Below are 56,414 nucleotides of genomic sequence, written 5' to 3' on the forward strand. Positions count from 1 at the left end.
GGGCCGTGCATGTAGTTTGCGCGCAATTGCATCGCACGGGCCATATAAGAAGGCATTGGCTTACCGGGTTGCATTTGCTTCAGGTTCAATGCGCCTTTTGCGCCTTCCATATTTACGCCAGCAACATCGCTACCACCAAAATTGGTGTTCGCAACATTCGCGCCAGTGAAATCGGAATTGGTGAGGTGTGCGCCGCCAAGGTTTGTGCCTTGCAGCTTCACATTCTTTGCCTTCAAATTGGTTGCTGAATTTTCGCCAATGAAATTTGCGCCAGCAAGATTTGCGCCAGTGAATATCGAACCATCCAAACGGCTGTCACGCACGGTTACGTTTTCCATATCGGCGTTTGCTGCATTAAGCGGAGCAGAAATACCGATCAGGGTTGCATCTTTCATCTTGGCGTTGGAAAGGTTGATGGAACCAACGCCGCCGGTCAAAACCATGCCAGATAAATCCATGCCGGATAAATCAGCATTGCGTTCGGTGATGGCGATAATCGGGGTGCGCTTGATTTTCAATTCGGCCATCTTGTCTTTAACAGCCTGAATTAAACCGCGTGTGGTGCCTGAAGGATTTTGCACCAGCAATTCACCGCCACCTGCGAGTTGCACTTTTTGCAAACGTGCCGCATTGGAGGTTGGAGCTGGTTTCAGATTATCAAAACGGATGCTGGATTTTTGTGGCTTCAACCCATCCAATGCAAAGTTCATCACTGGCTTTGGAGCAGCAGCGGAAAGTTCGGACTTAAGTCCTTGGTAATTTCTGCGGCTTGCTGTGTAGGTCTGTAAACTCATAGATACAAACGTACCCGAAACGAGTTAACGAGACCTTGAAATTGTCCGGTATCTTATTGATATTATTAGATAATTTCGGATTTAGGCTAAATGTATTTTGTATTTTATACAACCCAGCGCAGTCGCGGTGGTGCCTCATTCCGCCCGAGCGGTTGCGCCCTTTGGCGCAGAGCGAATGGCGGATATAACCAGTTTTATTGAAACTTTCTAGGGGCGGGGTCAACCACCTTTGACCCGGTTGCGGTAACTTCCAACACCGCCAGCCCGCGCTCGGCTATGCCTTCATGCGTTAACCGGAAAATTCCATCCAATCCCGCAAACCCGCTAGGGTTGGTTAATGCCTGTTCATCATAATTCAACCCTTGCTTGGCCAATACCGCGACGAGGGCGGTTGCATCATAGGCTAGGCTGGCAAGACGCACAGGTTTTGAACCATAAGCTTTCTGGTAGCGCGAAGTAAATTTCGAACGCTGCGCGGGATCACTGGTTGCAAAAAATCCGCCGACCAGAACATTGTATTGCTGCACATTTTGTTCATCCCATAATCCCGTGCCGATAATGGGAATGTCATGCGATGACAATGCAACCGCAGTAAGTTCTGCTGCCACATTGCCCAATGCTGCGCCGCCATCCGGCAATAAAATTCCCTGAATTTCGCTGCGCCGTGCCGATATCGCGGCAACGGCTTTCTTGATGCTGTCTTTGGTGTTGGTATAACGCTGCGTTTCCACAATGCTGATGCCGCTGTTATTTGCTGCCGCCACCGCCATATCGCCGTAGATGGATGACGGCGCAAGAATAGCGATACTGCGAATGCCCTTTGCGCTTGCGTATTGCAAGGCGCGCTGCACTTGTTGCGCAGGGCTAAAGCCAAGCACATAGGTTCCATTGCCCGCAACATTCGCATCATTGGTCAGCGCCAAGACGGGAACGCGATTATTGATGAATGTTTTTACCTCCGCCGCGCTTTCGGAAAAGACGGGGCCGATAATTACCTGTGCGCCTTCTTCCATGGCCATGGTTGCCGCGCGCACGGCTTCGGTCGGCGTTGCGCCACTATCGCGCGGAATAAGTTCAAAATTATCCGCCGATAAATCATTCACCGCCATTTGCGCAGCGTCCTGAAAACTCTTGCCCATGCTGGCGTTTTTACCCGAAAGCGGCAACAGCAATGCTACTTTTACCGCGCGCGCATTGCTCGCTTTGCCGGTCATGCTTTGCGGCGGCACATTGTTATTAGACAGGGTCCCATCAAGCGACCCTTGTTGCACTGAACTGGCTAATGGCTCGCTGGTTACAGCGGTTGCTGGCGCAGCGGCGGGCGTTTCCGTACTGCCATTTTGTTGACCGCCTGCATTATATCCGCCCGTTGCACGGTCTGTTCGAAACCAGCTACCCACTTCGCGTGACATATTGGAAGCCGTGTTGCAGCCCGTTAATACGACCAGCAATGAAACGACAAGAAGAAGGGGGGTTCGCATGGCGCAAATGCTCGTGTAGGTTGAGGGCAAGGAGAATAGGCGTGTCTAGCGGTAAAAAATATAAGGGCGAAGCAGGTAAAAAGCAAGCTAGCGCAGGGCTGGTTGGGCGAAGCGCAGAGGCATCGCGCAAAAACATACAGGGCCAACTTACATTGGTTGCTACTCCCATCGGCAATTCTGCAGATATATCGCTACGCGCGCTGGATACGTTGCGTAACGCCGAACTCATCTTTTGCGAGGATACGCGGCAAACGCAAAAACTGTTGATGATGCACGGGATTACCGGCAAAAAACTGGTGGCGGCGCACCAGCATAATGAAGCTGCTGCTGCGCAAAAAATCCTTGCCGAAATCGATGCGGGTAAATCGGTTGTCTATGTCAGCGATGCGGGATTGCCGCTTATTTCCGACCCAGGCGAAACCATCATGCACGCAGCGATTGATGCGGGCGCAAAAGTCACCAGCATTCCCGGCGCGAATGCCGCGCTAACGGCGCTGCAACTTTCGGGCTTGCCGCCACTGCCGTTTTATTTTGCAGGCTTTCTGCCACCCAAAACCAAAGCGCGAAAGGACGTGCTCAAACTCCTGCAATCCATTCCTGCAACCTTGGTCTTTTACGAAGCGCCGCATCGCTTGGCTGAAACACTTGCCGATATGCTATCGGTGCTTGGCAACCGCAATGCCGCCTATGCACGCGAGCTTACGAAAATGTATGAAGAGGTACGGCGCGGCACGTTATCGCAGCTTTCAAAACACACTGAAGCACAAGAAACTATTCGCGGTGAATGCGTCATTTGTATTGCGCCGCCTGCGCAAGAAACCGCACAAAATAATGATGCCGATGAAACCGATAAGCTGCTGCTCGCCGCGCTCAAAACCCTTTCCCCGCGCGATGCCGCGTTTGATGTTGCGGCCAAAACCGGCCTACAGCGCCGCACGCTTTACCAGCGTATTCTGGAATTGAAAAACAATGCAGGCACGGTTGCGGGGAGTGAATGCAAGTGAACGGTCCGCAGAGTGTTCGCACAAAAAAAGGCGCGCAGAATTATGCCTACGGTTTATGGGCCGAAAAATTTGCCGAACTTATTTTGCGCATCAAGGGTTATCAGATTTTGGGCCGGCGCATTAAAACACCATCGGGAGAAATCGACATTCTGGCAGCAACCAAAAAAACGCTGGTCGTTGTTGAGGTCAAAAAACGCGGCGATGATTTTTCGGCTGCATCCGCCATCCGCCCTGCGCAGCAAGCGCGCCTGATTGCATCGGGCAGTTACATGATGGGGCAGGTTCAAGGCTATGAAACGGTGCGCTTTGATGCCGTGTTATTCGCGCCCAAAACCTTGCCAAAACACATCAAAAATGCGTTTTTTGCCCCATAAACGCAGCATTAAGATATTTTTACTGTTCTCGATTAGACTACAAGGACAGCGACTGCTGTCCCGCGAGCTTATGCGAGCGAAGCCATACGGCGTTTGAGTAAAAATGCAGGTAGAGCAAGATCAAGCATTGCGCATTTTGATGTCGGCGGGCGAAGCACCGGATGACAAGCTGGATATCGGCGAAGTGGCGCTTGCCCTTGCCGCGCTGGAAGATAATCTTGCCGCACTGCCATCCTATCGCTCTTTCCTTGATATGGTGGTGCGCGACATGATCCGCAAAGGCGGGGATCTATCCAATTCCAAACTCACACTTGATGAACAGATTTTATTATTGCGCAATACGCTGGTGCATAATTACGGCTTTACCGGCGACCGCGATAGTTACAACAGTTTGGAAAATGCCAATCTGATGCGCGTGATTGACCGGCGCAAAGGGCTTCCTGTTGCACTGGGCATCCTCTATTTACACATTGCACGAAAGTTGGAATGGAACATGGTGGGGCTCAGTTTTCCGGGCCATTTCCTGCTGCGGCTGGAAGCGGGCGGTGACCGCGCGATTTTAGACCCGTTTGATAATTGCGTGGTGCGCCACACGATTGACTTGCGCGAGCTATTGAAATCAACGCAAGGCCTTGATGCCGAATTACTGCCCGAACATTATGAACCGGTCAGTGACCGCCAAGTGCTGCTGCGGCTGCAAAACAATATCAAGATGCGACGCTTGCAACATGGCGCGCTGGAAAAAGCGATTGATTGCCTGCAAACCATGGTGCTGTTTGCGCCCGCCGAAGCGATGCTATGGCGCGAGCTTGGATTATTTCATGGCAAGATGGGCAATATCAAAAGCGCGGTCACCGCGTTGGAAACCTTTATGAAGCTGGGCGTGCCGGAAAGTTTGAAACATCAAACCGCGCTTATCCTGCAAAAACTGCGTAGCGGGTTGCAATAAACAGATAGCATCAAGACGTTACTGGTAACGCTGCCCGCTTGGGTTCGCGCCAGCGCCATGCCATGCTTTGGCAATCAACCGCGCGCGCGCAGCATCTGCATCTGCCAGCGATGATGACTTAACCGGCGCCCCCGCCGATGCATCAGAAAGCCCGTCGCCCAGAACGCGGCTAATTGCACCGTTCAACACACCGATGGTGAATTGATTATGCGCCGTCATCCCGCGGCGAACGATTTCTTGTCCAAGAAAGGCTCTGGTTTTGAAAGTTCCTGCTGCTTCATCTTGTGCCAGCAACGTGGAAATTTGCGCATGCCAGATCTCCATCAGCTGGCTGCGCAGGCCAAACGTCTCGCTAAAACTTCCATCGAGTATGCTGAATATATCCAGCGTGCGCCGCGCAATACCTTCAGGGTCAATCGTGCGGGGAGCGGGGTGTTCACATGCGCGTCCTGTCGCTGCCTCGGCCAGCGCTTGTGTGGCTGCTTCAATCGCATGGTTTTTTTGGCCATCATTTGCCGCATGCGTTGCAACAAAGCTATAGAAATCAATCCGCAGCAACGGGGCACTTACATCTTTTGCAATGGCGGCTGCGCGGCCAATGATGCTTTGGCGCTCATCATATTTGAACGCTTCTTTAAGCTGGGCGAGCGCTGCCGCCGGGTCGTTCAAGATATTTTCAGCAACCTCGACATGCGCATCCGCAAATTCAGCGGCGGTGGTTGGCTCTGATGATGATCCATATTTTCTTGGCATAGCGATGAAACTAACCTTTTACTTTACTTTCAAAAAGCATTTTTTGCCTTTCCTTTTCAAGGTTTCCGTCTAATTTCATTCATCATGAGCAAGAAATTACGCATCGCGCTGCAAATGGACCCCTTGCAGGGGATTAATATCAATGGCGACAGCACCTTTGTGCTGGGTCTGGGCGCGCAGGAATTGGGCCACACCCTTTACAGCTATCACCCCAAAGACATGCACTGGCAAAACGGGCAGGTGGTTGCGCGGGCACAGGAAGTCGCCTTGCGCCGCGAAGCGGGCAATCACTTCACCATTATTGGCGATAAGCGTTTAAATCTTTCAACAGATGTCGATGTGATTTTGCTACGGCAAGATCCGCCCTTTGATATGGGCTATATCACCAATACGCATCTGCTCGACCAGATTGTTGGCCCGCGCATCATCAATAACCCAACAGGTGTGCGCAACGCACCGGAAAAACTGCTAATGCTGCGCTGGCCTAATTTATTGCCGCCCACGCTCATTGCGTATGATGGGCGCGATATCACCGAATTCACCAAGCAGCACGGCACCGTTGTTGCCAAAAAACTTTACGGCAATGCGGGGCGTGATGTGTTTCGCTTTGCGCTCAATGAACTGGATGAGCTGCTAACGCTTGCCAAGGAACATCTTGAAAAAACCGGGGAGCCGATGTTGCTGCAACCGTTTTTGCCGGAAATCTCCAACGGCGATAAACGCATCATTCTGTTTGATGGCAAGCCCGTTGGCGTGATGCAACGCATGCCCAAGGAAGGCGAATTCCGCGCCAATCTTGCGCTTGGCGCATCGGCACATAAATGCGAACTAACACAGCGCGATAGGGATATTTGCAGCATCATCGCGCCGACGTTACGTGAAATGGGCCTTTATTTTGCAGGCATCGATGTCATCGGCGATTACCTGATTGAAATTAACGTGACATCCCCCACGGGGCTGCAAGGCATTAATAATCTTTATGATTTAAAGGGTGATGCACGCATGGAAATGCTGTTCTGGAGGGGCCTTTCTTAAGCTTTTTTCGTGAATTGCTTTCACAGCTTTGCGGTATAACTGCCAGTATATTTTTTAACATATTGGACATTATATGACATCATCCCCACTTCGCATGGTTCGCATCGTAACCGTTGCTGCTGCATGGTCACTAACCGCGCTTGGTATTGCAAGCGCCCAGCAAGCAACAGAAGAACGAGGCAACATTGAAGTAATGGCCATCATTCCTGTGGATTGCAAACTGGATGATGCAGCCCTTGCCGAGGTCCTTGCTGAAAAGCTTGGTGCTTTTTTAACGGCGGAAAACGAAAGCGGCACCCTCGGCATCAAAAAAGGCCCGGTTGCAGCATCGGTGTTTCCCGCAGCTATGCTTGCCTATCTTAGAGAAAATGGCCATGCCGATATGGATGTCAGCACCCGCGCACGGTTTCAACGCGGCCCGCGCTTCCAGTGCATTCGCGGAGTATCGTAAATCATCCCTCATAAATCACCACTGGCATAACCTTCCAAAACGCGCTTGAATGGTCACGTGTTCATTCTAAATGGAAGCAGCATGCGCCACGTCATCCTTGATACCGAAACCACAGGCTTTGATCCCTTGCAAGGCCACCGTATCGTCGAAATCGGCTGTGTTGAAATGGTGGGGCATATTGCCACCGGCAAAACATTCCAATGCTATCTAAATCCTGAACGTGACATGCCGCCCGAAGCGCAAAAGGTGCATGGGCTTACCGACGCGTTTCTTGCCGATAAACCGCTCTTTAGCCAGGTCGTGGAAGAATTCCTCGATTTCATCAGCGATGATCCACTGGTCATTCACAACGCGCCATTCGATATGGCATTTTTAAATGCGGAATTAACGCGCATCGGCTTTTCTGCGCTGCCTAAAACCCGCGCGATTGATACGGTCATCTTGGCGCGCAAAGCATTTCCCGGCGCGCCAGCAAGCCTTGATGCCTTGTGCAAACGCTTCAAGGTCGATGCATCATCGCGCCAATTGCACGGCGCGTTATTGGATGCACGCCTGCTTGCAGACGTATTCGTTGAATTATCGGGCGGCAAGCAAACCGGCCTTAATATGGAATTTGGCGCCAAAACCAAAACCGAAAAAGCCGCGAGTAAAAACACCCTGCGCGCGGTGCGCGAATTCCCGCTTTCCGATGAAGAACGCGCCGCGCATGATGCGGCGATTGCCACCATCAACGGCCATATCTGGAACAAAGCGTCTTAGCGTCTATAATTAAAGCGGTGTGCTAAGGTTCACATCCAAAAATTTAGTACTGCGTTCAAACGCTTTCTTGGCCGCATCGGCATCAAAATGTTCACCGTTAATGCGCGAAAACGCATGTTCCACACCGGCGTACACATAACTTTCAATTCTGGGATTCTTGGCAACCGCATCGCGTACGTTTTGTAATGCATCCCCGTTCAGGTATTTATCATTCTCGGCAAAATGCATCAGCAACGGATTTTTGATATTGGGAACTTCATTCAGTAATTCCGTAAGGCCAACGCCGTAATAGCTGATGTTGCAATTCGCATCGGAACGCGCGGCCATCAGATACGCAAGTTTACCGCCAAGGCAAAAGCCCATTGTCCCAATGCGGCCATTGGTTCCCGGCATGGCGCGCGCCTGCTTTAATGTGCTTTGCAGATCCTTCAAACACAGTTCCAGATCCATGCCGTTCATATACGCAATTGCCTGCTGCCACTCGGCGGGGGTTTTATCGGTCAGCTCCACACCCGGTTGCTGGCGCCAGAAAATATCGGGGCAAATGGCATGATAGCCTTCACGCGCCCAGTTGTCGCACATGGCGCGCATGCTCTCATTCACGCCAAAAATTTCCTGAATAACCAGCAGGACAGGGGCATTGGCCTTATTGGCCTTGGCCAGATATGCGCCAAAGGTCTTGCCGTCATGGCTTTGGATTTCAATATTAAATGGGGGCATTCCGAACTCCTCGAATAAAGGCAGGCCTATTCCTATATACTTCCTCATTGCTCCATTCAAGCGGGGAGCTTATTGTGCTTTCATCATAACCTTGAAAGGTCATCCGATGAAGTTCACCGTGAATATGGAATGCACACCCGAAGAAGCCCGTGCTTTTTTTGGTCTGCCTGATGTGCAACCGATGCAACAGGCAATGATGAAGGAGATGCAGGAACGCATGATGTCCGGCATCAAACAGATGGAACCCGATAAAATGATGCAGCAATGGCTGCCCATGAGCATGCAGGCCTTTGACCAATTCCAGAAAATGTTCTGGTCTTCGATGCAAACCCCGAACGTGCCAAGCGCACAAGCAGCAAATAAAAAATAGGAGCGATCCTTATGAACTGGAACAAACAAACGATTATCATCTGTGTATGTGTGGTCGTCCTGCTCATCGGTATCGGTTATGTGATCACGCGCAAATCGGATATTGAAACGCAACCCTCCGCCCCTGTGGTCGCAAACGAAGAAAAACCAAGCGCCCAAACCGCTGAAAAAGAGGCCGAAACGCCTGCCGAAAAAGCAGCGGAATCCGCCAAAGAACCCGTAAAAGAACAGGTGAAGCAGGAACCTGCCCAACTGCCCCTTGATGAAAACGCGGCGCAAGAAACCAAAAACCTTGAAAAATCATTAGGCATCAAAGGCAAGGATGCGCTGGCACGAACGGTTAATTTCGTTGGCGTTCCGGGCAAGCAAATGACGACCATCATCTTTGTTGCACAAGACAAGATGTATAAAATGGATATTGCGAATACGTTGCTCTATTCCTGCAAGCTTGCTTCCGCTGTTACCTATTTCACGATCAAACGCGCGGCATTGGGTGCGGGCGATACGGTGAACGGTGCGGATGCAGGTGATCTGCATGTCTATGGCAGCGACACATCCAAACCGCCCACTGTGTGCAAGTTGAACTAGATGTACTTCGAAAATCATATTTTCTGTTGCACACAGCGTGCGAGCGGTTGCGTCACTTGCAGGGTCAGTTGTGCGAAGCACAGCGACCTCGCAACAATAGGGCGCAGAGCGAGCCGCAATTTCATGGGGTTTGTGCATGACTGAACTCTATTTCGAGAACCATATATTTTGTTGCACAAACCAGCGCCCTGATGGCCATGAACGTGGTTCTTGCGCACAAAAGGGCAGCGAGAAATTGCGCAATTATATGAAGGATAAAGCCAAGGAACTGGGCATCCCTTCGACGCGCGTCAATGGCGCGGGCTGCCTTGACCGCTGCGAACATGGCCCCGTCATTGTGATTTATCCCGAAGGCGTGTGGTACAGAGCGGAGAACAAGAACGACATTGATGAAATCCTCATCTCCCATGTTCAAAACGGCAAACCCGTCGAACGCTTAATGCTTCCTTCCAAATAAAATGAGCAGCGCTGACACCATCTATGCACTTTCATCGGCTGCGGGGCGGGCAGGGGTGGCGGTGTTTCGCGTATCGGGCGCGAATGCAAAATTTGCAATCGGTGCGATGGCGAATGTGCAACATCCAAAACCGCGTCATGCCTATTTTCTAAAGCTCAACACCCAAAACGGGGAACATCTGGATGATGCATTGGTGCTTTATTTTGCTGCGCCAAACAGCTTTACCGGCGAAGACGTTGCCGAGTTTCACGTGCATGGCGGGCGCACGATTATCACGGCAGTTCAATCGACGTTAAGCAGCCTTGGCTGCCGTCTGGCAGAAGCAGGTGAATTCACGCGCCGCGCTTTTGAAAACGGCAAGCTGGATTTAACGCAAGCCGAAGGCATTGCCGACATCATTGATGCGGAAACGCAAATTCAGCGCGTGCAGGCGCTCAAACAAATGGGCGGCGCGTTGTCGCAGCTTACGCAAAGCTGGCGCGAAAAACTATTACGCATTCTTGCGCATCTTGAAGCGGATATCGATTTTCCGGATGAAGATTTGCCGCCCGAAATCACCCGGCAGCGCTTGCAAAATTTGAATGAATTATCGGCTGAAATCGCAGCGCATCTTGCGGATAACCGTAGGGGCGAGCGCTTGCGTGATGGGTTTTCCATAGCCGTGCTTGGCGCGCCCAATGCCGGTAAATCCAGCCTGATTAATGCGCTGGCGCAGCGCGATGCGGCGATTGTATCGGCGCGTGCGGGTACCACGCGTGATATCATCGAAGTGCATTTGGACGTTGCGGGATACCCCGTTATTTTGGCGGATACCGCGGGCCTGCGCGATACAGCTGATGAAATTGAAAGCGAAGGCATCAAACGCGCACTGAAACGCGCCGATGAAGCCGATTTGAATATCGTATTGTTTGATGCGGGCACCGCGCCCGATGAACCCAGTTTGAAATTGCTGGGTGATAAAAGCTTTGCGGTCATTAATAAAATTGATGTCGCGAATAATACTAACCTTCCAAATGCATTTTACATCTCCGCGCAATCGGGCAAGGGCATTGCCGAATTGCTGGATGCAATTGCGGCACGCTTAAAACACATGCTGGATGAACAGCCTGCCGCGCCGCTCACCCGCGAACGCCACCGCGAAGCGCTCACCCATTGCCAGCAGCATCTGCAACGCGCGATTGCGGCAGTTCAATCGGGCAAGCCGCCGGAATTAGCGGGTGAGGATATTCGCCTTGCTACGCGCGCGCTTGCGCGCATCACGGGCGCTGTTGATGTCGATGATATTCTCGACATTATTTTTAGAGAATTCTGCATCGGGAAGTAACTATATTTGGGGCGACTGCTCTGCGCCTTACGGCGCAACCGCGACTGCCCAGGTACTTACTTTTCTACGACTTCTTTCAGGTTTTTCAGGCCTTCTTCAAACATCCCGCCAACCATTTTTTCGCAATCCATGACGATGCTCATCATCTTCTGGATAAGGCCCATCTTGCCTGACATCGACCAGGTCACGTTGGTGCCTTTGCCTTCTGGCTTGAAGGTAAAGATAGCGGTATTGGTACCCTGCATCGGTTTTTCAAACTCCAGCAAGAATACGATGCGTTGATTGGTCACACTTTCGGTAATGGTCATTTTGCCAGTGCCCACTTCCGGCTTTTCGCTGGTCCATGCCATCACCGCGCCATTGCCCTGCGTTGCGCCGGAAAAAGTTGGGGTAGCGGTCGGGTCAAGTTTTGCCCATGGGCTCCACGCATCCCACTTATGCAAATCGTTGATGTGCGGGAAAATCTTTGCAACCGGCGCATTGATTACGGCGCTGCGTGATACCTTCATCTCATCGGGCTTGGTCAGCGCGATGCCCACAAAAATCAGCACAATCAAAATAAGTCCGGCAAGCAGCTTGTTAATCATGGCAATTCCTTATGAAGGAGGGGGATATCGGATAAGCCACTATTCAATAACAGCTCTATACAAAAAGTCAAAAAATCTGCGCTGCCGGCAATCTGGGCACTGCTGGTTTGAAATCGATATATGAATTTAAGAAGTTAAGACGCGGGCAGGCTAAGAAAAACTAACCGCCGCCACCAAGGAAATAGCCTGCTTTATAAGCAAGGCTGGACCCTTGGTATTCCGGTGGGCGTGGAGTTGACCATACCGTTTTTACTCGGTTGAAAGCAACGGCGCCAAACAACTTCCATGCTAATCGCAATCCTTGGGCGTTTTGAATGTCACGTGGGACAATCATCGTGGGATAGCCTGGTGTCTCCGAAAATTCCCTGCCATCCGCAACACCAGCGCGCAAATCCTTCCAAGCTGAAGCAATGCCCATATCTATCTCCGTTAGAAATTCGTTTATCTAGTATTATGAAGTTATTATGATATTGGGCACACGAAACTAAAAGTGTTTTACGTGGTTAATATCTTTTACATCCCAAGGTTATGTGATAGAAAAAGCCAGTCTATTCAATGGGTCTTATGGCTGGTACTTCATTCACACTCCCCAAATGGTATGATTTGCATACGCATATGCGTCAGGGGGCGTTGCTTGCACCGCTGATTGAACAGCATTTGAAAATGGGCTGCGCGGGCATTCTGGCGATGCCCAACACCAAACCGCCCGTTGCCAAGGTTTTGAAAAGCGATGCGGGCGCTGATTTATCGATTGAAGAATACGTCTCGCAATTGAACGCGGCCGGTGGCCATGCCTTTTCCGACATCATCGTGCCACTGTATTTATCGGCGGCAACAACACCGCAGATGATTGCCGCTGGCGCGCAAACGGGATTGCTGCGCGCCGTAAAATACTACCCGCCGCATGGCACGACCAATTCGGAAAAAGCCATGTCGCTGAACCATTTTATCCAGAACGGTGTCATCGCCGCGCTGGAAGAACATGGCGTGGTGCTGTGCCTTCACGGCGAAATGCATGATCTGGAGGGCGAGGCGTATTTTGGCCGCGCCAGCAACGCCGAAGAAGCGTTTTATGAAGAAAAAATGCATTTGCTATGCGCAACCTATCCCAATTTGAAGGTGGTATGCGAACACATCACCACCAAAGTTGCTGCCGATTTCGTGCATGGACGCGGGCCGAATGTGGTTGCCACCATCACGCCGCAGCATCTGTTATATAACCTTGGGCATATGATGCAGGGGTTGAAATATCACCTCTATTGCATGCCGATTGTAAAATTCGAAGAAGATCGTCAGGCCCTGTGTCAGGCGGTGCTTGACCCTGTAAACACCAAATTCTTTGCCGGCACCGACAGTGCGCCGCATAGCGTGAAAGCAACGCCGTGTGGCTGCGCGGCGGGCTGTTATACGGGCGGGATTGCCCCGCAACTTTACGCGCAGGCATTTGAACAAGCAGGCGCCGATTTATCCACCCTGGCAGGGCAGGAAGCCTTTATTCATTTCCTGTGCACCAATGGCGTGCGGTTTTATAACCTGCCTGTGCCTTCAGAAACCTTCACCCTTACTAAACAGCCATCGGAAATCCATGTACTGAAAACAGAGCTTGGTACCATTACGCCGTTACCAATCGGCATGCTTCCATCGCCAGCCAGCAGCTGTACGCTGAACTGGAGTGTGCAATGCTGATGGAATTATTGCGTTTGCTGCCCCCTGAAGCCGCACATGCAGTGACCATTCAAGCATTAAAACTGGACCTCGCGCCTGAACTTCAAAACACGTCCGACTTACACCTGTCCTTATTCGGCAAAACCATCCGCAATCCAATCGGTCTATCCGCAGGAGCAGATAAGGAAGCAGCCGCGCTTGCCGGCTGGTCGAAAATGGGCTTTGGCATTGTCGAAGCTGGCACCGTCACGCTGCATCCGCGCAGCGGTAATCCGCAACCGCGCTTATGGCGAATAAAAACCGCCCAAGCAGTTGCGTCACCCGCGTCAGCGGCAGACGCAGAGCGAATGGCAGATAACGCGCTCATAAACTGGCTGGGTTTACCGGGCAAAGGGCTAGTGCCATTTGTTGAAAATCTTCGCGCGTTTCAACATCACCCTTCACGCAAACATCTATGTGTGGGTGCCAGCATCGCATCACCCGATAATATACTGGATGAATTCAAACAACTGGCAGAGGCCGTTGCACCTTATGTCGATTACATCACGCTGAATGCATCCTGCCCTAATGTTGCGGGTCACAGTAATGATCAACGTGATGATCACTGCATCGAAGATAATGCCGCCGCGCAAATTAAAAAAACCAAGCAAGGGGCAGGGCGCATTCCCGTGCTGCTCAAGCTTGGCCCAACCCGTGAACAGGCCTCCGTCGAACGCATGGTCAAGGCAGCCTTGGCCGCCGGAATAGATGGGTTTATTGCCACCAACACCGTGCCGTTTGGAATCAGTAATTTGCTAAACGAAAAACCGCAATGGCCAACCCATGACGGAAAAGAAGTTGGCGGCTATTCCGGAAAGCAATTGTTGGAAATTTCCTGCTGGATGGTTGCACAAATCCGCAACCTTGTTCCCGCATCCATGCCGGTTATCGGCGTGGGCGGTGTGCAAAGCGGGGAAGATGCGCGCCGCCTGATGCATTCGGGCGCAAATGCTATCCAGCTTTATACGGGGCTTGTCTATAAAGGCCCCGCGCTGTTGAATGACATCGCGCAGGCCCTTTCACGCTAATCACGATTATCCGAATTGCGCAGCAGGTTTTGCAGCATTGCGGCGGGCGAGCGCCAGTTCTGGAAAAACATTTTCCAGCGCATCGCGCAATGCCGCCTGTTCGGAATTTTGCGCATCACCCAGATAACGTGCAACCATTTGTGTTGCCACGCGCAGATATAACGCGCGGGTTTTCTGGTAGTCCTTGCTGGTCATCACGCCGTTGGGGGTCAGATAACCGTTTTCATCAAAGCCACGGCCTTCTTCCATCGCCTTGTAATACCCGCCGCTCATATCGTAATGGCCATTGGCAAATATCGGCGTTTGCGCATTATCAAATGTTTCAAAAAACACCTCGGCCTTATCCAGCGGCGCAGCATAGGCGCGAACACGCCGAAACACTTCGCCGACAGCAGCGCGCCATTGTTTGATGGTACCGGTATTGGTGCTGGCGATGCGCGTGGTAATTTTTGCATGGGCAATTGCATCATATTTTGGCGCAACGACATCCCACAGATCATGACCTGTATGCTCATCGATGCGGCCCGCGCAATCGCGCTGCAAACTGCCACGTATGTATGAAAGTGCCATTTTTTCTTGCGACATTTTATTGCCGTTGGCAAAGCCGGCCATGGCATGCCGATCCAAAGGAATGCCCAATGCGGCTGCTTGCTCCAAGCGTTTTAAGCCGGGATAGACGATATCGAAGATCTCGCCCATCGTGCCTGTCACTGGCGGTTTTTGTTCATGGCTCGCCTGTAATGGCGAAGCATCTAATAATTTATTAAATTCTTTTTTTGCGGATGCGGGGTCTGCTTTCCAGCCGGATGTGTTCGATAAAATTGCTTCCCAGCCCATCTCGATCAACCAAGGTTGACTAGGATGTGAAATGTTATTCAAGATGTTGCTAAGATATTTTTCGGATATGCCAAGCAAACGCGCCATATCTTTGCGGTAAACAGCTTCGCCAAACATCCGTTCAATAAAACTGCCCAGCGGCGATAATTCAGAAATATCGCTTCTGATGCCTTGGCCAATCATTCGGGCATGCGATGCGGCTTGTTGCTGCGGTTGTTGTTTGTCGGTGGCGCTATCACTCATCAAGGCAATCTATCCCAAATGTTCGAAACTAAAAACCATCGGTGGCCTGCCATTCTCGCACCCGCAAACTAAAGTGCTTTACTTGCAATCCGCCGGATTTTAGTCTTATGGGGTTGTTTTTTTAATCATAATGAATTGCTTTGGACCTGATGTTATCTGATTTTATTGAACGCGATAAACGCTTCGACCCTTTTCCGCCCTCCAAAATCCCCGATGCAAACGTCAAGCGTGTCTTGCTTGTGGTTACAACGGCCCATCAAAAATGGCGCGTTGACAGTTACGTGGATGCGCTGCGCCAATATTCCAATGTCGCGGTCGATATCATCCGCCCCACGCAAGAAGTGCTCGATGAATTTCCGTTTGAGCTTGCCTTGCGGAATTACAAAACCAACCCGACGGGCTGCGATTTCTCCGAATTATTCGAACGCTATGATGGCTTTGTGCTTTCGGGTGGGCGCCCGAATGTAATGCCCGAATTATACGGCGAAAAACCTGAATTTGATAAAAGCGTGCATGACGCCGCGCGGGATTATCTAAGCCTCGGCATCGTGCAACAGGCGCCGGCCAAAACACCTGTCCTTGGCATTTGTCTTGGCATGCAACAAATGGCGGTGGCTTTTGGCGCCAAGCTGAAAAAAATTGATGATCACGGCCCCAAAGACATCAATGATGATAAGGCCTATCAGCCCGCGCATGGCATCAAAATAAGAAGTCATACGGTGCTGCATGTCTTGCAACCAACGGCAGGCGAAGTATTCGGGCGCAAGGGCGCAGCAGAGCTTACCGCCCGCACCACCGCACGATTTAAAATGCCCGGAAAAACGGTTATCAATTCGGTGCATTGGCGCGCGATTGATGAAGCATCCATTCCGCCTGAAAGCCACATCACCGTCATGGCGCATGCGCCCGATGACACAATTGAAGCCATTCACATCAAACACACCAATTTTATCGGGGTGCAAAACCATCCTGAAAAAGATGTGGAAACGAACCCTCACAGCCGCCGCTTATTTGCGGCCTTCGGCATGATGCTGCACGGCAAGCTGGATTTGCATGAACCCGCCCAATTTGAATCCTTCCCCAAACGGTTTATCCTGCGGCAAAGAATTGCCGCACGCAGCGCATGGAGCAGGTTAGTGGCACCGCGAGGGTAAGTTTTATTTTGTATCGCGCGTACGATTTATCAAATAAGAAACAAACGAGGCGCAAGCACCAATCATAAAAATTGCGTCGGTTTCATCAACCGCAGATGTAGCATCATCCAGCAAAGGATGGCGAATACCCTTTTCATCGGATGTAAAACCATACAGCGCCCCGAAGCCTTTTTCTAAAGCTGGGTGAACCGCTTTTTTAGATTTGAGTTTCTGAAGCGCGCCACCTAATGAATTTGTGCCACCCAGTAAACGCGCCACCGATTCCACTGCATGTATGCTTTCCCGAATACTATCAGCATAACCACCAGATGTAAGATTTTGTGCAGCTGTGCGTAAATGCGTGCGAGCGCCATCAAATTCTTGTGCTCTTAAATCTAGAAACGCTTGATTTATAGCACCAACTTCTTCTTCAGAGCTAATTGGTATGAAAGTCGGTGGGTCCTCAATTAAGCGGTAGGCAGCATGAGTTCTTTTTAATATCAATTTTACTTTTTCAATATCAATAGCTTCTTTGTTTTCTCTTAGCACCCATTGTAAAAATCCATACACCTCTACATAGTCGCCGCTATTTATAATTTTTTTGACCTTAGAAATTAAAACACTAGGGTCGCTTATAAATTCATCGACCATTTTATGATCCACAAATATATGTTTACGATGCAAAAGTTTTTCCCACTTTGCGCTTAAGTGAAAGTTATTATCAAAACGGGAAAAATATTTACCTTGTTGTAAGTCAGTGTGAATTAGCAGCCATAACATTGCTCGTAGCTCAGGAGATATTTCATCTCTTCTCAGCTGTCGTGGTAATTCATCCACGCCTTCAGCTTGTGCGAAGGTGAGCTCCTTACGTTTTGCATGAACATCTGTGGGCATTTGGATTTTCAATAAAGAGGTTTTATGTAATTTATTAGTGCGCCTTTTTCTGCACAAGATTTAAGAAAATAATTTTTTAAAACCAATTTTCAACTTTTGGTTGTTTCATTAAGCATCAATACATACTATAGCATGTGTTTCACGTGAAACATTTTTGATAAGTCATTGTTATAAAATATAATTTCAAAAATCCTCTTGTTTTTGTCATGCCCACGCAGGTGGGCATCCACGAACTTGTTTCTTTTTTTCATGCGTGGATCCCCGCCTTCGCGGGGATGACCGATGGATGCAGTTTTCCTTGTTTCATAGTGTTAAAAAATATATGTTCCGCTCACAATGAAAAGCGCACTTAAATTCGATGTCGTCGTAGTGGGCGGTGGTCATGCGGGCTGTGATGCCGCGGCTGCGGCTGCGCGCGCAGGTGCTAAAACCCTGCTCGCCACCCACAAGGTCGATACCATCGGGGAGATGTCCTGCAACCCCGCCATTGGCGGTTTGGGCAAGGGTCATCTGGTTCGGGAAATTGATGCGCTGGATGGGGTGATGGGGCGCGTTGCCGATGCCGCCTCCATTCAATTCCGGTTATTGAACCGCTCCAAGGGCCCCGCCGTTAGAGGCCCACGTGCGCAAGCCGACCGCAAGCTTTACCGCCAGCATATGCAGGCCGCGCTGAATGCGCAGGAAAACCTGACCATTTTACCCTACGCAATTGAAGATATGCTGCTGGATGATGCCGGAAATATAAGGGCAGTTGTAACAGCAGATGGCACCGAAATCGCCTGCGGCGCCGTTGTTCTAACAACGGGTACTTTCCTTCGCGGCCTCATCCATCAGGGGGAAACCAAGACCCCGGCGGGGCGGGTGGGGGAAGCGCCATCGATGGGTCTCTCCAACACCCTTGAACGCTTTGGCTTTCCCTTGGGCCGCCTTAAAACCGGAACGCCTGCACGGCTGGACAGCAAGACAATTGATTGGGCCGGTCTGGAAATGCAGCCCGCCGATGATACCCCCTATTATTTCAGCACGCTAACCACCAAAACCGCGAACCGGCAAATCGCCTGCGGGATTACCTATACCTCTCTTGAAGCGCATAAGATTATCACCGATAACATCCACCGTGCGCCGATGTATTCCGGCCAGATACAGGGAACCGGCCCGCGTTATTGCCCGTCGATTGAAGATAAGGTCGTGCGTTTTGCCGAAAAGGAACGCCACCAGATTTTCCTCGAGCCGGAAGGCTTGGATGACGACACCATTTACCCGAATGGTATTTCAACTTCTCTTCCTATCGATGTTCAAGATGCTTTTGTACGGGCTATTCGCGGGCTTAAACATGTGCGCTTTATCCGCTATGGCTATGCAATTGAATATGACTTTGTGGACCCGCGCGAATTGAAGCAAACCCTTGAAACAAAACGCGTTCCAGGCCTTTTCCTCGCGGGGCAAATCAACGGCACAACCGGCTATGAAGAAGCGGCAGCGCAGGGGGTTGTGGCAGGGCTAAATGCCGCCATGAAAACCAGCGGGTCAGCCCCCGTCATTCTCGACCGCAGTCAGGCCTATATCGGGGTGATGATCGATGATCTGATTACCCGCGGGACGAATGAGCCCTACCGGATGTTCACTAGCCGCGCCGAATACCGCCTAAGCTTGCGGGCGGATAATGCCGACCAGCGCCTTACCGCTTTGGGGATGCAAATCGGCTGCATCGGGGAGGAGCGTTCCAAGGCGTTCACGCAGAAGGCTTCCCGGTTAGAAGAAGCCCGCGAGCTGGCGAAAGGCCTAACCGCCACCCCGCATGAGCTGGCGAAGATGGGGTTGAATGTGAACCAAGACGGTGTGCGCCGTAACGCCTATGACCTGTTATCCAGCGGGGTGGAATTCGCCCAGCTTTGCCAGCTATGGCCGGAATTAAAAAAGCTTTCCCCCGAAATTGCCGAGCAAGTGGAGATCGATGGCAAATACGCCGGATATATGGAACGCCAAGAAGCCGACATCAAAGCCTTCCTTCGTGACGAAGCGCTGGCGCTGCCAGCGGATCTGAACATTGACGAAGTGGGCAGCCTGTCGGCCGAAATCCGCCAGAAACTCAAGACCGTAAAACCCGCCACCCTTGGCGCAGCAGCACGCATTCCGGGGATTACGCCTGCTGCAATTATCTCCCTTTTGCGCTATGTAAAGCGTACCAAAAAGGCAGCCTAAAAAAAACAACCCTTGGTTGTTTTGAAACAGGTCAATACATACTATTGTATGTGTTTCACGTGAAACATTTTTGATAAGTCATTGTTTTACATAATAATTTTCAAAATGGCCTTAAAATATTCGTGCTTTCTGCAAATATTAAAGCGCCGCTTGTATATTGAGGATTATCAACAATGAGATAGGCTTTGCAAAACCTTCAAAGTTTCATACGAGGCGGGCCGCAATTCATCCTGCTTGGCGATACCCACCACTCCAGTGAGCGGATCAGTGGGTTCTTTCACTCGCCCCAATTTATAGAAACACTCAAACAGGCCGGGGTCAAACATCTCTTTCTGGAAACGCCCAGAAATTATCAGGAAATGCTGGAGATGGATAAGCGTTTATTCGAAGGCATGACTACCCCCGCGCAGGTTGAACAAAAAGTAAATGAAGAAATCGCAAGAATGCGTCAATCAACAGGTGTACAAGGCCCTGAAACACCCACTGAAAAAGGCTACCGGGATATGCTTCGCCTGACCGGTCATGCCCATATCAACGGCATACAATTGCATTACTATGACCATGACAGCGATAAGGACCCGACGAAAACAGGAAGCGCCGCAGGCGGGGTACGTGATGATGCATACCGATGCTATACCGACCAATTTAAAGACAAAGATCTTCGCCCCCCTGATAATAGAACCATGACGGCTGAGGATTACCGCGACAGATTCAAAGAAACTGCGCGGCTGCGTGAGCGGGGTATGCATGATGACCAGCTGGCGGCACATATCACCGCCACCGCAGGTAATGATAAAAGCGTTGTTATTATCGGCGCGGCGCATCTCTCGCATCCAAATGGACTTGCAACGATCCTTGCAGCGCGCGCGGCAAGCCTGAACATTCATTCCAACCAGCAAACCCAGCAAGCCTATTTCGCCAACAAAGCCAACCCTGCATACCGGAATTTTATAGGCCAAGATCATACGCGGATTGCGACTATCCCTACGTATCAGATTGACGCGGACAGAATTGCAAAACCCGAAGGGCAAGATGCGGCCAATGCCTTGCAAGCCAAAGGCCAATGGCAAGGCCCCGTCTGTCCGCCAAAGGCTTCGCCAGCGGCTGCGCAATAGATTGTCAAATTGTCAAACGATGCCGGCTTGAAAAGCTTTCACCTCAGCACTACATAGCCAAGATCGGGCACGGTTTTTCGGTGCAGATTAGCCAAGCGCCGCACCGGAAGCCTGTGCCCCAGTTTTTTTCGATGCAGCGATAATAGCTGGATCCATTTTTGCTGCGAGCGGATCAGGACGTGTTGGAACACGACCCGCATAAATATCATCAAGAATTTGGTGCATCTGCGCCTTTAGTGCTTCAGCTTCCATGCGGCGGGAGGGTGGAATATGGCAATTCAAAACCTTGCCGCCGAGAATTTCGGTGGCAACAGCTTCCTCGAATTTAGCCTGCGCATTATTCGGACTGGAACTAAGGAAATAATATGGATTGCCTTCCCAGTGAAGCTGTATGTGCCTCGTGGCCAAAAGCTTTACGGTCAGATCTTTTATTAATTGGCCTTTGACAAATATATTGGTCTGCGTGATCAGAACTTTGCCGCGCTGTCCGCAATCAAAAACCATCGCGTTGTCTGTGCTGAATATCCGTTCAGCACCCAGAGCCGCCCATTCTTTTTCTATTCGCTTGGTGTCGAGTGGCGCAAGCACTCTATTGGACAACGTGCCGTGAATGACTTGCCCATCCAAGCCGCGCTGGGGTCGTATTCCATTGCCAGCATCATCTTTGGTGTTGAGGTATTGTTGCCGTAACTCCTCTGCTTCAGCTTGCATACGCTGATGAGTCTCACGATCATTTTTGGTAAGCGCTTCCTTTGCTGCAGCTTCCAGCTTTTCAATCATGCCGATGGTGGCCGCGCGCCATAGACGCTTTTCAAAATCCTCGGTCGTATCAACAATAAGCGGGATCGTCATGCGCTTCCTCCCAACTGAATTATTCTATTTAAAATATACACAAAACCGTACAGGGCTAAGTGCTAAAATTTGGTTAAGTATTAGTTAAGATACTTAGAAAACAGGGGATGCCCTAAATATTGTGGCGATAAACGATATGACGATGCTTGACGCCATGCGCATGGAGCGTGCGATGCGCCTGCTCCATTTCCGTCAAGCGCTTCGGCTTCATTTCATGGCGGTGCAATTTATCGCTAATCACCACCGCAACGCCCACATCAATCACCGCCTGCGTGCAGGAATAGCACGGGTCAGCGGTGGTGATGAGGATGCTTTCATGGAATAATTTGCTGTTGGCCGCTTTGCGTGAAACGCGGTCAAGGAATCTGATGCGGCGCTGCGCCATCTTATGCGGCGAAATAAAATCCTTATTGCGCAATTCATCGCGGCCCGCATGCGCGCGTTTCTTGATGCTGGCTTTGCTGCGCAGAGTAAAATGTGTTGCCAGCTCAGCGTGGCCAACGGCTTTGGCGATTGCTGCGGGCTCGGCGCATATGTTGAATGCCGCGCGGCCTTTCGTGTAGGTCAAATGCTTGCGCTGCAATTTTTCCGAGGGCTGCATTTCCTTTAACCAGAAATTCGCCGCCGCATAGCTAATCATCTGATTATCCGGATTGACATAAAGCGCGCCCGGGCCTTTGGCCGGATTATGCCGCAGGGTTTGCACCACATGCGCCAGCGCCATCCATGCCTGCACGATATCGTCATCCTTGTCCCAGCCCTTACCGCCCAGTGCAGAAATTTTTCCAGCGATTGCGGTGAGCGTTGGATCCATCGCTTCGCGCACAACTTCCACTTCACCGATATAGGCCATCATGGTTGTGCCATACAGTGTTAGCGTTGCTTCATCGGGCTGCGGGTCTTCGGCCTTATCCGGCATTTTGATGTTTGGCACGGCCTCCGCATGCGGCGCCAGGCGGCGCGTGATCTCTTCCTTGGCATCGGCAAGCAGCGTTAGAATTTCATTGATTTGTTCTGTGCGGGTCATGTAGGCGCCCTCCCGCGTTTGGCAATGCGCCGCGCATCGGCCGGTGGCCGGACACCATGCGCTGCGCGATAATCAAGCACGCGGTCTTTCAATTCTAGGGTAAGCGCTTTAAGTTCATCAAGGGTGGTTGCCAGCACAACCCCTTTATCGATATGCGCTTTATGATCGTCCAGCATGGCATCCACAAAGGCGCTGCCATACACTTCGCGCATCAAATCCATGTTGATGTTATCGCTGTAATCATCGCGGTGAATGCCGGGCGCATAAAAAATTTTGTATTTATTGATTGCGGTTTCGGGTTTGATGGCGCGCCATGCCGCGCCATTCAATTCTTCTTCAATCGTGCCATACCCGCCCCACGCTACAACTTCGATATCCGCCAAATGATAAAGTGAATTCCGGCGCTGCGTGATATCGGGGTACACTTCCCAGCGATGCATGCCCACGGGCACGCGGCCCTTGGATGTTTCATTGCGTAGCAAATCAAAAGTTGAAACGCAGGTAATGTGGTGGCCTTTTTTATCGCGGTAGCCTTTGGCGAATGCGCCCATGGCGTGCAAATCGCCGCCGCCATAGGCCGCTGCAAACTGGTTCTCCGCCAGAAATGCGCCATAGGCCTGATTGGCATCCATGATGTATTTATTGTCGTTGCTGGCGGAGGTGTAAAAGCTGACCGTCACATCATCGGGATTAATCTCGGCGCCGCCAATGCGCGCTTGGGTGGGCTGAATTTCAGCCGACACAAAGGGTTCGTAATACGAAAAACGGAATTCAAGAATTTGATTGATGGCGGTGCGGATTTGCTGGGTGCTGAGCTGCTTGCCTGTATTCGATTTAATGACATCGACATAGCTGTCGGAAAAATGTGCGACATCCTTATCGGAAATCACCGTATCGATGCCGCGGAAGAGGGGACGATTGAGAAAGTTTTTGACAAAGCCGCTGCGGTACAACTTCGCGCAGAACGCAATCACATTCGTCATCGTGCCATCATCAACCACAATAATCGGGCAATGCCGCGAACGTGAACGCGTTTGCCTGTCCACCAGGGCTGCGAAGAAATGCAGCAGGCGCATGGTTTTTTGCTTCACCGACAGGCCTTTTAGCCCTTGGAAAATCAACGCATCGGCGTTTTCGAGCAACGGCTCGATGGTCAGGGATGTATCATCGGTTTTATTGACACCGCTTGATAAAATCTTGAAGCGGCCAATACGTTCATCGGTTTTACCAAATGAATAAATCACCGGATCCTGCAAGGGTTCGATGCGGCGGATAAAGGTGTTTTGCGCCGAAGCCGTCCACACGATTCGCACATCGGCTTCGGGCGCTGCCGCGCCCAGAAATGCCGCGAGTTCGCGCACGATTTTGCTGCGCGGGCTGACATTTAACATCCAGTTCAGGTAATTCGCGCTTTGCGGCTGGTCGGGGCGCTCCACATCCGCAAGGTAATCTTCCACTTCATCCATCAGGATATCAGGGCGCTTGATTGCAACATCAAGACCCAGCGGCATATGCGCGCGGTAGGATGACTGACCTTCAAAGACGCGGCGCGGTTCCAAGGGGTCATCCTTCGCGCTATTCAAAATGAAGGTGATGATCGAAGTTATCTTGGGCGGAATTTTTTTGCCAAGCTGCTGGGCGGCGATGCGTAATTCATCCATCAAGGTTTCAAGCGTCACATTCGCAAGTACCGCAGCGGTTTCTGCTGCTGGCCCTGCCTGCGTGCCGTTATTGGCGATGCCATGCAACAACGCTTCCGGCACGAATGGCGCAAGGCTGTCATGCAAAATTTGCCATTCGGCAAGCTCGGCGGTGATGGTCGCATCCTCCACCGCCATGTGGTAAGTCACGTTCTTATCCTTGATGCCAAAGGCGGCGAGACGTTGACGCAGCACTTTGCGCAGCGCGGATTTTGGATCGTTTAGCGCAGCGACGACCTTTTCATGATCGACCATTTTCTGTTCGGCGTTTTCAACCCTATCGCCGGTATCTTCATCGGCGACCACAAACCCATCCATCACATCAGTAAGGGCGATGAAATGCAGCGGTACATTCCAATAACGCGCAATCGCTTCATAGGTGACGGGTTTGAATGGCGTGGTGGTTTTGACAATGATGACGTGTTTGATAGGCACGGGTTCGTGCGCACGCTCAGCCAAGGCAGCGTTGGAGCTTTTCATAATACGTTCAGGCAATTAGTTAGTGTTAGCAAGCACATATCTATCATTCCAATATGGGAACGAAAAGCAAAAAATCTCCGCGTCGCGCATCTTTTCCATAGGGGTTTTATTAACCTCTACGGATTTCGTGTAACCCTTGGCTGCGCTGCGCGGTGTTCCGGCGATATCCGGTTTTCAATCGCTACAAAGGTTTCGGCAACCGCCAAAAACTGCGATGCTTTTGAAATATCAAACACGTCGTTTTCGCTGCGCAAATTGGTTTCCGCATCAACCCATGTGGTGTGGCCGGGCGCAATTTTTTGAATACGTTTTATTTCTTCGGCTAAATTATGCGGACCCAAGCCACCGGCATACCCCGTAAAGCGTCCTTCCACCGGCGGAAGATATTCACGCGCAACCTTGCCAGCACCAGCCGAGACATCGTGGAATACCGATACATTTTCAACATCCGTGAACAAGGCCAGTAATGCCTTCTGGTCTTGCCCGTACTGAATAACAAATTCGGTGTTGGGATATTTTTTTATCTGTTCAACCAAATCGCTTGGGTTGATGTGATCACCCGCATGTTCAAAGCGCAGATTAAGTTGCACACGCTTGAATTGGGTTGCCAGTTTGACGGTATCGGCATCGCCCGCTGCAAAATCAGCCAGCGCCGAACCACATAAATGAATGGCCGCATGCTGGCCCTTATAATCTTTGACAAAGCGGTTGATCCATTCGCGCGTTGGATAGCGGGATTCCCCTGCATGTTCGGGATACCATAAAATGCCCACTTCCATGAACGGGAAACGCTTGGCAAGTTTGCTGAGATCGCGGATGCGCACAGCATCATCGACGCCCGATATCGCGCAATATTTGAGCTTGATGTCATCATCATTGGGTTTCAATGTCGGCACACCGGCGTATAAATCGCTTAAGGTCACACCGGGCACAAAACCTGCTTCCTTGGCGGCCTGAACGTAGTTATAAGCGCCGGCATAGTAATTATCATCGGTGACTTTGCCGACCATTTCCTGCCAGGCTCTGGGCGGCACGCGGTCAGGCGGCAAGGATACGCGCACGCCAACGGTGGTGTCTTTGCCAGCGATATTGGCAAACTTCGCGCCGTTCATGGAATAGAGGAAATGGATGTGCTTCAAACCAAAAAGCTGCGCGGTTTCGCCCAGAATTTTATGCAAGCGCACATCTTCGCCGCCCACATAATCATGCGTGTGCTGGAAATAAAATTCGGCCGTGTCCGGCAATTGCTGGGACTCACGCGACGCATAAACGCCTTTTTTAACAACGGCGCCAAGCGCGCGGCCTTCAAAGCGGCGCTGCGCCAAAATGAACACGCCGCCCGCACGCGCCAAACGCACGCCTTCTTCTTTTGCAAAATCCATATAGGCCTTGCAGGTGCAGCGTGACGAGTCATGGATATCGGAATTGTCGCATGCATCATGGATGCGCAGACCAATCACGGTTTCCGGATTGGACAAGCGGCGGATATCACCGATCACCTGAAAATTGATGCCTTCATAGGTTGGCAAATAAACTTCCAAATCCCGGCGGTTGATGAAATCAGGATTATTGGTGCCTTTGAATAATGCTTCGCGCAGCGTGTCTTCGCTCATCTCGAACAACTTGGCAACGCTGGGCAAATGCCATACGGCATTCGTTGAAACCTGCGTGGTTTGCACATAGACATCGCCGTTCTGGTCTTGGCGCACGACAACACCGTCGGGCTGCATGGTTCCGGCTTTTACTTCGCGTTCGATGCCTTCAATATGGGCTTCATCCGGCGTTGCGGAAATCATTGGTTTGATTTGCGCGCCGTCATTCATCAGATCGCCAAAGTATTCATGCGGGCGGAAACCGAATGGATCAAGCGTCGCAAGCTTGGTTGGATCAAAGGTGCCAGCGCCTTCCTTGGCGGCCTGCGCAGCTTCACTTAACGGGCGCGGTAATGGCACAAAGGTGGAGCGCAATAGGGCAGGCGTTGGATCATGCAAATCGGTAATCTCGCCTTTGGCGCGCGCAATCTCGTAAAAAATACCGTAAGGGCCCGGGAAATTTCCAATCACATTGCGCGCATAGCCATTGCCATCGCGGATAATCAGCGGGCCGCGTTCCTGCGCGGTTGATGCACCCCAATGAATTGGAACATGCTTGAGCTCGGTTGCTGGGGTCGTCATAAAGAAGGCCTCGCGCTGGAAAATAAATAAAAAATCTGCCCCCTCTTAGCATTCCGGCGAAGAAACAAAAAGAAAAAATCTCGTTGATTTTCTTAATTTTTTAGCGCCCAGTTACTTCATTGGTAACGCTTAACCAATTCCCCTAAATCGGTTTTAACAGTTTTAAATTAACGTCACGAAATGGCTGGCTTTTTCACCGAAGATGATTTCTTAACAGCGACCGAAGTATCCGCAGAGGTCATGGGGAAGCTGCGCCATTATCATGCGAAATTATTGGAATGGAACCCGAAGATTAATTTGGTTTCAGCAAGCACCCTTGATGAAGCATGGCAGCGCCATTTCATGGATAGCGCTCAGCTTTACCCTGTTTACCGCCATTCAGGTGATCAAAACACAACCCTTGCCGATATGGGCAGCGGCGCCGGCTTTCCCGGTATGGTGCTGGCGATTATGGGAGCACCCAACGTGACCCTGATTGAAAGGGATGTAAGGAAAGCCGCGTTTCTTCGTACCATCGCCGCTGAAACCAAAACCAAGATTAACTTGCTGAACCTCGATATCAAGGACGTGACCCTTAAATTTGATGTGATTACCAGCAGGGCTTTGGCTGATCTTTCCGAGCTGCTGGAAATGTCGGAACATATCCGTAAACCATCCACACATTGCTTGTTTTTAAAGGGGAAAAACCTTGACGCTGAACTCGTAAAAGCGCAAAAAGATTGGACAATGGCGGTGCGCAAAATGGAAAGCGTGACCGACAATGAAGCCTATATAATCAGGCTTACGGAATTGAAACGAATATCGCCTTAGCGCAGATTATGCTGCGTTTTTAGGCAGCATAAAGGGGGCGCGCTTTGGTTGAGACTTTTCCGAACTGTCGCATTATCGCATTAGCAAATCAAAAAGGCGGCGTTGGTAAAACCACAACCGCGGTCAATCTTGCAACGGCCCTTGCTGCGGTTGGCAAAAAAGTACTGGTCGTGGATGCCGACCCCCAAGGCAACGCATCAACCGGTTTTGGCATTATGCGCTCCAAGCGCGGCATGGGTACGTATGAATTGCTCGCTGCCGAAGCGCGGGTGAGTGAAGTTGCACAAGCAACCATCATTCCGAATTTATCTATCGTTACATCCTCCACCGCGCTTGCTGGCGCGGAAATCGAATTGGTTTCTGCTGAACAGCGTGAATACCGATTGCGCAACGGGTTGGAAGAAGCGCGTGATACCTATGATTTTGTACTGATTGATTGCCCGCCGTCACTTAACATGCTCACGCTTAACGCACTCGTTGCAGCCGATGACGTGCTGGTGCCTTTGCAATGCGAGTTTTATGCATTGGAAGGTGTATCGCAATTGGTGCGCACCATTGAACGCGTAAAGCAGGCATTTAATCCTGATCTGGAAATCGAAGGCGTGGTACTGACCATGTATGACAAGCGCAACGGGCTTTCGGCCACGGTTGAACATGATGTGCGCGAATTTTTCGGCGAGAAGGTTTTTGAAACGGTTATTCCGCGCAATGTGCGTGTATCCGAAGCGCCTTCGCACGGCAAACCGGTTCTGGTGTATGATTTGAAATGCCCCGGCAGCCAAGCCTATATGCACCTTGCGCGTGAAGTGTTGCTGCGCGACCGCGCCATGCTGGCACAAAAGAAATCAAGTCACGAACAACGCGTCGCCTAAGTTTTTTAACGAGCTTTTTTTAAAAAGATAGACCATGACAAATCCATTGCGGAACCCCCAAGGAAACAACACGATGAACGCCCCCATTTCCCAACAGAACAATCCCGCCAAGCCAGCGCGTTTAGGCAAGGGTCTATCAGCGATTTTTGCCGATGAAGATCCAACCGCACCTGACCAAACCGGCAATCCGCGTACATTGCCCGTTACCCAGATTTACCCCAACGCCAAACAGCCGCGTAAGATTTTTGACAAGGCTGCACTGGATGATTTAACCGCGAGCATCAAGGAAAAGGGCATTTTGCAACCCATTTTGGTGCGCCCGCATCCTGATAAATCGAATGCCTATGAAATCGTGGCCGGTGAACGCCGCTGGCGCGCATCGCAGCAAGCGCAATTGCATGAAGTGCCGGTAATTATCCGCGACATCAAAGACCGCGATGCGCTGGAATTCGCGCTGATTGAAAACATGCAGCGCGATGATTTAACGCCGATGGAAGAAGCAGAAACCTTCCAGCGGTTGACATCCGAATTCGGCCACAGCCAGGAAGAGATTGGTACGGCGCTGGGTAAATCACGTACCTATATCGCCAACACGCTTCGCTTGCTGCAATTGCCTGATGCAGTAAAGCAATTGATGCGCGATCATAAAACACTGACCGCAAGCCATGCGCGCGCATTGCTTTCGGCGAAAAACCCGCTGGCACTAGCCAATGAAGTGGTGCAAAGCGGATTATCGGTGCGCCAGACCGAAAACCTTGCCAAGACCAGCCATGATGAAAAAGGCATAGCGGCGGGCGAGGGCGGCAAGCGTAAACCGCAACTGCAACTGCCGAAAACGGCACGCAAAGGCAGCGCGGTACAACGTGGCCAAGCCGCGCGCACCATTACCAGCAATGACAGCGCCGATATTAAAGCACTGGAGCGTGAAGTATCCTCATGGCTCGGGCTTAAAGTCGCGCTCACCCAAAAGGGGGATGGCGGCAAATTGCTGATTGAATATCAGACGCTGGACCAGTTGGAAGACGTGCTGAAACGCCTTTCAATTCCACCTAAGGAATAGGCCGCGAAAAACAACTGATTGATTTCTTAGCGTGTGCCCGGCATGTAAATCGGCCTAATGCCATATGCGCCTGTGCGCGTATCAAATCCGGCGGCGCCATGGGTAACGGTTTTACCGCCAAGGGTTGCATAACCATTCACATTGAATAATTGACGTGTCGCCAAATCAGATGCCCAACCATTCTTGAAATCAAGTTCGGCAGTCTGGATCATTGGCTCAACTTTAGCTGGTTTTGCAGCAACCCGTTCGGTCATACCGCTAAAATTCGTTATAAAAGCATCTACAGCCATGAAAGCACCCGATAAATAAAATGGAATATGGGTGCATCATAGAAAATTATGATTACAGCGACGTTAATGATGGTGCGGATTTAGTTTGAATTTTATGGATGAGATTAAGCTACGTCTGTGCCGGGTTCTGTGGGTTTAATATCGCGCACCAGATGCGGGCGGCCCGCCACAATAACCGTTGATTTGAATTGGTGATTAGCCGCTTTGGGCAAGGCCGCCAAAACTTCGGCAACCGGTTGGTTTACAAGCACAAAACGCTCCCGGCCATTTATCTTCCATGCGATTTTGGTTTGTTGCTCTGGATGCGACCGTTCTTCAGCTTCAACTGCCGTGATGGTGTAATGCGCATAAGCAGGGTTCACCGCCACCATGCCTTCACGCGCCGTAAAGGTTACAAATTCGAGCGCGGCGGCTAATTCTTTTACGCTGCGTCTGGCGGGGATTTGCCCGACATCACGGACATGCACAATCGCTTGTGCGGTATATGGAATTTTACTGGTGTCGAAAAATGAAAATTCGTTGTAAGGCCGGATAAGCATGATGCCGTCTGTTGAAACAGCTGCGCCATTAATCTTCGTACGATGCGGCATTACAAGCTCCCCTTTATTACTCAATAGCGAATTGGGTTTAGGACGGTATGAAAAGCGTAACCGTAAGGCACGAAACTAAAAAGGGAGAAGTGTTTAACCCAAGCAGAAAGGGAAAAAATGAAAGTAATAAGCCCTCTATTCATTAATGGCTTGGGCACTTATAAGGAGCGGGACATATTTAAAAAGAGGCATAAATGGCAAGAAAACCCGTTGTTATTCAAGACGTTCCCGCAGATGTCGCCGCGCGCATCGCCGATGAAATGGTGGAACTAACCCAATCCCGTACACCCGATGCTACGGATGGCGAAGCCTTCGAGCCGCATATGAATAATGCCGCTTCGCCAAATCTTGGGCCGCGCCGTCCATCCCGATTACCGCCAAAGCCAACACCGCGGTACCGCACCTTTGACGATATCAACTAACGCTTCTTTAGGGTGATAATAAACGCACCCGCACCGCCTAATTCGCGCGGCGCGGGCGCTATGCCTGAAATATGCTGTGCGCTTGCCGCATGTGCAGCAAGCCATCGTGATAAGTTCTTCTGCAATACACCTTCGCTATTCGAAGCACTGCCTTTTCCCGTAATAATCAGAACAGTTTTTAAACCGCGCGCAACACTTTGCGCGATGAAGGCGATGGCTTTGCGATATGCCGTATCCTGCGTTAGTCCGTGCAGGTCCAGCCGTGCATCGATGGTGCGTTTCTTGTGTTTGATGTTTGAAAATACATCGGCCGCAATAGCGGGTAATTCGTGTGGTGCTTTTTTAACTGCGGGTTTTGCAATGGGCGTATGGGCTATCGCGTGCCACTTTTTCTTGAACGCTTCGTGTGATGATTTGGTGGAAGGTGGCAATTCCGGCTCTGCGTCCGCTTTGTGTTGGCGTTTTTTCTGATGCTTTTCGGTTTTCTTGTGCGGCTCGATCACTGACGTCGCATGCTTCCACAACGCGCGGTCTTCATCCGTTAAATACGATTTCTTTTTCATAAGTTTCACATGTTTTGGGCGAACCCTCTGCGCTCTTATTCGTCATTCGCTCTGCGCCTTCTTGTTAAAACAAGCGGCGCAACCGCTCGGACGAAGTTGGTGCAACCGGCCCTGCCCTAATAAAAAACCCCGGTATTGCTACCGGGGCTTAGATTAGTTCACCTGCATCCGCGATTAAAGATTATTGCGGAAGCCAATCATGATGACGTGCTTGCTTAAATCGGTTGTTGTAGAGGTTCCATCGCCTGCTTTCAGGGTCAAACCGGTGTTCTGCTGATAACGGTAACCGAAATCAACCATTGAGCTGTTGGAAAGGTTGATACCGAGCCCTGCCATCATCTGCCATACAAAGCCGACATCATTATCATCCATCACCACGCCGGTTGGGCCGGTACCAAGGCGATCAAAATCGCTGTAGCCCAAACCGATACCGCCGCCAAGGTAGGGCGAGAGATAGCGGTTAGCGCGGAAATCAAGATAACCATTGGCCATTAAATCAAGGCTGCGCACAAACCCATATGCAGCAGGGTCGGTGAATTTGGTTGCACCAATTTTATGGCTGTCAACCAAGGCCTGATCATAGGTCAGCTCGATTTCAGCGCGCGGCGCAAGCCAGCTATTGAATGATTTGAACTCGTAACCTGCGGCGGTGCCAAGCTGCCAACCGGTTTCAAATTCCTGTTCCACTTTGCTTCCACCGAAATTGAAACTGGTGCCTTGCGGAATGGTAAGGCCAGAGCGAATGGCGAGATACCATGGGCTGCTGGTGGTTGGATCAAACGCCATGGATGCATCGCCGGACCGCGTTGACGCAGCCGATGCTGTTGGTTGCGGATAGCTGTCTTGCTGAACAGCAAATGCTGTGGACGGCGAATAGATTTGCGTCTGGGTTGTATAGCCTTGCGGTGCATAACCTTGTGCGGGTTGCTGCGAGGCATAGGTATAGGCTTGCGCCTGTGACTGCTGCGCAGCGTCTTGTCCAACGGGTACTTGCGCATATTGCGGCTGTGCATCCGCTGGCGATTGATAGCCGTAATTTGGCGCAGTGTAGGATGGCGCGGACACAGGCGCGTTCGATGCCACCTGATAGGATGACTGGGTGGACGAAGTGCCGTCATAGGTCGGCGACGCCGTGATGCTGCCGGCTGGCGCTGAATAGGTCGGGCTTGGATAAGTTGTAACTGGAACTTGTGCGGTTACAGCCGGCGTGGTCATGGATGGCGGCTGGTAGCTTGGAGGTTGCACGCTAACCGATGGTGCTTGATAGCCCGCAGAATAATTCGGTGCGCTTGCTGTTGGCGCTTGACCACCGTACGCGTAAGCTTGGGTTTGCACATAGCCCGAACCTGCAGGTGCGGTCATAGATTGTGAATATGGGGTTTGTTGTGCGTTTGGTGCGGCACCATAGGGTTGTGGCTGCGCGCCTGCTTGGCCGCCATTTACAACATAGCCCACGCTGGATGCTTGCGGCGTAGTTGTGCCATAGGATGAGATGCGTGTTGCAGGAAGATAGGTTGGAACAACACCGTATTGCGCGGTTGTTACTGGATGCGGCGTTGCTTGGCCATAGCTAACGGCGCCTTGTGAACCATATTGTGAACCATATTGGCCCGAATATTGATTGAGCGGCGCATAACCTTGTTGCGCTTGAAACGATGGCATCATCATGGATTGGGGTTGTGGCGGTGGCAATGGAACAGTGCCATAGCCATAAGGGTCGATATTCGATGCCGAATAATTTTGTGCGAGAACAGGCGCACTAAAAATAAAGGGGGTGAAAAATGAAAGCGCTAAAATAGAAACGGATTTGAGTAATAATTTTTTTGGCAGGATGGGCATGATTTCCTCGTGAGTGGGGGCCTTAGAGTAACGTGTTTGAAGCGGATTTTCTGAATAAAAAATAGAAACTGAATTTGGCGGCGTATCGCTTAGCGGTCAAGCGGAACATTCCGTTTTAGCCCAAAAAATATGTTAATAATAAAGGGGTTAAGATGGTGCACAGTGTTGTCCGCCCGCATTAGCGGGCGAGACCGCAGGATTATCTTCTGGCGCGGTCTTTGGTTACCTGATTAAGTCTTAATCAGGTAACAATACCCACATTTCGCCTTGCGCATTCATCGCGCCAGCGAGCGCTCCAGCGGCATCGCCAGAGCCAAAATAAATATCTCCGCGAATGGTGCCACGAATGGCCGAACCCTTATCGGCTGTGCGTAATTTGCGAATAAAAGGCTTGTTTTGTTCAATTGGATGAGTGGTAGCCACAATGACATCAAGCCCATAGGGCCAGGTGCTGTCATCAATCGCAAGGCTGGCTTCGGGTGTTAACACTTCGCCGCTTGCGCCAATCGGGCCAGCTCCATCAATCATCTTAAAGAAGATGAAGGACGCATTGGAACAAAACACGTCCACTTGTTGTTCGGGGTTGGCGCGCAGCCAAGCCTTGATCGATTGCATGGTGATGGGCAATGGCCCAGATGATGTTTGAAAGGCGCCCATATCCTTCAACGTCTTGCCAATCGCGGTATAGGGGTGGCCCGATTTGGCGGCAAACCCTATGCGAACTATATGCTCAGACGCCGCAAGGCTTCGCTCGCATAAGCTCGCGGGACTGCGGTCGCAGTCCTCATCATGCAGCAGCACAGCAGCGCTGCCTTGCACATGCGCAAAAAATAAATCCACCGCATCATCCGTGTACAACAGTTCAAGGTTTTGTCCATCGAGGGCGCCATTGGCAACATCACGTCGTGTTACCTTGGGCGTGACAGATGGTGCTCTGTACACCGCGTGGATATAGGGGTGTTTTTTGGTGCGGCTGCCGCGCAGCAAGGGTTCAAAATATCCGGTAAACAGGCCTTTTGTTGCGCCATGTTCATCAACAACGCGGTACGGGATCAACCCCGCCTCGGGCACATGCGGAACATCATTCCAAGAAACTTTTTTTAGAAATTTCCTGAAATCTGTCGCCACGTTCTAGTGGATGTAGCCGAGCAGAATTCCGCCAAGCGTGAACTGGCATGCCACACCGACGATGAAGGAAAGCGTGCGAAGAAAAGGAACGCCAAGGGTATAAAGCACGTAATGCGCCGCGCGCGCATAGAAATAGATTTGGCAGGCAAGTGCAGAGGTTGAATTGCCAAAGCCGGAAAAATTCACAATCAGCACCAGCGTTGCAAATACCACCAGATTTTCAACCGCGTTGTAATGTGCGCGTTTCGCGCGCTGCGCCCAATGTGCGCTTAATACGGTATCGCCAAACCGGTCCGTGAATGCCTGAACCGGACCAAGCTGGATGATAAGCCGCGCAATATAGGGAACCCACATCGCCGCGGTCATCAGTGCCGTTAGGGTAAGCCAGAACAATTCAGGTGAAAGGGAAGGGGTTGTCATGAACAGCTCCTATTCTGATTTGGTTTCAGCAAGTTGCCAGTTGGGATTGGTGGATTTGGTATCGCGTTTGAATGTCCAGATATCGGTCAGGCGTTCAAGTTCGCGCCCCGGATCCTTGAGCAGCGTCCCGTTCTTGTCATAGACCATTTTTGATTGGTCGCTGACGCATTGCACGGTAATGAGCGCATAGCTTCCATCCATCGCGGCGCCAATCAAATCCATATCGCGGATGATGACGGTTTTCATTTCCCAGCGCTCGCCCTGCAATTCGCGCGCTGAAATCGCGTTTTCAAACGCTACATACAGTTTGGGCGTGAGCAGGTTCTTCAAGGTCCCGCGTTCACCGGCCGCAAAGGCGCGCACGATAATTTCAAAGGCAAGCCGCGCACCTTTTAAAAAGCTGCGCTCATCAAAGCTGGGATCGGCGCGCTGAATAGAAAAAAGTGCGCCGGCCAAAGATTCCTGCGCGGGCTCTGCGGCAAAGGGCTGGCCGGGAACGGGTGGTTGCAGACCAATAACTTTTTGCGTCGCCAGCGGCAAGGCCAGCAAATCATCCTTGCTGGCTTGCGGTTGGGCTGGTTTCTCGCCAGACGGAGGGGTGGGTTTTTGCGCAAAGGGATTACCCGCGCGCCATGACGGGCGGTTGCTTTCATTCCCGTCGCGCTGACCAAGAATGGTGTAGAGCCGGTAAATCAAAATGCCTGCGATGACTGCGTAAATCAGGGTTTCCAAGGAACAACCTTTAATAAAGATGAGGTTTTAAAATAGCGGGGGCAGCACGCTCGCGCAAGTATGCAAAGGTGAAATGCAAATCACCCACAGATATCACAGTTCAGCCACATTTTCTGATTACTTTAATATTGACCCAGCCTTGAGGAACCATAAGCTTCACGACTGATCTTAAAAAAATACCCCAACGATGAGAAACCCTTAAGGAGACATTTACATGAAAATTGCACGTACGTTAACCACCGCTTTGCTCGCTGTCGCATTGCTCGCACCTGTTGCTGGATTTGCCGCGCCAGCTGCGCCAGGCACAGCGCCAACTGGAGCAAACGCCGGTATTCACCACGTAAGCGCCAAGAAGCACCACCATGCCGTAAAGAAGCATCACCGTGCCAGCAAGAAGCACACCAAAAAAACATCTGCTTCCCAAGCAGCGCCAGCAGCATCCGAAGCTGATGTGGCTGCACCAGAAGCCGGCGCACCTGTAACTCAATAATAGTTCCAGTGTATAATTGATTTTAAAAGGGGGCGAATTTTCGCTCCCTTTTTTATTCGAATGTTGTTATGACCAGTTCATGTATTTTGTTCGTCACGGCCAGTCCGAATTTAATGTTGTCTATTCCGCTACCTTGCAAGATCCGGGTATTCGCGATGCGCCCATTACCAAGCGCGGCGCGGATCAAGCGCTTGGCGCAGCCAAACATCTAAAGAGCAGGCCTATCACCAAAATCATTTGCAGTCCCTACACGCGGGCATTGCAAACGGCTGATATTATCGCCAAGCATTTAGGTATCAAGGAGATGATGGCAGAGCCTTTGGCGGGGGAACGGCGCTTATTCACCTGCGATATCGGGACACCGCTTTCGCAATTAAGAAAAAAATGGCCATCGGTTGACTTTACGCGCGTTGAAAATGCCCACTCGGATAACAATAGCGGGGGCAGGGATGAGTGGTGGCCCGCAAGCGACGAAAGCGATGACGATATTGCGCGGCGCGTAAATGCGTTTGCCAAGCTTTATACGGGCGCGGTTGATGCGCACACCACCTTGGTGGTCAGCCACTGGTATTTCATTTTTACCCTTTCCGGTAAAGACACTGAAAATGCGCAAATTGTACGCCTTGATGAAAAGGGCATATACCATCGTGAAGGGCTTTAATTTCGCCATTCGCTCTGTGCCATTTTTTGATAGCGATGCCTGTGCGCTAAAGCGCAACCTGCCCTGCTGACGCATCACAACCGCTCGGGCGCAAGGTAACCCTTGCCAACCTAGCTAAAGCCACTTAAAACCTAGGCATCACCCCGTTTCCTCTTTTTAAAGAAAAATCCCATCATGGCCGCGATCACTGAACCTGCACCCATTTCCTTCAGCATCAATGCGCAATACATCAAAGATTTATCCTTTGAAGGTCCTGCGCATCCCGGCGATGTCATCAGCCCCAACCCGCCAAAGATTGATGTGCAGGTTTCGGCAGAAACGCGCCCGTTGGAACTCAACGTCTTTGAAGTGACGCTTAAAACACGCGCAAGCGCAACGGTTGAAAACAAGCACGCCTTTTTAATCGAGCTTGCCTATGCCGGCATCATCTCCACCCCACCAGGGCTTGAAGATCATGCGCTTAAATATTTGTTGCTGGTGGAAGTTGCCCGCCAGTTATTCCCGTTTGCACGCAATATCATTGCCAATGCAACACGGGATGGCGGCTTCCCGCCTTTGCTGTTGCAGCCAATTGATTTCAATGCGCTGTATAACCAGCAATTGCAGCATGAAGCAAAAACCGCCGGCACTGCTTAAAAAGCACCTGTATTCATTAGATTATTTTGCTGTTTTTTACTTTCGACACGCGCGTGCTAGAACCACGCGGTGATATTTTGCGTGTTTATTTTATTGATTTGAATGCCGCGTATTTAAATGACTGCCGAACCTGACGACGAACCGGTTGTTCCGCCTGCCAGCGACCCCAAACTTGACCGCATCCCGGAGCAAGGCCAGTTCCATTTCGCCAACACCGCCGATATGGCAAAAAATCTGCGGCATCAATTCAACGATGCGCTGATGGAAATCCTCACGCCCAAAAAAGGACAGGCGGCCGCCTATGCGGGCTGCGATGTATTGCTGACCTATGTGGGCGCCACCAACCATTCCACCATTCTGGTGATTGCAGGACTTGCAAGCCTGGTGGGCAGCTTGAACAATGCGCTGTTTGTTGGCGGGAATGTGCCGCATCTTATTCACGCCTACGGTATTTTGCGCGCACGTGAAATGATTGATTATCTAAAGCGCCGCCGCGGTGATGAAGACATGCGGTATCCCGCATTTCTTAGCAAAGCCGCGTTTGACGTCGCATTGCGAAAAGCCCTTCCGCCCGCAGCGCCTGAAATTGGCGAAGGCCATTCCGACAGTTATAAACGCACCCTGTATTGTTATGCGGTGGCGGGGGTTTGTTTTGTTGTAGCCGGCGCAACCGGAACCGGGTTTGACCAGTTATTATCGTTCATGAAGGGTGATGGACAGTTCACCGCTTCCGAAAAAGTGATTACGGGCGCGGTGAATGCAGCAAGCATCGGATATGGTATTTTATTTACGCTTGGCAATGCGATGAATCTTGCGCACACAACCTATCTGACAAAAATGACCATGCGTAACGCATTCATACATGCCAAAAACGAACCGGGCTGGGCGGCAAAATGGCAAAAATTCTGCGCCCATGCGCGTATTGAACATGCCAGCTCCGACACCTTGCTTGCTGCCAGCACCAGCTGGCTGGTTGCGGGCGCTGCGCTGGTCACTGGCGGGATGCTGTATGGCTCGCCCATGATGGTGAAGGCAGGCGGATTATTAATTACCGCAGCAGCGGTTTCGTATGTCGGGGATTATTGCGTCAGGCTGGATGAAAACAAATCGCTGCGTAGCGCATTCAAACGCAAGTCAAAAATGGTGTATCGCAGCAAAGCCAGCACGCGCATGCATTGGCTGACCAGCAGCAAGGTGCGCCGCATCAGCCGAATTGTGCGCAGCATTAAACAGAGTATGCACAAGAAGAACGAGTTATAATCCCTAGAACTGGATCGCGTATTTAAGCTTCCATTTCAGCGTAGCATCCGCTGTTGCAGGTGTTGCGCCAAAAGTATAAACAACCTCGTAACCCAGCTTTTGCGCTTTATCTGCGCCAAAGAGTTCATCAAACCCAAGATTGCCGAAAACGCTAGGGCCTATGCCCAACGTGCCATCGCGGAATGCATTTTGCTTTTTGGTATCACCCAGAATTTCAAAGCCGGGCTGGAATGCCGGCATCAGATTATATTTGGTTTGCCAGCGATAGATGAAGTTGATGCCCGCCTGCGCAGTATCGCCAAAATCTTTTTTCACATAGACGTTTGCGGTGTTTGAAAAATCTGCAATGTCTTTACGCGCCAATACGCCAAAGGTTACATCATGGCTGCTATCGGAACGGTCAGCGATAGTGAAATCATTATAAAGCGCGGTATCGGCAAAAAAGCCGTTTTTGGCCTTGGTCAGTTGCAGCACATTTTCAAAGCGCGTGCGGCGATAGGTGGGATCGCCCTTCTTGTCATCATCCGTCACCAGTTCCAGCTTGGTCTTCCAGTGGTTGGTAACGCCATAGATGATATTGTATTCGAATTCTTTGAGATGATCTTTGGGCAGCGCGCTATCGGATTGGTAGCGGCCCTTTTGTTCAATTTCCAAAAGCCCCTGCTCCACATTAGGACTTTTGACAGATTCACCTGCCACGGCAGGCGCTGCACCCAGCAGCAACAGGGAGGCAAGAATACGGGCAAAATATTTCATGGGTGACCTTTTCAAATGAGCCATGAAATCACCACATTGAATAAAGGAGGTCAACCCGCCTTAATGATGCGAATAAATGCCTTTAACCGCGCAAAGGTTACCGCCTTGCCAATACCGGTTGGAATAACACTATCCGCGCGGTGACGCTTTTTGGCATCGGGGATTTGACGCGATAAAATGGCCTTTAATTTCTGCGCATTCATGCCTTTGCGCGCCATCACGCGCTGGCGTTGAATAAAGGCAGGCGCGGAAACCACCATCACCTTGTCAACGCGCCGCTCTGCACCGGTTTCATACAGCAGCGGAATATCCAGCACCGCGATTTTTTTGCGCATGGCGCGGCAGCGTTTTAAAAATGCGTTTTGCTCTGCTTGAACCAGCGGATGCAAAATGCCTTCAAGCTTTTTTAAAAGCGCCGGATCATCAAACACTGCTGCGCCAAGTTTTGCGCGGTCAATCGAATTTGTTTTTTTGTCATAGGATGCGCCGTGAAGTTTGGCGACATCTGTAACGGCCTTTCCGTCCGGGCCCAGCAACGCATGGACCACATCATCGGATGACAATACGGGAAAGCGCAACCGCCTTAACATCTGCGATGCGGTGCTTTTCCCCATTCCGATTGAACCGGTAAGGCCCAATATGCGCATGTTTCCCCATATTTTATGGTGGTTCGTGACACTTTTGATGAAACTATTTTAACCCTTAAAACGCTTTATAATCAAACCATATTCTAGGGAAATTTATAATGCGTCACCATATTGCAAAGATATTAGAAGCCGTACGAAAAGCCAAATTGACCGATGAACGTAGCCGCGCGCGCGTCATCCGCCAATTGAACACCATCAATCCTTCCGGCGCGGTGTTCTGCGCCAAGGAATACGCGCAAGCGGTTGCCGATGTGATGGAGCATGAATTGCGCGGCTATTGCGACCCGTTCAAGGACGGTGAAGCCAGCGGCCCTGAAGAACGCCGTAAAGCGTTGGAACAAGTATTGGTGGATTGCAAATACAACGCCGAAGAATATGGCGAAGGCATCGTGGCACTGACCAATTTGATCGAGAACTTCCATATGTTCCTTGGCAAATTGGCGGATCAACACAATCTGGTGCTGTTGCACACCATCGTTGCGGCACATCCCGAATTGGTGATGCCAAAGCATTTCCCGCATTTGCTGGATGATGTACAGATCCACACGCTGACCATCGCATTTGCAGGACATGAAGAACGCGGCGGCACCCCTTCGTTGCCCCTTGCGGAAATGAAAGCGGCGTTGAATTAGTATGTATTTATTTACCGTTTAAAAAGCGCGCCTTTTGACATAAGATTTTTGCCATGCCATCCCCCACCGCAGACATTCTGACGCGTGCCTTGCTTGCCAAAGCGCCGATGTTCGGCAAGCTTGACAAAGCGATCAAGGAACTGAGCCGCATCGATATCCAGGATGTGATGGAATGCCCGGCGGAATATCTGGGCGCAGTTGCCAATCTGGTGGACATTGATCTCCGTGAAGCGATTGAAGAAGGACAGGAGCCTGACACCCTTTTGCGTGCCAAGCGCGCCTTTCTGATGGAATATCTGCGCGAGCGCAAGAACCGGCCCGAAAGTTGCGGCGCGTTTCTAAACGACATGGCGATGCTGATTACCAATGTGCAGCGCGTATGGTTGCGGTTAGCGGCAGAAGTTCCGCGCACGCGTATTTTTCAAATTGCGCCGCAATTTCCGGAATTGATATTGCCGATGAGTTTTGGAATGAAATTCTATTTTGCGCAGGACATCATCGACCCGAATTTGGTAACCGTGGTGCGTTCGGCTGCACAAACACCGGAAGAAGCGTTGCGGTTGCGTCGCACGCCGCTGCCACACGAACATATCAAGGTGCAGTAAAACTTATTCAGGCGCTTTGCTGTTCATAATATCGGTCATCAGCAGCAAGCGCGCGGTATCATCCACCACTGGCTTTACGCCGTACCATGCATGAAAGCCCGGCACCGCTTGGTGCAACAGCATGCCTAAGCCATCCATAATTGCATGACCACGGCGTTTGGCTTCGAGCAAAAGCGGGGTGTGAAGCGGCGTATAAACCAAATCAGTCACGAGCGCGGTATCATCGAGCGCGCGCAAATCAACATCCAGCGCTGGCTGGCCCTGCATGCCCTGCGTGGTTGTGTTCACCAGCAACGCACAATTTTTCATGGCATCATCACGGTCTTGCCAAGCCACCGGTGTAATTTTTTTTACAAACGGTTGCATTTCCTTTGCCAATATAATCGCGCGGTCATTGGTGCGGTTTGTTAAACGGATTTCACTGCACCCGCTTTCAGATAACGCAATAATCACTGCGCGCGATGCGCCACCCGCGCCCACAACAAGCGCAGGTTTCTTTTTCTGCCACGCCTTGCCCGCGCCTTCCAGATTGGTGGTAAAGCCATAGACATCGGTATTGCTGCCCGCCAAACTTCCTTTTTCGCCGACCACCACGGTATTGATTGCGCCGACTTTTTTGGCAAGTTCATCCACTACGTCCACGAGTTGTATGGCGTTTTCCTTATGCGGGACAGTGATATTGCAGCCTGCAAAGCCAAGCGGCGCTAGCGAACGAAGCGCCGATGGCAAGCTGAGCGGATCAACCGCCATGGGCACATAGGCACCATCAATCTGATAGCGGCGTAGCCAGTAATTATGCAGCAGGGGCGAGCGCGAATGCGCAACGGGAAACCCCATCACGCCTGCAATTTTTGCCTTACCGGTTATGTGTTGATATGGTTCAGTCATCGATTATCCTGCGGCGCGAAGTTTAAACGCGGAACGCCTGATAATAAAAGTCCTATTTTCAGGTTTAAGGGGCGGCGGGGTCAGGAAGCGTTTTAGGCTTGCAGTTAAACATGCCGTTGGGGAGTTCTTTGCAATCCTTATCCGGATAAAGTTGTCGCATGCCTTCAGCAGGATTGGTCCTAAGAAGCTCGTTGATATCGGCAATCCGCTGCGCTTCAGCCGGGTCGTGTTTGGCAATATAAGCCGCCATGGCTTCACGCACCAATTTTGTGGTTTCAGGAAAATCGCGCTCGATATCAATTGGTGTTCCATCCGGACGATTAAAGGAATGAATACCGCCATTAGATGCAAAAGATAAAATCTCGCAAAATGCTTCTTTGGCTGCGCCAGCACGGTCAAATGTTCCGCCCGGCATAAAATAATCGGCAACAGGTTTGATTTTGGAAGGATCCGTTTGGCCCGGATCATTCATTACAGCGAGCGCCTGCAGTTTTTGAATCTCGCGTGCATAAGTAGCTGCAAACTCAGCACGGAAATTCCTGTTTCGCGGATTATAATCGCTAAATACATTATGCCCGATCTCGTGATAGAGATTGCGTTTCAAATCATTATAAGGGCGCACTTCCATGTTGTCGTTGCGACCGGTGAATTGCACATGGCTTGTTGGCGGATCGGGCCGCGTATAACCCACAAAAAACGGTTTATAGGATGGGTTTAGCATGCGGATTTTTTCAGCAACCGCAATTTCACCACCACGACTTCCATATTGGGTGATGACGGCGGCATATAAATCCCGAGGCATTTCGGAAAACATTTGCTGATACTGCGCGCGGATGTGTTCCGGCACCGAGGAATGATACCTGATTACCTTTGCTTCACGCTGTCTGAATAACTCACCCGTCATGCGGGAATTATGCTCAAAAGATGCAAAAAAGCCCTTAAAAGCCAGAAAATGCTTATTTTAAAAGGTTTTAACTAACGAAGTAAAATACCCTGTTCGCGCAAGCTTTCCAAAAATGCCAGTAGCGGCAAGCCCAGCACCACAAAATGATCGCCTTCCACTTTTTCAAAAAGCTGGCTGCCAAGCCCTTCCAGCGCATAGCAGCCAACGCTGCCCAGTAAGCGTTCACCCATTTGCGCAACATAGGCATTGATGAATTCAGGTGAAAGGGTGCGCATAACCAATGTGGCAATTTCGGTTTTCTGCCACACCACTTTGCCATCGCGCAGCAATACGGCTGCGGAAATCAGCTGATGGGGTTTGCCGGATAACAGGTTCAACTGCTTACGGGCAATGTTTTCATCGCCGGCCTTATCAAACCAATGACCATCGCATTCCAGCATCTGGTCGCAGCCCAATACCAGCATGCCTTTGCGTTCGCTGCTGATTTTTTTTGCCTTGGCGAGCGCAAGCGCTTCGGCGGTTGCGCTAATGCTTGCGCCTTCGGCCTTGCAGATTTTCTTGATGCTGTCTTCATCCACATCCGATGCATCCGCAATGAAATCGAGGCCGGCGTTTTTAAGCATGGCGCGGCGGGTTGCGCTGCCGGATGCCAATACAAACAGCTCGCGCTGCCAAAGGTTATCTTGCTGAGCCCCATGAGTTCCTGGGTGATTGTTTTGCTGCGTCATCGGATTATCCCTTCAGGCGTTTTTTATTGAGCAGAATGAGAATTTCAGCGGATGTTTCTTCAATCGAGCGACGCGACACGTCTATCACCGGCCAGCCACGTTTGGAATAGAGGCGCCGCGCCTGCAATACTTCTTCTTCCACCGCATCTTCATTGATGTAGTCGGTTTCGCCTGTTTCATGCAGGAAGCGCAAACGATTACGGCGGATATCAATCAAACTGCCGGCATCGCGCGTCAGGCCAATAATCAGCGGCGTGGATAAATCATGCAGCACATCGGGCGGTTCAACATCTTTGACCAGGGGAATATTCGCCGCAAAGATACCGCGATTGGCAAGATAGAGGCAGGTCGGTGTTTTCGATGTGCGCGACACGCCCAGCAAAATGACATCAGCTTTATAAAGTTTATCCAGTCCTTGGCCATCATCGCATGCCAATGCAAATTCCATCGCTTCAATGCGCGCGTAATAATCGGTATCGAGGGTGTGTTGGCGTCCTGCTTCCTTGCGTGCGGTTTCCCCAAGATATGCGGATAATGCGCCCAGCACTGGTTCCAGCACGGGAATGCAGGGAATTTGCAACGTGCGGCAATGGTCAAGCAATTTACGGCGCGGGCCTTCGTGAATGACCGTGAATAATACAATGCCGGGCTTTTGTGAAATACCTTCCAAGACCATATCCATCTGGCGCTCATGACGGATCAGCGACCAGATGTGCTGATCGGCCTCCATATCCTCGAATTGCGCAACGCAGGCGCGCGCAACATGGTTTAATGTCTCGCCGGTTGAATCCGAAACCAGATGCAGATGAAAGACTTTTTTTTCTTTTTGATTTTTTTCTTCAGACATTTTTCACTTTTTTTTACTAGATTTGCGTTTGTGATTTTTTGTGACGGATTGCTTAGCTTATCTCGATTTCATTCTATTCACATTTTTACTCACGCGGCCTGTGCAGGGATTCCGCGTAACTAAAAAATTATCGCGCATCTAAAGTTTTGACATCGCGTTCCGTTTTCGCTCCGCCATTTTATCTGTCTGCGCATAAAAACTATAAAGTGTTTTCGGACATCGTGGTTTCTTTTTTTAAGGCCTTGTTTTCCTCCAACTTATCCACTTCCAAACCGCAGGGTTTTAGCGGATTGGCGCATATTTTTATTCGTTTTTTACACGTTTATACACATCGGCTTGCCTGCGTGCGTTTTCCGGTATCGAACGCTGGATAAAATGTGGAAAACCTTGTATCACCGTTATTCACAGCCATCTACTATCTACCTCTATTAAAAATAAAATAATGAAGAAGAATAAAAATATTTTATCCGTCTTAAAAAACGAAGTGCCTGCGCATACGCCGATTTGGCTCATGCGTCAGGCTGGACGCTATCTTCCCGAATATCGTGACTTGCGTAGTCGCGCAGGTTCGTTTATGAACCTATGCTTCAATCCTGAAATGGCTGCCGAAGTCACGCTTCAACCGGTTCGTCGTTTTGGTGTTGATGGCGCGATTTTATTCTCTGACATCCTGGTAGTTCCTTATGGCCTCGGTTACCAACTTGATTTCATCGAAAACGAAGGACCAAAACTTGAAACCGCTTCACAGCACGATGTTTCAAACCGATTGGCCGCGTTTGAAGCCGAAAGCTTTTTCAAGCGCACTGCGCCGATTTATGAAACTGTGCGCAACACAAAAGCCGCCCTCCCGCCTCATGTAACCATGATCGGCTTTGCCGGTTCGCCGTTTACGGTTGCGTGCTATATGCTGGGCGGAAAAGGCAAGGATGAATTCATCGAAGCCCGCTTAAAAGCCCAACAAAACCCCGCTTTTTTCCTCTCGGTTATTGATGCGTTAGTCACAGCCACCAGCTTTTATTTGAAAGAGCAAATCAAGGCTGGCGCGGAAGTTGTGCAGCTATTCGATAGCTGGTCGGGATTGGTGCCCGCACCCTTATTTGATGATTGGGTCATCAACCCCACCAAAAAAATCGTTGCCAATATCCGTTCCGAATTTCCGGAAATTCCGATCATTGGTTTTCCGCGCATGGCGGGCGCGAAAATTTTACGCTACGCAGAGCAAACAGGTGTGAATGCCCTTTCGCTCGATCAATCCATGGACCTTGCCTGGGCACAAAAAAACCTGCCAGCGCAAATCGCGCTTCAGGGAAATCTTGACCCGCTGTTGATGCAAGCCGAAAAAAATGTTTTACTCAAACATGCCGAACAGGTGATGCGCGATATGCAACGCCCGTTCATTTTCAATTTGGGCCATGGCCTGACGCCGCAAGTACCGCCGGAAAATGTCGCAGCATTGGTGGAATTTGTGCAGGGCTATAAAAAATAGGCGTAGAAATAATGAAAACAGCGGTCATTCTGTTCAACCTTGGCGGGCCCGATAAGCTGGACAGCGTAAAGCCGTTTTTGTTCAATTTATTCAAGGATAAAGCCATTATCGGCGCGCCGTGGTTCGTGCGTTATCCGCTGGCGCTCCTCATATCCTCAAACCGCGAAAAGGAAGCGCAGCATATTTATTCGGCGATTGGTGGCGGATCACCGCTGGTACCCAATACGCTGGCGCAGGCAAAAGCACTTGAAGAAAAACTTGGTGCGGATTTCAAAGTATTCACCGTAATGCGCTATTGGCACCCGATGGCGGCAGAAGTTGCAAAAGAAGTCGCAGCCTATGCGCCGGATAAAATCGTGTATCTGCCGCTATACCCGCAATATTCAACCACTACCACGCAATCATCTTTCGATGACTTTGATAAACATTTTTCTGCCATTCGCTCTGCGCGCCGTTTGAATAACGGGACGCGCAACCGCTCGGGCACGGACGTCACCGTTTCACGCATCAATTGCTATCCGGTGCAGGCAGGGTTTGTGAACGCCTATGCCGACCTCATCAAACCGATTTACGAGGATGTAAAAAACAAATCCGGTAAAGCGCCGCGCATTTTATTCTCCGCACATGGCTTGCCGGAAAAGAATATCAAGGCGGGGGACCCTTACCAATGGCAGGTGGTTGAGACAACAAAGGCCGTGGTTGCTGCATTAAACATCCCCCAGCTTGATTGGAAAAACACCTTCCAAAGCCGCGTGGGGCCATTGAAATGGATCGAACCTTATACCGATAAGGAAATCGAAATTGCGGGCAGCGAAAAAGTTCCATTGCTGATTGTGCCCATCGCGTTTGTCAGCGAGCATTCCGAAACCTTGTATGAAATCGAACAGCAATACCGCGAATTGGCGGCATCATGCGGCGTGCCGGTTTTTGCGCGCGTGCCGGCGGTTGCAACGCATCCCGCATTTATCGATGGCTTGGCGCGATTGGTGCGCGGCGATGAGGTTGTGAAAAGAACTTGCCCCGCCGAATTTACAAAATGCAGATGCGTTTAGTTATTTAGGATCCGGGTCGCGGTGCGCGTGACCATTCCCGTTGCTTTTTCCGTTACCTTTTCCATTTCTGGGACGTACCGCACCGCCCATGGGCGCATGGTTGGCGGTGAACATCACATAAATGGTATGCGCCAATATCTGCGCATCCAGTTTTAATAATGGCCAGCCACCGCGCTTTTTCATGCGTACATACAAAAGATCAAGCGCGCGTTTTTCTTCATCCGTTAAAAAATTATCGGGACGGGTATTCACCTGCGTAAGGCCGGTTAGCCCCGGCAGAACTTCATAGCGCTTATCCCAGCCGGGGACATGGCTAACATCTTCTTCCATCGGGCGCGGGCCGATAATCGCCATATCGCCTTTGAGCACATTTAAAAGCTGCGGAATTTCATCGATAGTGGTGGCGCGTAAAAGCGAACCGATTTTTGTGCGGCGCGCATCATCGGGCAATAATTGGCCATTCGCATCGCGTTCATCGGTCATGGTGCGTATTTTGTAGATGGTGAAGATGCGCTTGTTTTTGCCATAGCGCGGCTGCGTGATGAAAATGGGCCGCCCAATGGTGATATAGGTAGCCGCCATGGCGAATAGCAATGCGGGCGAAAGCAGCGCCGCCATGGGAAGCGCGGCAAGACGTGTTATCAATCCGCTGCGCGGTTTCAGTTTTTTCAGATACGAAAATTTCACGCTTGGCCTGTGGCTGTTTTCCGCGCTATTCTCGCAAATATGGGGCGTTAACGCACCCGTCTTAAATACTTTCCAGCCCTTGATTAACCATAGTTTCCACGCCCACAGGCATACCCCATGATGAATTATTATAACCTCATTATTGCGCTGCATATTATTGCCATGGTCGCGTGGATGGCAGGAATGCTGTATTTGCCGCGTTTATTTGTGTATCACGTGGGCGCCGCCAAGGGCGGGGAGCTTTCCGAGACGTTAAAGGTGATGGAGCGCCGTTTATTAAAATTCATCATCAACCCCGCGATGATTGCGACCTTCATTTTCGGCATCACCTTATTGGTATTGCAACCCGTTTATCTGCAAATGGGGTGGATGCATGTGAAAATCGGCCTCGTGCTCATCATGAGCGCGGTGCATGGATTTTATGCTGCCAGCGTGCGGCGCTTTGCCAATGACCAGAACCAGCGCAGCAGCAAATTCTGGCGGATTATGAACGAAGCGCCCACGGTATTGATGATTGCAATTATCATATTAGCGGCGACAAAGCCGTTTTAAGGGTTGTTTTAAGGAATCTTTATTCACGAATTACTTTCAAAACTGTGAGCTAGAGTTATTCAGCCATTTCATTTTTATGAATAGGAAGCAAGCATGGCAGATGTCGTTCGCCTAAAGCATTTCAGAAAAAACCCCGAGCATGATTGGAACGAACTTCGCCCCCGTATCGTGCAACGCCAGCTAGGCTCCGCCGATTTCAGCGAGATTATGCAGAGCCCGTTACTCGTTGCGGCAATTTTGGTGGATCGCCAGACGATCGAAGTGGGCGATAAATTATACGGCGAACATTCCACGCATCATTACCGCAGTTATGAATTGATCTACCGTGACGATGTAACCGGAAAACTCGAACAGCGCCGCATCGATAATGTGGATGAAGAATTGGCAGGCCGCGTATTCGAACAACGTCTTGACCTGGTGCGGCATGAAGAAGCCCATATCAATATGGACCTTGTTGCGCGCATCTATCCGCATAATTCAAAGACCACAATTGTGCCGCGCTTTGATGATGGCGCGCATGCAGATGCGCGTTTCATCATCCCCAACAATACCAACCTGTTGCGCTTTTATTTGATGCAGCTTGGTTTTGGGTTTGATAACAGCGTCATTAACAAACGCCCCGCTGAACCACCGCGCCGCAAAACACGCGCCGAGCAATATGCCGAGCTTATTGCCCATGCCAACGCGCCCCAATACACAACGGAATGGTAGTCGAAGGTCGCCAAACCATCGCGTTGGCACGAATTTGCGTCTTATTTACCTTGACAGTTAACCGGAAGTTTAGATATTCTGGGTAAAGTTTTAAAGCGTTTGGTTGTTTTTGCGGCCTAACCCATAGGTCGTAACACTCAAAAAATACGCAATTTTGGCGTTTAGCACTTCTTGAAAATCCCGTTCTGCCTAACTCACGCTTCTGCATTATTGCACGGAAATGTGGCTTAGGAAAAATCAGAAAAATTTTGGGATATGGAATGCGCGGCGTAAAACACATCCCCCTCATACCCATAAGAAACCATGACCGATACTCCTGAAAAGCCCCCAGTTAAAAAAGAACGCCTCACTGTAAAGCTCGCTGAAAAACCAGCGCCTGCCGCGCCCGCAGAAGAAGCGGTTGCTGCGCCTGCGCCCGTTGTTGAAAGCGCAGCAGAGCCCTTTGGCGCCAATAACGGCGAAGACAAGCCGATGAATTTGAAGGAATTGAAGGTCAAGAATGCCGGTGAATTGCTGAAAATCGCCGAAGAATTGCAAATTGAAAATGCGGGCACGCTGCGCAAGCAGGATATGATGTTCGCGATTTTGAAATCGCTGGCCGAAAAAGATGTGCCGATTGCGGGCGACGGCGTTTTGGAAGTATTGCAGGACGGCTTTGGCTTCTTGCGCTCCCCTGAATCCAATTATTTGCCCGGGCCCGATGATATTTACGTAAGCCCATCGCAGGTTCGCAAATTTGGTTTAAGAACCGGCGATACGGTGGAAGGCCAAATTCGTTCCCCCAAGGATGGGGAGCGTTATTTTGCGCTGCTCAAGGTGAATTCCATCAACTTCGATGATCCGGAAAAAATCCGCCACCGCATCAATTTTGATAACTTAACGCCGCTTTATCCGATGAAGAAGCTGAACCTTGAAATCATCGATGCGAAGGCAAAGGATTTAACAACCCGCATTATCGATTTGGTGTCGCCACTCGGTAAGGGCCAGCGCGCATTGATTGTGGCGCCGCCCCGTACCGGTAAAACCGTGATGATGCAAAACATCGCGCATGCGATTACCGCAAACCATAAAGAAGTTTATCTTATCGTGCTGCTCATCGATGAACGCCCCGAAGAAGTGACCGATATGTCGCGCAGCGTAAAGGGCGAAGTAATTTCTTCAACATTTGATGAACCCGCATCACGCCACGTGCAGGTGACCGAAATGGTGCTGGAAAAAGCCAAACGTCTGGTCGAAGCAAAACGCGATGTGGTTATCTTGCTGGATAGCATTACGCGTTTGGCGCGTGCCTATAACACCGTTGTGCCATCATCAGGAAAAGTGCTGACCGGCGGTGTGGATGCCAACGCCTTGCAACGCCCCAAACGCTTTTTCGGTGCGGCGCGTAATATTGAAGAAGGCGGTTCGTTGACGATTATTTCAACGGCCCTCATCGATACCGGCAGCCGTATGGACGAAGTGATCTTTGAAGAATTCAAAGGCACGGGTAACAGCGAAATTGTTCTGGATCGTAAATTGGCGGATAAACGCACCTTCCCATCCATCGATATTTCGAAGTCAGGAACGCGTAAGGAAGAATTGCTGGTGGATAAGGCAACCCTCACCAAAATGTGGGTGCTGCGCCGTATTCTTATGCCGATGGGTACATCCGATAGCATCGAATTCCTGGTTGATAAGCTTAAGACAAGCAAGTCGAACCATGATTTCTTTGATAGCATGAATACGTAAAAACTATAAATTATAGTAGATCAAAACGGACAGGGATTTCGAATGTATCTATGATGCCTTTTTTTTCTGAGTAAAAGGCTTGATAGAATTTGAATTCCTGCCGTTTTTCTTTTTGGCATTTCTTCTCGATTATTTTTATAATTTCTAGCTTGTCCTTCTCAGTAGTTCTTAAGCCGAAAATCACAGCCTCAAGACTATTAAATTGATATTTAAGTTTACGCTCCGACACCCCGCTTAAATCAAGCATTTGTGGCATTAATATTAGTCTATGTTCTTTTTCATATGCCCAGTCAGCTAGTTTAGTTGATAATAGCAATGTTCTAGTGCGCCAATAATCTTTTCTCCAATCATCTCCTTCATCAAAGTATGTTTGTGCGTGCGCACTTTTTCTTTTATCGTCAAATAACCATGTTCCCGACACTGTTAACCCCGGCAAAACACCCAATGATTTGAAGAAATTAATTTCTGGATATGACTCTGTATATTTTATTTGGTGAAAGTTTAGTTCTGTATCTGACCATGTATGTCTAAAGCGTTTTTTGTTTACTTCAGTGCCAGTGACACAAGAAAGTGTCAGTGTAGGCTGGCTGTTGCGTGAATTTGTCTTAAACCTTAAACAAACACCCCTATGGCTATCTGCATAGTGTCCCCACATTGATGCGTTGTGTGGATTGTCGGCAAATGTTGCCGTATACCAGTTTCCATGAACAATTTTTTCTAATTCAGTTAGGTAAATAAAAGGGTAACGCCCAAACACAAATCGACGATTGTTTAGCGCAGTGATGTTAATTGTAGTTTCCTGCGTATTGTGAAATTTTATCAAATCATCAAAGGCGTACCAGTGCTCGATTAATTGACAGAAATCGCTGTCGCTTTTTAATTGATTGATACCCAGGCCAACAATGTCTTGTGGTTGCATGGTACGCAATTTATCAGTTGAGGGCGGCCAATCGCTGATAATTTTATGCTTTACTAAAATAGTAAAAATAGTTTTTAACGCGTATGCATGAATGCCCATCAAGTAAGTAGATAGCTCATAACGACTAATAGGATTTTTACTTAATGCTAAAGAGTTAGGCCAACTTGCTGCTATTGAGCTCTCGAAAAATAGCAAGATGATTTCGTTGAATATTTCGTCGCTTTCCTCAGGAATATTCGCAAAAACAGGTATTTTGTTGGAAGCAATCTCTACGTCTGTTCCTACAGTGAAATATATTTTACATATGTGAGTGAGGCAAAAAATATAATGCTTAATAAGGTTTTTCCAGACAATATCGTCTCCATGCCAAAAAAGGTTTTTGAAGCCTTCTACCGGATCGTTGAGTTCTTCTGGAGACGCAAAATATATTTCTTGGTTTTCTAGTTCTTGAAAAGGTTGGGACAATAATTTTTCCGTTGAACGGAAACGATACATGTAAGGCACGTGCGTATCCTTGATATAAGTACTTATCTACTTCCCGAGCCTTGCCACATTATACAGCGCGCGTTCGCCAAGGCGGTCTGCCGGCATGCCGGTGGTTTTGACTTTCATCTCCGCTTCCAATAATGCGCACATCGCATCCATCACTTTGCCCAGCGTCCATGTGCGGAGTTGTTTTTGCATTTGTGCTTCGCGCTTGAAGAAAATGGGCGGGCGCATGGTTTTCACCGCTTCCATCGCGCCCATATGCTCTTCCTCCATTTTGCCCAAACCTTCATAAATCTTGGTCAGATGGCGTGTGGCGGCGCGTAAAAACTGGATGGGTTGCACGCCTTCGGCATGCAGTTTGGCCAGCATCGCATCCAGCTTCGCAATATCGCCGCTGGCTGCGGCCCATACCGCATCATCCACTTCCTCCCCTGCGGCGTCGGTGATGCAGGCGGAAATATGTTCAGTCGTAATCTTCTTATCGGTTTCTTTCCACGCATAGGAAATGAGCTTATCTACCTCCATGCGGATGCCAGAACGGTCGGGCGGCAGGACTGCGGCCAATGCTGCCAACGCGTCACGGTCGATGGTGAAGCCTTCGGCCTTTATCATGCTTGAAATCGTTGCGGTTAAATCCGCGCCTTCCTCCGCATAGCACGGAATGGCCATTGCTTTCGCATCATCTTCCACTCGGTTGCGCAGTTTGGAGCGTTTATCAAGCTCGCCTGCTTCCAAAACCAAGACGCTATCGCCCGATGGCAGATTGGAAAGCAGATGGTCAATCGCGCTGAATGCGGAAGCTTCGCCCGCATCGCGCATGCGCACCAAGCGCCGCCCGCCCATCATGGAAATGGATGACATTTCATCGTGCAGACGCGAGGGATTTTCATCGAGCGTCGAGGGCGAAATTTCCGAAACCGAAAACGGGTCGTTCACATCGGGAACGCATTTGGCGCAGAGTTTTTGCGCGCGTTCGCGCACCAGACCGGCATCCGGCCCGTATACTAAAAACACGCGCATCGCCATGTCGGGCTTTTCAATAAAACCAGCGGATTTGTTGGCGGTTAGCTTCATTTAAAGATACTCATTTAAAGATGCTGCCCCCTTGCAGTTCGGGCTTGGTCAGCGCATCGGGCCGCGTGGCAGGCGGGGTGGTGAGCGGGCGGTTGAGCTGTTCTTCCGTCATGGGCGTTGGCGAAAATTCTTTCTGGCCATAATAGGCGAGCAATTGCGTGACGATAAGGTCGGACAATTCGCGAAGCGCACGCTGCGCCGAATTTTCACGTGACGATAAGGCGCCATATTGCGCATCAATTTTATCGTAGCTTACAAACGTGCGCGAGGTTCCGGTATAAAGTTTTTTATTCGTCGCGTTATCGGTCAAGGTATAGTTGGCAATGTACGTGATTTTTTTGCGAAGCGTGGTTGCGTCTTTTTGCAAACCCAGATCTTCCTGCGTAGTGGCAAGGCCGATTTGCAGCGTCGCATCGGTTTTTTCAGGGCGGCCTTCGCCATACATGCGGTCAATCAGATTGTTGCGGAGTTGCTGGCCCAGCTCGTCGCCGATATTGGCGATAAAAATGCGGTTAAGGCGCTTTTCCTGAGCGGTTGCCTCTGCACCAAAGGGGCGTTCCCCGTAAATCGGGCGGTAGCAGGAGGAAAGCAGGAGCGGGAGAAGAAGTATAATGAATATGCGCATGCCTTCAGATTAAAGGAGGCATATGCGCTTGTCCATCTGGCTTGGTTACTTTTGCTCCTGCTTATCCCACATGCCTTTCCACCATTCCTTGCCTTCGACAGGGGTTGGGGTGTTATCAACCGATTGGCCATTCGCCGCCATCTTCGCGCGGATGTCGTTAATCGACCAGCCGGTTAACCGTGCCAGCGTTTCCGCTTCATGCGCATAACGTGTGGGCAGGCTTTGCAGATACATTTTGGCTTCTTCGCAGTTATTTTCGGCCGATGGGTTTTTGCCGGGATCCCATGGATGACGCAAGATAAAGCGCCCCTGGAAATTTTCACGGTCCGATGTTTCCTGCAACATCAGATCTTCGGGGAAGGTCTGCGCATTGTAGCGGGCATGCAGGCGTGTGATGAAGGCGTTGACCCCGCCGCCGCCAATAATTCCCGCAGGCGCGCGCGCCATTTGCGGGCCGCGCGGCGCAATGCCATTGGGCAGCATCGAGCCGCCAATCAGGTTATTGGCATTGGGGTTGGTGTTGGGCATCTGGCTGGTATCTTGTGCGGGTTCATCAAGCCAGAACACGCCCAGTTCTTTCAGCTGGTCAGGGCGCAGCGGGTCAGCCGCGCAGGGATCGCACCAGCCCATATCCCATGCGTATTCAAGGAATACTGCTGATCCTTCCGCCTTGGCGCGGCGGCGGAACATATCACGATAGAAACGCGCAAAATCATCCTTGATGAACAAGGGCACGTCTTTGTCATTATCGATTTTGACATTGCGGTAATTGGTGGCTTCGACGCGGCCATTGCGCGTCAGCACCATCAAGATCACATCTTGCGAACCATCATTATAAATGGCTTCGTTGGCGACTTGCGGGGTGGAGCGGTCAGGGCGGGAATTGAGCACCGTTGCGCCCGGTTTTTTATTGGAAAGATCTTCAACCGGCGGCGCATTCAATGTGCCAAGACGAATGGGCAACATGAATTTGGGGGAGTTATATGCAACCTGCAACGGGCGAAGATATGAATAGCCAAGCTTGGCCTGTTCATCGAGATTAACCTTGGCAACAAAGAACCGCATTTGCTGGCGGATATAGGAGCCCAGAATGCGTTCAGCGCCCGCGGGCAATTTATAGCCGTTCTCGTTCAAATAGGTTTGCAGGCCCGAGCTTTGCTCCGCCGATAAAATCGCGATGTCGTATTCACCAACGGTATATTGCGCTTCAATTTTTACGCCCAAGGCCTTGGCGCGTGCGGCGCTGTCGGCAGCGGCCGATGCGGGCGCCGCGCTTTTCATCATCATGCCTTCATAGCGTTTGTGCATGCAGGGATTTTCATCGAAATATTCGACCAAACGCGGCGCGGAATAGCTGTCGAGCTGGTCAATCAGCGCGTTATTCGTGACGTGAATTTGTTCGCGCGCAATGCTGGTTGGAACGGGAATAACGATCGCAAAATCTTTGGCATCGCCCTGAAAATCATTGGCCATAGTGATGACCGCGCGCCCCTTGTTATAGGCCAGCACCACCTTTGATGCTTGGTTGAATAATTTGCTGTCGGCCTTGGCGACATAAAACCCGCAAAAGGCGTGGGCGGATACAGGGGAAAGAAGCGCGAGCAGCAGAAGGGCAAGGAGGGTTTTTTTCATGACGCGGTTGGTTCCTTCTTCCAAGAGTAATTCGCACCTTTCATCATGAGATCAAGGAGCGGGGTAAGGGGCGAGATAAAAAACAGCGCGAGGATAAGCCCAGGGCGAATTTGCAGTTTGAACTGTAAATAAAACGCTAACAGCGACACCAGCAGCACAAACAGAAACCGCATCGGCAACCGGCTTGGCGTGCTGACCGGATCGGAAATCATGAAGAAGGCAAAAATCAGCAAGGATACGCTTTCCATCTGGTGCAGCGGAATTTCTAACGGGTCACCCAGATACAGCGCACGAGCGAGCAAAAGCCCGCCAAAACATGCAAAGAACATCAGCGTCGTATCAATACGCCGCGCGCCAGTAATCACCATCATGCCCGCGCATAACACCAGAATGCCCAGCCAGCCAGTTGCGCCCCATTGCCCCGGCGCGACCCACACCATATCGGGCAGGGCAAGCAGCAGCAGGGCGATGGCAAAGTTCGCCGGATTGAACATGTGTTTATTATTCACGCGAATAAGAAATTTGGACGCGATGGCAAGGAAACCCGCCAGCGCATACATCCACAACGCATCGCTGCGCAGCAGCAGCGTGATGCCAAGCCCTGTGATAAACGGGCTGCGAAAATCCATATTGGAAATGCCCCAC

61 protein-coding genes (1 of these 61 running past the window's edge) are annotated in these 56,414 nt (G+C 50.6%); 30 read left to right on the forward strand and 31 right to left on the reverse strand.

From position 1 onward, the window contains the following. Together SFW65_00140 and SFW65_00145 are read right to left on the reverse strand one after the other, a co-directional pair. On the reverse strand, positions 1 to 794 hold a 794-nt coding region (locus SFW65_00140; GenBank protein MDX1921521.1), incomplete at its 3' end, for a pentapeptide repeat-containing protein. 194 nt (positions 795 to 988) lie between these two features. Continuing rightward, positions 989 to 2,275, reverse strand: coding sequence for a penicillin-binding protein activator (locus SFW65_00145; protein MDX1921522.1), 1,287 nt, complete (start codon positions 2,273 to 2,275; stop codon positions 989 to 991). 41 nt (positions 2,276 to 2,316) lie between these two features. On the opposite strand from SFW65_00145, the gene rsmI reads away from it, so the two are divergent. The 3 genes from rsmI (at position 2,317) to SFW65_00160 (ending at position 4,602) form a co-directional block, all read left to right on the forward strand. Next, the gene (gene rsmI / locus SFW65_00150; protein MDX1921523.1) at positions 2,317 to 3,279 is read left to right on the forward strand and encodes a 16S rRNA (cytidine(1402)-2'-O)-methyltransferase; all 963 of its coding nucleotides are present in this window, start codon (positions 2,317 to 2,319) and stop codon (positions 3,277 to 3,279) included. After that, positions 3,276 to 3,653 carry a YraN family protein gene (locus SFW65_00155; protein MDX1921524.1) on the forward strand — a complete coding sequence of 126 codons (378 nt, stop codon included), beginning with the start codon at positions 3,276 to 3,278 and terminating at the stop codon, positions 3,651 to 3,653. The genes rsmI and SFW65_00155 overlap by 4 nt, the downstream gene beginning before the upstream one ends. Positions 3,654 to 3,756: 103 nt before the next feature. Then, a complete protein-coding gene (locus tag SFW65_00160) occupies positions 3,757 to 4,602 on the forward strand; it encodes a transglutaminase-like domain-containing protein (GenBank protein MDX1921525.1) in 846 nt (281 codons plus the stop codon). Between the two features lie 18 nt (positions 4,603 to 4,620). Here SFW65_00160 and SFW65_00165 read toward each other — a convergent pair whose 3' ends face one another. Continuing rightward, positions 4,621 to 5,355 carry a hypothetical protein gene (locus tag SFW65_00165; protein ID MDX1921526.1) on the reverse strand — a complete coding sequence of 245 codons (735 nt, stop codon included), beginning with the start codon at positions 5,353 to 5,355 and terminating at the stop codon, positions 4,621 to 4,623. Between the two features lie 84 nt (positions 5,356 to 5,439). On the opposite strand from SFW65_00165, the gene gshB reads away from it, so the two are divergent. From gshB to dnaQ, 3 genes are all read left to right on the forward strand, one after another. Further along, complete coding sequence (gene gshB / locus SFW65_00170; protein MDX1921527.1) at positions 5,440 to 6,390, forward strand: glutathione synthase; 951 nt, start codon at positions 5,440 to 5,442, stop codon at positions 6,388 to 6,390. A gap of 73 nt (positions 6,391 to 6,463) precedes the next feature. Then, on the forward strand, positions 6,464 to 6,841 hold the full coding sequence (locus SFW65_00175; protein ID MDX1921528.1) for a hypothetical protein: 378 nt from the start codon (positions 6,464 to 6,466) through the stop codon (positions 6,839 to 6,841). Positions 6,842 to 6,922: 81 nt separating this feature from the next. After that, the gene (dnaQ, locus tag SFW65_00180; GenBank protein MDX1921529.1) at positions 6,923 to 7,600 is read left to right on the forward strand and encodes a DNA polymerase III subunit epsilon; all 678 of its coding nucleotides are present in this window, start codon (positions 6,923 to 6,925) and stop codon (positions 7,598 to 7,600) included. A gap of 9 nt (positions 7,601 to 7,609) precedes the next feature. Here the strand turns inward: dnaQ and SFW65_00185 are convergent, their stop codons facing one another. Next, entirely contained in the window at positions 7,610 to 8,320 is a 711-nt protein-coding gene (locus tag SFW65_00185; protein MDX1921530.1) for a dienelactone hydrolase family protein, read from the reverse strand. Between the two features lie 106 nt (positions 8,321 to 8,426). On the opposite strand from SFW65_00185, the gene SFW65_00190 reads away from it, so the two are divergent. The 4 genes from SFW65_00190 (at position 8,427) to mnmE (ending at position 11,058) form a co-directional block, all read left to right on the forward strand. Beyond that, the gene (locus tag SFW65_00190; GenBank protein MDX1921531.1) at positions 8,427 to 8,690 is read left to right on the forward strand and encodes a DUF6489 family protein; all 264 of its coding nucleotides are present in this window, start codon (positions 8,427 to 8,429) and stop codon (positions 8,688 to 8,690) included. A gap of 11 nt (positions 8,691 to 8,701) precedes the next feature. After that, positions 8,702 to 9,277, forward strand: a complete 576-nt coding sequence (locus SFW65_00195; protein MDX1921532.1) for a hypothetical protein — start codon at positions 8,702 to 8,704, stop codon at positions 9,275 to 9,277. Positions 9,278 to 9,413: 136 nt separating this feature from the next. Then, positions 9,414 to 9,734 (forward strand): (2Fe-2S) ferredoxin domain-containing protein, encoded by a 321-nt coding sequence (locus tag SFW65_00200; protein ID MDX1921533.1) that lies wholly within the window; start codon positions 9,414 to 9,416, stop codon positions 9,732 to 9,734. Between the two features lies 1 nt (position 9,735). Further along, positions 9,736 to 11,058: a tRNA uridine-5-carboxymethylaminomethyl(34) synthesis GTPase MnmE gene (mnmE, locus tag SFW65_00205; GenBank protein MDX1921534.1), complete on the forward strand. Its 1,323-nt coding sequence runs from the start codon at positions 9,736 to 9,738 to the stop codon at positions 11,056 to 11,058. A 56-nt stretch (positions 11,059 to 11,114) separates the two neighbouring features. Here mnmE and SFW65_00210 read toward each other — a convergent pair whose 3' ends face one another. Continuing rightward, a complete protein-coding gene (locus tag SFW65_00210) occupies positions 11,115 to 11,645 on the reverse strand; it encodes an SRPBCC family protein (protein ID MDX1921535.1) in 531 nt (176 codons plus the stop codon). 160 nt (positions 11,646 to 11,805) lie between these two features. Continuing rightward, a complete protein-coding gene (locus SFW65_00215) occupies positions 11,806 to 12,063 on the reverse strand; it encodes a hypothetical protein (GenBank protein ID MDX1921536.1) in 258 nt (85 codons plus the stop codon). Positions 12,064 to 12,209: 146 nt separating this feature from the next. On the opposite strand from SFW65_00215, the gene SFW65_00220 reads away from it, so the two are divergent. Next, complete coding sequence (locus tag SFW65_00220; protein ID MDX1921537.1) at positions 12,210 to 13,331, forward strand: dihydroorotase; 1,122 nt, start codon at positions 12,210 to 12,212, stop codon at positions 13,329 to 13,331. Beyond that, a complete protein-coding gene (locus SFW65_00225; GenBank protein ID MDX1921538.1) occupies positions 13,325 to 14,377 on the forward strand; it encodes a dihydroorotate dehydrogenase 2 in 1,053 nt (350 codons plus the stop codon). Before SFW65_00220 ends, SFW65_00225 begins: the two co-directional genes overlap by 7 nt. A gap of 6 nt (positions 14,378 to 14,383) precedes the next feature. Here SFW65_00225 and SFW65_00230 read toward each other — a convergent pair whose 3' ends face one another. Continuing rightward, on the reverse strand, positions 14,384 to 15,457 hold the full coding sequence (locus SFW65_00230) for a hypothetical protein (GenBank protein ID MDX1921539.1): 1,074 nt from the start codon (positions 15,455 to 15,457) through the stop codon (positions 14,384 to 14,386). A gap of 149 nt (positions 15,458 to 15,606) precedes the next feature. Between SFW65_00230 and SFW65_00235 the strand changes: the two genes are divergently transcribed. Next, positions 15,607 to 16,611: a gamma-glutamyl-gamma-aminobutyrate hydrolase family protein gene (locus SFW65_00235; GenBank protein MDX1921540.1), complete on the forward strand. Its 1,005-nt coding sequence runs from the start codon at positions 15,607 to 15,609 to the stop codon at positions 16,609 to 16,611. Between the two features lie 3 nt (positions 16,612 to 16,614). On the opposite strand, the gene SFW65_00240 is transcribed toward SFW65_00235, so the two are convergent. Then, entirely contained in the window at positions 16,615 to 17,484 is an 870-nt protein-coding gene (locus SFW65_00240) for a hypothetical protein (GenBank protein ID MDX1921541.1), read from the reverse strand. A 336-nt stretch (positions 17,485 to 17,820) separates the two neighbouring features. Between SFW65_00240 and mnmG the strand changes: the two genes are divergently transcribed. Next, complete coding sequence (gene mnmG, locus SFW65_00245) at positions 17,821 to 19,686, forward strand: tRNA uridine-5-carboxymethylaminomethyl(34) synthesis enzyme MnmG (protein ID MDX1921542.1); 1,866 nt, start codon at positions 17,821 to 17,823, stop codon at positions 19,684 to 19,686. 185 nt (positions 19,687 to 19,871) lie between these two features. After that, positions 19,872 to 20,801, forward strand: coding sequence for a hypothetical protein (locus SFW65_00250; protein MDX1921543.1), 930 nt, complete (start codon positions 19,872 to 19,874; stop codon positions 20,799 to 20,801). Between the two features lie 87 nt (positions 20,802 to 20,888). Here SFW65_00250 and SFW65_00255 read toward each other — a convergent pair whose 3' ends face one another. The 4 genes from SFW65_00255 to SFW65_00270 all read right to left on the reverse strand — a co-directional run bounded on the left by SFW65_00255 (position 20,889) and on the right by SFW65_00270 (position 27,034). After that, positions 20,889 to 21,653, reverse strand: a complete 765-nt coding sequence (locus SFW65_00255; GenBank protein ID MDX1921544.1) for a hypothetical protein — start codon at positions 21,651 to 21,653, stop codon at positions 20,889 to 20,891. Positions 21,654 to 21,765: 112 nt separating this feature from the next. Beyond that, positions 21,766 to 22,680 carry a hypothetical protein gene (locus SFW65_00260; GenBank protein ID MDX1921545.1) on the reverse strand — a complete coding sequence of 305 codons (915 nt, stop codon included), beginning with the start codon at positions 22,678 to 22,680 and terminating at the stop codon, positions 21,766 to 21,768. Further along, positions 22,677 to 24,860, reverse strand: a complete 2,184-nt coding sequence (locus SFW65_00265) for a hypothetical protein (protein MDX1921546.1) — start codon at positions 24,858 to 24,860, stop codon at positions 22,677 to 22,679. Before SFW65_00265 ends, SFW65_00260 begins: the two co-directional genes overlap by 4 nt. A gap of 116 nt (positions 24,861 to 24,976) precedes the next feature. Beyond that, positions 24,977 to 27,034: a hypothetical protein gene (locus tag SFW65_00270; GenBank protein ID MDX1921547.1), complete on the reverse strand. Its 2,058-nt coding sequence runs from the start codon at positions 27,032 to 27,034 to the stop codon at positions 24,977 to 24,979. A 180-nt stretch (positions 27,035 to 27,214) separates the two neighbouring features. On the opposite strand from SFW65_00270, the gene rsmG reads away from it, so the two are divergent. The 3 genes from rsmG (at position 27,215) to SFW65_00285 (ending at position 29,776) form a co-directional block, all read left to right on the forward strand. Further along, on the forward strand, positions 27,215 to 27,844 hold the full coding sequence (rsmG, locus tag SFW65_00275) for a 16S rRNA (guanine(527)-N(7))-methyltransferase RsmG (protein MDX1921548.1): 630 nt from the start codon (positions 27,215 to 27,217) through the stop codon (positions 27,842 to 27,844). A 44-nt stretch (positions 27,845 to 27,888) separates the two neighbouring features. After that, positions 27,889 to 28,716, forward strand: a complete 828-nt coding sequence (locus SFW65_00280) for an AAA family ATPase (GenBank protein ID MDX1921549.1) — start codon at positions 27,889 to 27,891, stop codon at positions 28,714 to 28,716. 73 nt (positions 28,717 to 28,789) lie between these two features. Then, positions 28,790 to 29,776: a ParB/RepB/Spo0J family partition protein gene (locus SFW65_00285; protein MDX1921550.1), complete on the forward strand. Its 987-nt coding sequence runs from the start codon at positions 28,790 to 28,792 to the stop codon at positions 29,774 to 29,776. 26 nt (positions 29,777 to 29,802) lie between these two features. Here the strand turns inward: SFW65_00285 and SFW65_00290 are convergent, their stop codons facing one another. Beyond that, positions 29,803 to 30,066, reverse strand: coding sequence for a hypothetical protein (locus SFW65_00290; protein MDX1921551.1), 264 nt, complete (start codon positions 30,064 to 30,066; stop codon positions 29,803 to 29,805). 104 nt (positions 30,067 to 30,170) lie between these two features. Further along, positions 30,171 to 30,656, reverse strand: coding sequence for a hypothetical protein (locus tag SFW65_00295; GenBank protein MDX1921552.1), 486 nt, complete (start codon positions 30,654 to 30,656; stop codon positions 30,171 to 30,173). Positions 30,657 to 30,850: 194 nt separating this feature from the next. Between SFW65_00295 and SFW65_00300 the strand changes: the two genes are divergently transcribed. Beyond that, complete coding sequence (locus SFW65_00300) at positions 30,851 to 31,078, forward strand: hypothetical protein (protein MDX1921553.1); 228 nt, start codon at positions 30,851 to 30,853, stop codon at positions 31,076 to 31,078. Here SFW65_00300 and SFW65_00305 read toward each other — a convergent pair. The 5 genes from SFW65_00305 to SFW65_00325 form a co-directional block, all read right to left on the reverse strand. Continuing rightward, a complete protein-coding gene (locus SFW65_00305; protein ID MDX1921554.1) occupies positions 31,075 to 31,641 on the reverse strand; it encodes a Smr/MutS family protein in 567 nt (188 codons plus the stop codon). The genes SFW65_00300 and SFW65_00305 overlap by 4 nt on opposite strands. Positions 31,642 to 31,815: 174 nt before the next feature. Continuing rightward, positions 31,816 to 33,480 (reverse strand): outer membrane beta-barrel protein, encoded by a 1,665-nt coding sequence (locus SFW65_00310; protein ID MDX1921555.1) that lies wholly within the window; start codon positions 33,478 to 33,480, stop codon positions 31,816 to 31,818. Between the two features lie 237 nt (positions 33,481 to 33,717). After that, the gene (locus SFW65_00315) at positions 33,718 to 34,608 is read right to left on the reverse strand and encodes an MltA domain-containing protein (protein ID MDX1921556.1); all 891 of its coding nucleotides are present in this window, start codon (positions 34,606 to 34,608) and stop codon (positions 33,718 to 33,720) included. 3 nt (positions 34,609 to 34,611) lie between these two features. Then, on the reverse strand, positions 34,612 to 35,028 hold the full coding sequence (locus SFW65_00320) for an MAPEG family protein (GenBank protein ID MDX1921557.1): 417 nt from the start codon (positions 35,026 to 35,028) through the stop codon (positions 34,612 to 34,614). A 9-nt stretch (positions 35,029 to 35,037) separates the two neighbouring features. Next, complete coding sequence (locus SFW65_00325; GenBank protein ID MDX1921558.1) at positions 35,038 to 35,760, reverse strand: Tim44/TimA family putative adaptor protein; 723 nt, start codon at positions 35,758 to 35,760, stop codon at positions 35,038 to 35,040. Positions 35,761 to 35,974: 214 nt separating this feature from the next. Between SFW65_00325 and SFW65_00330 the strand changes: the two genes are divergently transcribed. The 4 genes from SFW65_00330 to SFW65_00345 all read left to right on the forward strand — a co-directional run bounded on the left by SFW65_00330 (position 35,975) and on the right by SFW65_00345 (position 38,807). Continuing rightward, a complete protein-coding gene (locus SFW65_00330) occupies positions 35,975 to 36,250 on the forward strand; it encodes a hypothetical protein (GenBank protein MDX1921559.1) in 276 nt (91 codons plus the stop codon). Between the two features lie 79 nt (positions 36,251 to 36,329). Continuing rightward, a complete protein-coding gene (locus SFW65_00335) occupies positions 36,330 to 36,911 on the forward strand; it encodes a histidine phosphatase family protein (GenBank protein ID MDX1921560.1) in 582 nt (193 codons plus the stop codon). A 174-nt stretch (positions 36,912 to 37,085) separates the two neighbouring features. Beyond that, positions 37,086 to 37,547 (forward strand): protein-export chaperone SecB, encoded by a 462-nt coding sequence (secB, locus tag SFW65_00340; GenBank protein MDX1921561.1) that lies wholly within the window; start codon positions 37,086 to 37,088, stop codon positions 37,545 to 37,547. A 117-nt stretch (positions 37,548 to 37,664) separates the two neighbouring features. Next, positions 37,665 to 38,807 carry a hypothetical protein gene (locus SFW65_00345; GenBank protein MDX1921562.1) on the forward strand — a complete coding sequence of 381 codons (1,143 nt, stop codon included), beginning with the start codon at positions 37,665 to 37,667 and terminating at the stop codon, positions 38,805 to 38,807. A gap of 3 nt (positions 38,808 to 38,810) precedes the next feature. On the opposite strand, the gene SFW65_00350 is transcribed toward SFW65_00345, so the two are convergent. Together SFW65_00350 and coaE are read right to left on the reverse strand one after the other, a co-directional pair. After that, entirely contained in the window at positions 38,811 to 39,563 is a 753-nt protein-coding gene (locus SFW65_00350) for a hypothetical protein (protein ID MDX1921563.1), read from the reverse strand. Between the two features lie 50 nt (positions 39,564 to 39,613). After that, positions 39,614 to 40,210, reverse strand: a complete 597-nt coding sequence (gene coaE / locus SFW65_00355; protein ID MDX1921564.1) for a dephospho-CoA kinase — start codon at positions 40,208 to 40,210, stop codon at positions 39,614 to 39,616. Between the two features lie 98 nt (positions 40,211 to 40,308). Here coaE and SFW65_00360 point away from each other — a divergent pair, with 98 nt between their 5' ends. Together SFW65_00360 and SFW65_00365 are read left to right on the forward strand one after the other, a co-directional pair. Next, entirely contained in the window at positions 40,309 to 40,842 is a 534-nt protein-coding gene (locus SFW65_00360; GenBank protein ID MDX1921565.1) for a hypothetical protein, read from the forward strand. A gap of 53 nt (positions 40,843 to 40,895) precedes the next feature. After that, a complete protein-coding gene (locus SFW65_00365; protein ID MDX1921566.1) occupies positions 40,896 to 41,447 on the forward strand; it encodes a hypothetical protein in 552 nt (183 codons plus the stop codon). A gap of 3 nt (positions 41,448 to 41,450) precedes the next feature. On the opposite strand, the gene SFW65_00370 is transcribed toward SFW65_00365, so the two are convergent. From SFW65_00370 to SFW65_00385, 4 genes are all read right to left on the reverse strand, one after another. Beyond that, positions 41,451 to 42,335, reverse strand: a complete 885-nt coding sequence (locus tag SFW65_00370) for a shikimate dehydrogenase (GenBank protein ID MDX1921567.1) — start codon at positions 42,333 to 42,335, stop codon at positions 41,451 to 41,453. A gap of 64 nt (positions 42,336 to 42,399) precedes the next feature. After that, positions 42,400 to 43,239: a hypothetical protein gene (locus SFW65_00375; GenBank protein ID MDX1921568.1), complete on the reverse strand. Its 840-nt coding sequence runs from the start codon at positions 43,237 to 43,239 to the stop codon at positions 42,400 to 42,402. Between the two features lie 71 nt (positions 43,240 to 43,310). Continuing rightward, entirely contained in the window at positions 43,311 to 43,967 is a 657-nt protein-coding gene (locus SFW65_00380) for a Maf family protein (protein MDX1921569.1), read from the reverse strand. 4 nt (positions 43,968 to 43,971) lie between these two features. Then, a complete protein-coding gene (locus tag SFW65_00385; protein ID MDX1921570.1) occupies positions 43,972 to 44,814 on the reverse strand; it encodes a pyruvate, water dikinase regulatory protein in 843 nt (280 codons plus the stop codon). Positions 44,815 to 45,256: 442 nt separating this feature from the next. Between SFW65_00385 and hemE the strand changes: the two genes are divergently transcribed. Both hemE and hemH read left to right on the forward strand, forming a co-directional pair. Next, positions 45,257 to 46,300, forward strand: coding sequence for a uroporphyrinogen decarboxylase (gene hemE, locus SFW65_00390; protein MDX1921571.1), 1,044 nt, complete (start codon positions 45,257 to 45,259; stop codon positions 46,298 to 46,300). Between the two features lie 11 nt (positions 46,301 to 46,311). Further along, complete coding sequence (hemH, locus tag SFW65_00395; protein MDX1921572.1) at positions 46,312 to 47,352, forward strand: ferrochelatase; 1,041 nt, start codon at positions 46,312 to 46,314, stop codon at positions 47,350 to 47,352. Here the strand turns inward: hemH and SFW65_00400 are convergent, their stop codons facing one another. After that, complete coding sequence (locus tag SFW65_00400) at positions 47,353 to 48,039, reverse strand: sugar transferase (GenBank protein MDX1921573.1); 687 nt, start codon at positions 48,037 to 48,039, stop codon at positions 47,353 to 47,355. 117 nt (positions 48,040 to 48,156) lie between these two features. On the opposite strand from SFW65_00400, the gene hemJ reads away from it, so the two are divergent. From hemJ to rho, 3 genes are all read left to right on the forward strand, one after another. After that, the gene (gene hemJ, locus SFW65_00405; protein MDX1921574.1) at positions 48,157 to 48,591 is read left to right on the forward strand and encodes a protoporphyrinogen oxidase HemJ; all 435 of its coding nucleotides are present in this window, start codon (positions 48,157 to 48,159) and stop codon (positions 48,589 to 48,591) included. Positions 48,592 to 48,684: 93 nt separating this feature from the next. Next, positions 48,685 to 49,302 carry a hypothetical protein gene (locus tag SFW65_00410; GenBank protein MDX1921575.1) on the forward strand — a complete coding sequence of 206 codons (618 nt, stop codon included), beginning with the start codon at positions 48,685 to 48,687 and terminating at the stop codon, positions 49,300 to 49,302. A gap of 471 nt (positions 49,303 to 49,773) precedes the next feature. Then, positions 49,774 to 51,030 carry a transcription termination factor Rho gene (gene rho, locus SFW65_00415; protein ID MDX1921576.1) on the forward strand — a complete coding sequence of 419 codons (1,257 nt, stop codon included), beginning with the start codon at positions 49,774 to 49,776 and terminating at the stop codon, positions 51,028 to 51,030. Positions 51,031 to 51,040: 10 nt separating this feature from the next. Here the strand turns inward: rho and SFW65_00420 are convergent, their stop codons facing one another. The 5 genes in view from SFW65_00420 to SFW65_00440 are tightly spaced (at most 45 nt apart) and all read right to left on the reverse strand, a layout consistent with a single transcriptional unit that may run on beyond the window. After that, positions 51,041 to 52,444, reverse strand: a complete 1,404-nt coding sequence (locus tag SFW65_00420; protein MDX1921577.1) for a DUF2971 domain-containing protein — start codon at positions 52,442 to 52,444, stop codon at positions 51,041 to 51,043. A 36-nt stretch (positions 52,445 to 52,480) separates the two neighbouring features. Then, complete coding sequence (gene holA, locus SFW65_00425) at positions 52,481 to 53,512, reverse strand: DNA polymerase III subunit delta (protein ID MDX1921578.1); 1,032 nt, start codon at positions 53,510 to 53,512, stop codon at positions 52,481 to 52,483. Between the two features lie 10 nt (positions 53,513 to 53,522). Continuing rightward, positions 53,523 to 54,137, reverse strand: coding sequence for an LPS assembly lipoprotein LptE (lptE, locus tag SFW65_00430; protein ID MDX1921579.1), 615 nt, complete (start codon positions 54,135 to 54,137; stop codon positions 53,523 to 53,525). Positions 54,138 to 54,182: 45 nt separating this feature from the next. Beyond that, positions 54,183 to 55,769, reverse strand: coding sequence for a DUF2330 domain-containing protein (locus SFW65_00435; protein MDX1921580.1), 1,587 nt, complete (start codon positions 55,767 to 55,769; stop codon positions 54,183 to 54,185). Further along, positions 55,766 to 56,414: the 3' portion of an RnfABCDGE type electron transport complex subunit D gene (locus SFW65_00440; GenBank protein MDX1921581.1), read on the reverse strand. 167 nt of this gene lie beyond the right edge of the window; only the last 649 of its 816 coding nucleotides appear in the window; its start codon lies off the right edge, out of view; the stop codon is at positions 55,766 to 55,768. The genes SFW65_00435 and SFW65_00440 overlap by 4 nt, the downstream gene beginning before the upstream one ends.

This window comes from Alphaproteobacteria bacterium (assembly GCA_033762625.1).
Classification (GTDB): domain Bacteria; phylum Pseudomonadota; class Alphaproteobacteria; order UBA9219; family RGZA01; genus RGZA01.

Bases quoted from the DNA above. Each gene is read 5' to 3' on its own strand.
- SFW65_00145 (MDX1921522.1), bottom strand. From the start codon at position 2,275: ATGCGAACCCCCCTTCTTCTTGTCGTTTCATTGCTGGTCGTATTAACG.
- SFW65_00160 (MDX1921525.1), top strand. From the start codon at position 3,757: ATGCAGGTAGAGCAAGATCAAGCATTGCGCATTTTGATGTCGGCGGGC.
- SFW65_00165 (MDX1921526.1), bottom strand. From the start codon at position 5,355: ATGCCAAGAAAATATGGATCATCATCAGAGCCAACCACCGCCGCTGAA.
- gshB (MDX1921527.1), top strand. From the start codon at position 5,440: ATGAGCAAGAAATTACGCATCGCGCTGCAAATGGACCCCTTGCAGGGG.
- SFW65_00175 (MDX1921528.1), top strand. From the start codon at position 6,464: ATGACATCATCCCCACTTCGCATGGTTCGCATCGTAACCGTTGCTGCT.
- dnaQ (MDX1921529.1), top strand. From the start codon at position 6,923: ATGCGCCACGTCATCCTTGATACCGAAACCACAGGCTTTGATCCCTTG.
- SFW65_00185 (MDX1921530.1), bottom strand. From the start codon at position 8,320: ATGCCCCCATTTAATATTGAAATCCAAAGCCATGACGGCAAGACCTTT.
- SFW65_00190 (MDX1921531.1), top strand. From the start codon at position 8,427: ATGAAGTTCACCGTGAATATGGAATGCACACCCGAAGAAGCCCGTGCT.
- SFW65_00195 (MDX1921532.1), top strand. From the start codon at position 8,702: ATGAACTGGAACAAACAAACGATTATCATCTGTGTATGTGTGGTCGTC.
- SFW65_00200 (MDX1921533.1), top strand. From the start codon at position 9,414: ATGACTGAACTCTATTTCGAGAACCATATATTTTGTTGCACAAACCAG.
- mnmE (MDX1921534.1), top strand. From the start codon at position 9,736: ATGAGCAGCGCTGACACCATCTATGCACTTTCATCGGCTGCGGGGCGG.
- SFW65_00210 (MDX1921535.1), bottom strand. From the start codon at position 11,645: ATGATTAACAAGCTGCTTGCCGGACTTATTTTGATTGTGCTGATTTTT.
- SFW65_00215 (MDX1921536.1), bottom strand. From the start codon at position 12,063: ATGGGCATTGCTTCAGCTTGGAAGGATTTGCGCGCTGGTGTTGCGGAT.
- SFW65_00220 (MDX1921537.1), top strand. From the start codon at position 12,210: ATGGCTGGTACTTCATTCACACTCCCCAAATGGTATGATTTGCATACG.
- SFW65_00225 (MDX1921538.1), top strand. From the start codon at position 13,325: ATGCTGATGGAATTATTGCGTTTGCTGCCCCCTGAAGCCGCACATGCA.
- SFW65_00230 (MDX1921539.1), bottom strand. From the start codon at position 15,457: ATGAGTGATAGCGCCACCGACAAACAACAACCGCAGCAACAAGCCGCA.
- SFW65_00235 (MDX1921540.1), top strand. From the start codon at position 15,607: ATGTTATCTGATTTTATTGAACGCGATAAACGCTTCGACCCTTTTCCG.
- SFW65_00240 (MDX1921541.1), bottom strand. From the start codon at position 17,484: ATGCCCACAGATGTTCATGCAAAACGTAAGGAGCTCACCTTCGCACAA.
- mnmG (MDX1921542.1), top strand. From the start codon at position 17,821: ATGAAAAGCGCACTTAAATTCGATGTCGTCGTAGTGGGCGGTGGTCAT.
- SFW65_00255 (MDX1921544.1), bottom strand. From the start codon at position 21,653: ATGACGATCCCGCTTATTGTTGATACGACCGAGGATTTTGAAAAGCGT.
- SFW65_00260 (MDX1921545.1), bottom strand. From the start codon at position 22,680: ATGACCCGCACAGAACAAATCAATGAAATTCTAACGCTGCTTGCCGAT.
- SFW65_00265 (MDX1921546.1), bottom strand. From the start codon at position 24,860: ATGAAAAGCTCCAACGCTGCCTTGGCTGAGCGTGCGCACGAACCCGTG.
- SFW65_00270 (MDX1921547.1), bottom strand. From the start codon at position 27,034: ATGACGACCCCAGCAACCGAGCTCAAGCATGTTCCAATTCATTGGGGT.
- rsmG (MDX1921548.1), top strand. From the start codon at position 27,215: ATGGCTGGCTTTTTCACCGAAGATGATTTCTTAACAGCGACCGAAGTA.
- SFW65_00285 (MDX1921550.1), top strand. From the start codon at position 28,790: ATGAACGCCCCCATTTCCCAACAGAACAATCCCGCCAAGCCAGCGCGT.
- SFW65_00290 (MDX1921551.1), bottom strand. From the start codon at position 30,066: ATGGCTGTAGATGCTTTTATAACGAATTTTAGCGGTATGACCGAACGG.
- SFW65_00295 (MDX1921552.1), bottom strand. From the start codon at position 30,656: ATGCCGCATCGTACGAAGATTAATGGCGCAGCTGTTTCAACAGACGGC.
- SFW65_00300 (MDX1921553.1), top strand. From the start codon at position 30,851: ATGGCAAGAAAACCCGTTGTTATTCAAGACGTTCCCGCAGATGTCGCC.
- SFW65_00305 (MDX1921554.1), bottom strand. From the start codon at position 31,641: ATGAAAAAGAAATCGTATTTAACGGATGAAGACCGCGCGTTGTGGAAG.
- SFW65_00310 (MDX1921555.1), bottom strand. From the start codon at position 33,480: ATGCCCATCCTGCCAAAAAAATTATTACTCAAATCCGTTTCTATTTTA.
- SFW65_00320 (MDX1921557.1), bottom strand. From the start codon at position 35,028: ATGACAACCCCTTCCCTTTCACCTGAATTGTTCTGGCTTACCCTAACG.
- SFW65_00330 (MDX1921559.1), top strand. From the start codon at position 35,975: ATGAAAATTGCACGTACGTTAACCACCGCTTTGCTCGCTGTCGCATTG.
- SFW65_00335 (MDX1921560.1), top strand. From the start codon at position 36,330: ATGTATTTTGTTCGTCACGGCCAGTCCGAATTTAATGTTGTCTATTCC.
- secB (MDX1921561.1), top strand. From the start codon at position 37,086: ATGGCCGCGATCACTGAACCTGCACCCATTTCCTTCAGCATCAATGCG.
- SFW65_00345 (MDX1921562.1), top strand. From the start codon at position 37,665: ATGACTGCCGAACCTGACGACGAACCGGTTGTTCCGCCTGCCAGCGAC.
- SFW65_00350 (MDX1921563.1), bottom strand. From the start codon at position 39,563: ATGAAATATTTTGCCCGTATTCTTGCCTCCCTGTTGCTGCTGGGTGCA.
- coaE (MDX1921564.1), bottom strand. From the start codon at position 40,210: ATGCGCATATTGGGCCTTACCGGTTCAATCGGAATGGGGAAAAGCACC.
- SFW65_00360 (MDX1921565.1), top strand. From the start codon at position 40,309: ATGCGTCACCATATTGCAAAGATATTAGAAGCCGTACGAAAAGCCAAA.
- SFW65_00365 (MDX1921566.1), top strand. From the start codon at position 40,896: ATGCCATCCCCCACCGCAGACATTCTGACGCGTGCCTTGCTTGCCAAA.
- SFW65_00370 (MDX1921567.1), bottom strand. From the start codon at position 42,335: ATGACTGAACCATATCAACACATAACCGGTAAGGCAAAAATTGCAGGC.
- SFW65_00375 (MDX1921568.1), bottom strand. From the start codon at position 43,239: ATGACGGGTGAGTTATTCAGACAGCGTGAAGCAAAGGTAATCAGGTAT.
- SFW65_00380 (MDX1921569.1), bottom strand. From the start codon at position 43,967: ATGACGCAGCAAAACAATCACCCAGGAACTCATGGGGCTCAGCAAGAT.
- SFW65_00385 (MDX1921570.1), bottom strand. From the start codon at position 44,814: ATGTCTGAAGAAAAAAATCAAAAAGAAAAAAAAGTCTTTCATCTGCAT.
- hemE (MDX1921571.1), top strand. From the start codon at position 45,257: ATGAAGAAGAATAAAAATATTTTATCCGTCTTAAAAAACGAAGTGCCT.
- hemH (MDX1921572.1), top strand. From the start codon at position 46,312: ATGAAAACAGCGGTCATTCTGTTCAACCTTGGCGGGCCCGATAAGCTG.
- hemJ (MDX1921574.1), top strand. From the start codon at position 48,157: ATGATGAATTATTATAACCTCATTATTGCGCTGCATATTATTGCCATG.
- SFW65_00410 (MDX1921575.1), top strand. From the start codon at position 48,685: ATGGCAGATGTCGTTCGCCTAAAGCATTTCAGAAAAAACCCCGAGCAT.
- rho (MDX1921576.1), top strand. From the start codon at position 49,774: ATGAATTTGAAGGAATTGAAGGTCAAGAATGCCGGTGAATTGCTGAAA.
- SFW65_00420 (MDX1921577.1), bottom strand. From the start codon at position 52,444: ATGTATCGTTTCCGTTCAACGGAAAAATTATTGTCCCAACCTTTTCAA.
- holA (MDX1921578.1), bottom strand. From the start codon at position 53,512: ATGAAGCTAACCGCCAACAAATCCGCTGGTTTTATTGAAAAGCCCGAC.
- lptE (MDX1921579.1), bottom strand. From the start codon at position 54,137: ATGCGCATATTCATTATACTTCTTCTCCCGCTCCTGCTTTCCTCCTGC.
- SFW65_00435 (MDX1921580.1), bottom strand. From the start codon at position 55,769: ATGAAAAAAACCCTCCTTGCCCTTCTGCTGCTCGCGCTTCTTTCCCCT.